We start from the raw sequence: 47,699 nt of genomic DNA, 5'->3' as shown, positions 1-47,699 counted from the left end.
CGGTTACCAGCTTTGTGGGAGGGGGCGGCCTTCTTCGTAGCCGGCGGCGGACTGGATGCCGACCAGGGCGCGGTCGGAGAATTCGGCCAGGGTGCGGGCTCCGGCGTAGGTCATGGAGCTGCGCACGCCGGCGGTGATCATGTCCAGCAGGTCCTCCACGCCGGGACGGGCGGGGTCCAGGTACATTTTGGAGGTGGAGATGCCTTCTTCGAAGAGTCCCTTCCGGGCCCGGGCGAAGACGTCCTCGGCCTGGGTGCGGTGCTGCACCGCCCTCGCGGAGGCCATGCCGAAGCTTTCCTTGTAGCGGCGGCCGTCGCTGTCGGTGTGCAGGTCCCCGGGGCTCTCGTAGGTCCCGGCGAACCAGGACCCGATCATGACCTGGCTGGCCCCGGCGGCCAGGGCCAGGGCCACATCGCGGGGGTAGCGGACCCCGCCGTCGGCCCACACGTGCGCGCCGAGCTCCCGGGCCGCCGTGGCGGCCTCGTGCACGGCGGAGAACTGGGGCCGGCCCACGGCGGTCATCATCCGGGTGGTGCACATCGCCCCGGGCCCGACCCCGACCTTCACAATGTCCGCCCCGGCCGCGACCAGGTCCCGGACCCCGTCGGCGCTGACCACGTTCCCGGCCACGACGGGCACCTGCGGGTCCAGGGAGCGCACGATCTTGAGGGCATCGAGCATCTTGCGCTGGTGCCCGTGGGCGGTGTCCACCACCAGGGTGTCCACCCCGGCCGCGAGCAGGGCCGCCGCCTTGGCCTCGACGTCCCCGTTGATCCCCACCGCCGCGGCCACCCGCAGCGAACCGCGGGCGTCCAGGGCCGGGGTGTAGATGGTCGAGCGCAGCGCCCCGGCCCGGGTGATGACCCCCTGCAGGATCCCGTCCCGGACCACCGGGGCCAGCGGGGCGCCGCTGGCCTCCAGCTCCGCGAAGACCCCCTGCAGCCCCTGAACCGGGTCCGCCTCGAACCGGGCCGCGTCCACCGGGGCCGGGCCGGTGCGCAGCACCGAGGCCAGGGACGCGAAACGGTCCACGCCCTCGCAGTCCGCGGCCCGCACCACCCCCACATACCGGTCCTCCCCGTCCACGACCACCACCGCCCCGTGGGCGCGCTTGTGGATCAGGTGCAGCGCATCGATCACCGTGTTGGACGGGCGCAGCCGCAGCGGAGTCTCGAACACCGGATGGCGGGCCTTGACCCAGCCGGTGACCTCGGTAATCACCTCCACCGGCACGTCCTGGGGCAGCACCGCCAGCCCGCCGCGCCGGGCCAGAGTCTCCACCATCCGCCGCCCGGTCACCGCGGTCATATTCGACACCACCAAAGGAATCGTCGAACCGGTCCCATCAGCGGCGGAGAGATCCACGTCAAAACGCGAAACCACCTCCGAGGCCGAGGGCACCAAAAACACATCAGCATAGGTCAGGTCGGTGGACGGATCATTGATGAATCGCATTATTTCTCCCGCAATCGAGTACCTACCGAGTTTAGTCGCCCGTGCGGACGCCACCGATTCGACCGCCGGTCAGTGATTCGCCTGTTCCTCGTTCGTGTTACTAGACTGGAAGAAGGTCTAACCACCGTCCAGGACGTCCGCACAGACGGACTTTCCCGCGCTCAGGGCTACTTACGGAAGAGGCGTATACCAAGTGCCAGAACAAACCAGCCACCGTCTACCTGAAGAGTTCGGCGGAAATGAGTGGCTTGTTGACGAACTGTACGAACAGTTTCAGAAAGACCGGAACTCGGTCGACCCGAAGTGGTGGGATCTCTTCGACTCCTTCGATGCGGAAAATCAGCCGAAAGAGAACGGCCAGGGCAATGGCGCCGCTGCCGGTGAAACCAAGGCACCCGCCGCAGCCGCGGCGCCTGCCACCAGCGAAGCGCCGGTCGTGAAGACCGAAGCCGCCGCACCCAAGGCCTCGGGCGAATCGCCCGCCTCGACACAGGAGTCGGGAAAGCCGCCCGTGGCAAAGGAGCCGGCGAAGGAGCCGGCCCCGAAGCCCGCAGCGGAGAAGAAGCCCGAACCCGCCAAGCCAGCCGGCCCGCCCATCCCGGCCCAGCTGCCGGAGACAGCGCGAAACACCCAGATGGACGAGGACACGGTCAGTGTCCTGCGTGGACCGGCGAAAGCCATCGCGACGAACATGGACGCGAGCCTGTCGGTTCCCACCGCCACGAGCGTGCGCACCATCCCGGCGAAGCTTCTGATTGACAACCGCGTCGTGATCAACAACCACCTCGCCCGCGCCCGTGGCGGAAAGGTGTCGTTCACCCACATCATCGGCTACGCCATCGTGCGCGCCCTGGCCCAGTTCCCCTCCCAAAACGTCTACTACGACATCATCGACGGCAAGCCCTCGGCGGTGCAGCCGGCGCACGTGAACTTCGGCCTCGCGATCGACATGCCCAAGCCCGACGGCACGCGGCTGCTTGTGGTGCCGAACATCAAGAAGGCCGAGAACATGAACTTTTCGGAGTTCTGGCGCGCCTACGAAGACCTCGTGAAGAAGGCCCGCGGCGGCAAGCTCGGCGCCGACGACTACTCCGGAACCACCGTGTCGCTCACCAACCCCGGCGGCATCGGCACCGTCCACTCGGTGCCCCGCCTCTCAAAGGGCCAGGCATGCATCATCGGTGCCGGCGCGCTCGAGTACCCGGCCGCGTTCCAGGGCGCCAGCGAGAAGACGCTGGCCCAGCATGCGATCTCCAAGACCATCACGCTGACCTCCACCTACGACCACCGGGTCATCCAGGGTGCCGGCAGCGGCGAGTTCCTGCGCATCATCCACCAGCTCCTGCTGGGCGAGCAGGGCTTCTACGACGAGATCTTCGAATCCCTGCGCATCCCGTACGAGCCGGTGCGCTGGAGCGCCGACATCCAGGTCGACCCAATGGACGAGATCAACAAGGTCGCCCGGATCCAGCAGCTCATCCACGCCTACCGGGTGCGCGGCCACCTCATGGCCGACACCAACCCGCTGGAATACGTCCAGCGCAAGCACGCGGACCTCGATGTGCGCACCCACGGACTGACCCTGTGGGACCTCGACCGCGAATGGCCGACGGGCGGCTTCGGCGGCAAGCCGATGCTCAAGTTCCGCGACATGCTCGGAGTGCTGCGCGACGCCTACTGCCGCACCACGGGCATCGAGTACATGCACATCCAGGACCCGGAAGAGCGCCAGTGGTTCCAGGACGAGCTTGAACACCCCTACTCCAAGCCGAGCCGCGAGGAACAGCTGCGCATCCTGCACAAGCTGAACTCCGCCGAGGCCTTCGAGACCTTCCTGCAGACCAAGTTCGTCGGCCAGAAGCGCTTCTCGCTCGAGGGCGGTGAATCCCTCATCCCACTGCTGGACGCCATCATCTCCGGTGCCGCCGACGACGGGCTCGACGAGGTGGCCGTCGGCATGGCCCACCGCGGCCGGCTGAACGTGCTGACGAACATCGCCGGCAAGACCTACGCCCAGGTGTTCCGCGAGTTCGAAGGAACCCAGGACCCGCGTTCGGTCCAGGGCTCCGGGGACGTGAAGTACCACCTTGGCACCGAGGGGACCTTCACCTCCGACGCCGGCAACACCACCCGGGTCTATCTTGCGGCGAACCCCTCGCACCTTGAGGCGGTCGACCCGGTGCTCGAGGGCATCGTGCGGGCCAAGCAGGACCGCCTCGACCAGGGCGGGGCGTTCCCCGTGCTGCCGATTCTGATCCACGGCGACGCGGCCTTCGCCGGCCAGGGCGTTGTGGCGGAGACGCTGAACCTTTCGCAGCTGCGCGGCTACCGCACCGGCGGCACCATCCACGTCATCGTGAACAACCAGGTCGGCTTCACCACCTCCCCGACGTCGTCGCGGTCCTCGGTGTACTCCACCGACGTCGCCAAGATGGTCCAGGCGCCGATCTTCCACGTCAACGGCGACGACCCCGAGGCCGTGGTGCGGGTGGCGCAGCTCGCCTACCAGTTCCGCCAGCGGTTCAACAAGGACGTCGTCATCGACATGGTCTGCTACCGCCGCCGCGGACACAACGAGGGCGACGACCCGTCGATGACCCAGCCGATGATGTACAACCTGATCGAGGCCAAGCGTTCGGTCCGCAAGCTCTACACCGAGGCACTCATCGGCCGCGGCGACATCACCGAGGAAGAGGCCGAGCAGGCGCTGCGCGACTACCAGGAACGCCTCGAGCGGGTGTTCGCCGAGACCCACGCCGCCCAGACCTCCCCGATGCCGCTGGTCTCCGAGGATCCCGCAGCGGTCTCGAACCTCGAGCGCCCCTCCGCCCAGCAGACCGACGGCGAGGAGACCGGGCCTCAGCCCACCGCCATCTCGGCCGAGGTCCTCGCCGCCATCGGCAAGGCCCACACCAACGTGCCGGAGGGCTTCACCGTCCACCCCAAGCTCAAGGCGCTCCTGGAGCGCCGCGAGCAGATGTCCCGCGAAGGCGGCATCGACTGGGGCTTTGGCGAAATGGCCGCCCTCGGCTCGCTGCTGATGGAGGGCATCCCCGTCCGCCTCGCCGGGCAGGACACCCGCCGCGGCACCTTCGTGCAGCGCCACGCGGTGTTCCACGACCGCGCCAACGGCACCGAGTGGCTGCCGCTGGAGCGGCTCAGCGAAGACCAGGCGAAGCTGTGGATCTACGATTCCCTGCTTTCGGAATACGCCGCCATGGGCTTCGAATACGGCTACTCGGTGGAGCGGCCGGACGCGCTGGTGATCTGGGAGGCGCAGTTCGGTGACTTCGTCAACGGCGCGCAGACGATCATCGACGAGTTCATCAGCTCCGCCGAGCAGAAGTGGGGCCAGCGCTCCTCGCTCGTGCTCATGCTGCCGCACGGCTACGAGGGACAGGGCCCGGACCACTCCTCGGCACGGATCGAACGGTTCCTCCAGATGTGCGCCGAGGAGAACATGTTCGTGGCCAACCCGAGCAGCGCGGCCTCGCACTTCCACCTGCTGCGTCAGCACGCCTACCGCCGGCCGCGCAAGCCGCTGATCATCTTCACGCCCAAGCAGCTGCTGCGCCTGAAGGCGGCGGCGAGCTCGGTCGAGGACTTCACCTCCGGCAGCTTCCAGCCGGTCATCCCCGACACCCTCGAGACTCCGGGTACCGAGGTCGAGCGGGTCATCCTGGTTTCCGGCCGGCTCTACTACGACCTGCTGTCGGCCCGGCAGAAGGCCGACGATAAGAAGACCGCCATCGTGCGCGTCGAGCAGCTGTACCCGCTGCCGCTCGACGAGATCAAGGAGGCGCTGGCGGCCTACCCCAACGCCGACGTCGTCTGGGCGCAGGACGAACCGGCCAACCAGGGTCCGTGGCCGTTCATCGGACTGAACCTGCCCCAGCACATCGAGGGCGGCATCGAGCTCGCCTCGCGGCCGGCCTCGGCTGCGACCGCTACGGGCTCCGCCAAGCACCACGCGGTGGAGCAGGAAATCCTCGTGCGCAAGGCTTTCGGAAGAAAGTAACGGGCCGATCAGTATGATGTTGGGTGGGGACCTGTGCCCCACCCAACGCATTTAAGGCATTACTCCAGTTCCGCACGGCGCAAATCCGTGCGTGCACCGACACCAATCAGTAACCGAGGGATCCAGTGGAACAACGCAGAATCCGGCTAGCCGCAGTGGGCGACGAACTTCTCGCAGGACTCGGAGATCCGCGCGCGCTGGGCTGGCTTGGACGCGTCATGGCCCGCACCGCTCCCGACGGCGTGCAGGTCGAGGCCTATCCCCTGGCCGCTCCCCGTGAAGGCACCGAGTCCCTGGCCAACCGGTGGCTGCAGGAGACCGGGCGCAGGTTCGACGACGGGTTCGAGAACCGCCTCGTCATCGGCCTCTCCGACCGGGACCTCGATCTCGACCTCTCCACGGCCCGCAGCCGGCTTAACCTCGCGAACATTCTCGACGGCGCCGCCCAGATGAGCGTCAAGGTCCTCGTCGTCGGGCCTCCCCCGGGCCTCGACCCCGAGCGCAACCGCCGGCTGGGGGAACTCTCGGCGGCCTTCGCCGACGTCACCACCCGCCGCAAGCACGTCTACATCGACACTTTCACCCCGCTGGTGGCCCATGAGCAGTGGCGCAATGACCTCGCGGCGAACGGTGGAACTCCCGGCCAGGCCGGCTATGGGCTGATGGCCTGGCTGGTGCTCCACCGGGGCTGGTTCCAGTGGCTTGAGATTCCGGCCTCCTAGCGGGCCCACCCCGCCGAAACAGCAGAAAACCACCCTTTTCCACCGCGAAAGGGTGGTTTTCTGCTGTTTCGGCGTAGTGAAGGCTGTGGCACAGCGCTGTTGAAAATGTGAAACCAAATCTCTCCATGTGTCCGGAAGATAACGAATCAGTTATCACTTATTTACTGGGTGTCCGAGGCAACAAACCTTGGTTATGCTGACGGAAGTGTGATCGCTGTCACTGGAGCTATCCACTTGAACGGGACTGACCAACCGGTCCCGTGCGCCTCTAGCACAGTAAGGATGACGAATGCGTAATAAGCGCACAGCCACTCTCGCGGCTCTTTCCATTGGGGTGCTTCTGCTCAGCGCCTGCGGATCGGCCGGCGGGACGGCGCAGCAGCCCTCCGAGGCTGCAGAGGAAGACCTCGCCACGACCATCAATGTGGCCATCAGTCAGACCCCGGACGCCTACAACAGCTACACCGCCAACGCCAACAGCGTCTACAACACCTATGTGAACAACGTTGTCCACAGTACGTTTGTCGCCTTCAACGCCGACGGCGAGCTGGAGCGCAACGAAGATTTCGGCACCTTCGAAAAGACAAGCGACGACCCGCTGACCGTCAAGTACACCATCAATGAGGATGCCGTGTGGTCCGACGGGACGCCGATCGACTTCGACGACGTCCTCCTGCAGTGGGCCGCCGCCTCCGGCAAGCACCCGAGCGGCGAGAAGGACCCCGACACGGGAGCCGAGACCGACCTGTTCCAGGCCGCCTCGACCAATGGCTTCGCCCAGGTCGAGCTCCCCGAGGGCGAGGCCGGCGACAAGGAGTTCGAGTTCGTCTACTCCGAGCCCTACGCCGACTGGGAATCGCTCCTCTCCGAACCCATGATGCCGGCCCACATCGCGGCGGAGCAGGGCGGAATGTCCCCCGAGGGTGACGGCGCCGAACTGATCGAAGCGATCAAGGGCACCGACATCGAGGCGCTCAAGCCCGTCGCCGAGTTCTGGAACACCGGCTGGAACTACGAAGCCGACCTTCCCAGCCTCCCCGACGAGGCACTGATCCCCTCCTCCGGCCCCTACAAGCTGGACAACGCGGTCAACGGCACGCTGACCCTGGTCAAGAACGAGGAGTACTGGGGCGAGGAGCGCGCAGCCAAGACCGAGACCCTCGTCTACAAGACGGTCGTCGACGAAGAAGCCGTCCAGGCCCTGGAGAACGGCGACGTCGACGTCATCGATCCCTCGAGCCCGACGGTCGACACCAAGTCGGCGCTTGAGCAGATCGGTGAGACCGTCACCGTCGAGACCGGTGAAACCCTCACCTTCTCCCACGTTGACCTCGCCCAGCGGCCCGGCGACGTGTTCGAGGACCTCGAGGTGCGCCAGGCCTTCGCGAAGTGCATGCCGCGCGCGGACATGGTCGAGAAGTTCGTCACGCCCATCGAGCCCGAGGGCAAGGTGATGGACCTGCGCGAGTACCAGCCGGCCCAGCCCGACTACGACACGGTGCTTGAGGGCGCCCCCGCGGCCACCGAGAACGCCGAGCTCGACATCGAGGGCGCCAAGGCCCTGCTCGCCGACGCCGGCAAGACCGAGCCGGTCAAGGTGAGCCTGATGTACGCGTCCACCAGCCAGCTGCGCGCCGACATGGTTGCCCTCATCAAGGCCTCCTGCGACAAGGCCGGCTTTGAGATCATCCCCCAGCCCGAGGAGGAGTGGGCCGCAATGCTCGCCCAGCCCGGCTCCTGGGACGCGGTGCTCTTCGGCTGGGCCGGATCCGGCCTCGTGGCCTCCGCCGAGTCGATCTACGTCTCCGACGGCGAGCAGAACTTCGGCGGCTACAAGGACGAGAAGGTCGACAGCATCTGGAAGGAAATCGTCACGAACACCGACCCCGAAAAGGTCGTCGAGATGAAGACCGAACTGGAGCAGCGGCTTGCCGAAACCCAGTACAACGTGGTGCTCTACGCCAACCCGGGCATCAACGCCTGGAACTCCAAGGTCGAGGGCGTCGAGCCCAACCCGACGCAGACGGGCCTGACCTGGAACGCCTACGAGTGGACGAAGAAGAAGTAACCCGCTGACGCGGGGCTGTGCAGAAGGGCGGGCAGATCCTTGGGTCTGCCCGCCCTTCTGACAGCACCCGGCTCATCTGCAGACCGTCCCTAGGAGCCCCCCAGTGTTGTTTTTCATTGCCAAACGTTTACTCATCTCCTTTTTCATCATGGCGGCGGCCACGACGCTCATGTTCTTCCTCGTCATCTCGTCGGGCGATCCCCTCGGGGACCTTGGTGAAGCCTCGGGCTCGTCGAAGAAGGCGACGATCGCCGCTCGCACCGAGGCGATGAACCTCGACCAGCCACCGCTCATGCGCTACTTCCTGTGGCTCCAGGACCTGGGCCACTGCCTCGTCCCGGGCGGCGTCGACTGCACCCTCGGCTCCGATCGGGCCGGAAACGCCGTCCTCCCCCAGCTCGAAAGCGCCATCGGCTCGACCTTCCGCCTCGTCCTGGTGGCCACGGTGATCGCCCTGGTCCTCGGGGTGGTCGTGGGCATCGTCACGGCGATCCGCCAGTACACGACGTTCGACTACTCAATCACTTTCATCTCCTTCGTCCTGTTTTCGCTGCCGCTGTTCTGGCTTTCGACCCTGCTCAAGCAGTACCTGGCGATCGACCTCAATACGTGGCTTGCCAATCCGCAGTTCCCCTACCTGACCATCCTGCTCGTCGGGGTGGTCGCCGGCGTCATCTGGGCCGTCGTCGTCGGTGGCGATAGGAAGCGCAGGCTCGCCGTCTTCGGCATCGCCGCCGCGGCGACCGCAGTCGCGCTGTGGCTGCTGCTGGTGACCGGCTGGTTCGTCACTCCGGGCCTGGGGCCGGTCGGCATGCTGATCTCGGCCGGGGCCGTGGCCCTGCTCTGGACCGCCCTGCTTGCCGGGTTCCGGCGCCGCCGGATCCTCTACGCCGCACTGACGGCCGCCGCGGTGGGCTATGCCGGATACCTCCTCTCCATCCCGCTGCTGGCCGACCCCAACTGGCTCACCGTCCTTGCGCTCCTCGGGCTGACGGTGGCGGTGGCTTACGCCGCCGGCGGGTTCGTCGGCGGCCCCTACCGGGCGCGCGCGGCGCGGATCTCCGCGGTGATCGCCTTCAGCATCGGACTGCTGATCTTCCTCGACCGGTTGCTGCAGGCCTACCCCGAACTCTCGGCGCGGGCCGGCGGGCGGCCCATCCCCACCACCGGCTCCGAGTCCCCGAACCTCTCCGGAGGCTTCTGGCAGACCAACCTCGATTACGCGCTGCACCTGATCCTGCCCACCATCGCCATCACCCTGATCTCCTTCGCCACCTACACGCGGTACACGCGGGCGAGCCAGCTCGATGTGATGAACCAGGACTACATCCGGACGGCGCGGGCCAAGGGGCTCAGCGAGCGGACGGTGCTGGTGAAGCACGCCTTCCGGAACGCGATGATCCCGATCACCACGCTGATGGCGTTCGACTTCGCCGGCGTGCTGGGCGGGGCGGTGATCACCGAGACGGTCTTCGGCTGGAACGGCATGGGCAAGATGTTCGTCGACGGCGTCCACACCGTCGATCCCGCCCCCGTGATGGCCTTCTTCCTCGTCGTGGGAACGGCGGCGGTGCTGTTCAACATGCTCGCCGACATCGCCTACGCCTTCCTCGACCCGCGCATCACCCTGAGCTAGGAGCCGAATCATGAGCAGATCCGACATCGAGCCGGCAGATTCCGGCCCGCAGGTTGAGCTATCCGAAATGACGCTCGCGAGCCAGGACACCGACATCGCCCTCGGCGCGCCCACCCGGCAGCAAACCGAGCGCATCCGCACCACCGAGGCGAAGAGCCAGGGCCGCCTGGTGCGCGAGCGCTTCTTCCGCCACAAGGGCGCCCTCGCGGGCATGGGCCTGCTGGCCCTGATCGTCCTGCTGTCCTTCAGCTCCATCGGGGTGGCCGGCATCCCGGGCTGGTGGAACAAAGAGTACGACGTGCTCGGCGCCCGCTTCAACGAGGGCCGGCCGACCCTGACCCTCTGGCCGTTCAGCCTCGGCGAGCACCCCTTCGGGCAGGATGTGCTGGGCCGTGACTACTTCGCGCTGACCATGCGCGGCATCCAGACCTCCCTGATCATCGCCATGACCGTCGGCCTGGTCGCCACGCTCGTCGGCACCGCTGTCGGGGCCATCGCCGGATACTTCCGGGGCTGGACGGAGGCGGTCCTGATGCGCATCACCGACGTCGTGATCACCATCCCCACGGTGGTCATCGCCGCGGTGATGGCCGGCGTCGTCGCGCGCTTTGGCATCCTTCCCTTCGGCGTCTTCCTCGGCCTGGTCACCTGGACCGGCCTGGCCCGGATCGTGCGCGGTGAGTTCCTCTCGCTGCGGGAGAAGGAATTCGTCGAGTCGGCGAAGTCGGTGGGCGCGAGTTCCGCCCGGATCATCTTCCGGCACATCCTCCCCAACACCGTCGGGGTGATCATCGTCTTCGCGACCCTCGCAATCTCCGGGGCGATCCTGCTCGAGACGGCCCTGAGCTACCTCGGGCTCGGCGTCGTCGCGCCCGACACCTCGCTGGGTAAGGCGATCAACGACAACCGCTCGGCCCTGACAGTACGGCCCTGGCTGTTCCTCTGGCCGGGCGCCTTCATCGTCGGCATCGCCCTCGCCGTGAACTTCATCGGAGACGGCCTGCGCGACGCCTTCGATCCCAAGCAGACAAGGATCAAGCAATGACAGCTGAGCACACTGGGACGCTCTCCGACGACGCCGTGTCCCCCGCCGACGGCCCCATCCTCTCGGTACGCGGCCTCGGCGTCGACTTCAATGTCGACAATGAATGGGTGATGGCCGCCGAGGACGTCTCCTACGACATCCATCCCGGCGAGATCCTCGCCATCGTGGGCGAGTCCGGCTCCGGCAAGAGCATGTCCTCGATGGCGCTGCTCGGGCTGCTGCCCCGCAACGGCCGGTCCAAGGGCAGCGCCCGACTGATGGGCAAGGAGCTGATCGGCGCCCCGCAGAAGACCCTGCGCCGGATCCGCGGCAACGACGTCGCGATGATCTTCCAGGAACCGATGACGGCACTCAACCCGGTGCTGACCGTGGGCGAGCAGATCCGCGAGGCGGTCGAGCAGCACACCGAGGCCTCCCCCGCCGCGGCCAAGGAACGGGCGATCGAACTGCTGCGCATGGTGGAGATCCCCGAGCCCGAGCGGCGCTACGACTCCTATCCGCACCAGTTCTCCGGCGGGCAGCGCCAGCGGGCGATGATCGCCATCGCCCTGGCCAACGACCCGATGCTGCTCGTCGCCGACGAACCCACGACGGCGCTCGACGTCACCGTGCAGGCCGAGGTCCTCGAACTGCTGCGCCGGCTCAACAAGCGCCTGCGCAGCGCCATCCTCCTGATCACCCACGACATGGGGGTGGTGGCGGACCTTGCCGATCACATTGTGGTGATGGAACGCGGCCGGATCGTGGAGTCCGCCCCCTCGCAGCAGCTCTTCCTCACCCCGAAGGAGCCCTACACCCGCCAGCTGCTCGATGCCGTGCCGTACCTGGGCTCGAAGGTCGGAGGGGTCCTCACCGACGTCGAGGTCGTCGACGGCAGCATCCGGATCCACGAGGACTACGCCGAACGCGCCCTGGCGCACCGGCAGCAGCACACCGCCGCCGGCACCGTGCCGGCGCTGGAACTGGCGGGCGTGGACATCGAGTATCCGGGCCGCTTCCGGCAGCCGCCCTTCAAGGCGGTTCACGACGTGTCCTTCACCATCCTGCCCGGGGAGGTCATGGGGCTGGTCGGCGAGTCGGGCTCGGGCAAGTCGACGATCGCCCGGGCGGTCACCGGGCTGATCCGGACCAGCTCGGGCAGCGTGCGGATCGCGGGGACGGACATCACCTCGCTCTCGGCCCGGCAGCTCCTGCCGCTGCGCAAGAAGTTCGCCATCGTCTTCCAGGACCCGGCCGCCTCGCTGAATCCGCGTCTCTCCATCGGGGACAGCATCGGCGAGCCGCTGTACCTGCACGAGAAGCTCTCCCGGGCCGATCTCGACCGGAGGGTGCAGGGCCTGCTCGAGGACGTGCAGCTGCCGGTCTCCTTCCGGAACCGGTACCCGCACGAACTCTCCGGCGGCCAGCGCCAGCGGGTGGGCATCGCCCGCGCCCTGTCGCTCCGGCCGTCCCTCCTCGTCGCCGACGAGCCGACGTCGGCCCTCGATGTGTCGGTGCAGGCCGCGGTGCTGAAGCTGCTGCAGGAGCTGCAGCGCGAGCGGGGCTTCGCCTGCCTGTTCGTCAGCCACGACCTTGCCGTGGTCGAGCTGCTCGCCAGCCACATCGCGGTGCTCAGCAAGGGCCGCCTGGTGGAGCAGGGCACCACCGAGCAGGTGCTGAAGTATCCCCGCGACCCGTACACCCGACGGCTCCTCGCCGCGGCACCCGTGCCGGACCCCACGGAGCAGGCCGTGCGGCGCGAACAGCGCAACGCAATCCTCGCAGCAGGGACGACAGCGTCCTAGAGGTACTGCCCAGGCACACAGCAGGCCCCCGACCTTCCGTCGGGGGCCTGCTGCCTGCCGGGCCCGCTGCATGCCGGGCCTGCCGCACCAGGGCCGGCCGGGCTAGTGCCGGAAGACGATCTTGCCGAACACGTCCCCGGCGGCCATTCGGGCGAAGCCGTCCGCCGCATCCTCGAGGCCGAGCACCGAGTCGATCGGCGGACGGACGCCCGTGGCCGCCAGGAACCGGGTCAGCCGGAGCAGCTCGTCCCGGGTGCCCATGGTGGAGCCGAGGACCCGCAGCTGGAGGAAGAACACCCGGTTCAGCTCCGCCGAGGGCGCCGGCCCGCTGGTGGCGCCGCAGGTCACCACCGCTCCCCCGGGCCGCAGCGCCTTGAGCGAGGAAGACCAGGTCGCCTCGCCGACGGAGTCGAACACGACGTCGACCCGCTCCGGCAGGCGGGCACCGGCCTCAAACGTGTCCGCGGCCCCCAGGGCGCGGGCACGGTCGAGCTTCCCGGCGTTCCTGCCCGTGACCCAGACACGGAAGCCGGCGGCCGACGCGAGGCTGATCAGGGCCGTGGAGACGCCGCCGCCCGAGCCCTGGATCAGGATCGTCGAACCGGGGGCCGCGGGCGAGACGGTGAACAGCATCCGGTAGGCGGTCAGCCACGCCGTCGGAAGGCAGGCGGCCTCCTCGAAGGAAAGGCCTTCGGGCTTGGGCACCAGGTTGCGTTCGGGCACCCACACGTAGTCCGCCATGGTGCCCGGGTAGCGTTCGGAGAGCAGGGAGCGCTGCGGGTCGAGGGTCTCGTCGCCCTCCCATCCCGGCGAGGACAGCACCGAGTGCACGATCACGCTGCGCCCGTCGTCGTCGACCCCCGCCGCATCACACCCGAGGACCATGGGGAGGCGCTCATCCGGCAGGCCCACCCCCTGGAGGGAGAACAGGTCGTGACGGTTCAGCGCGGAGGCCACCACCCTCACCCGGCGGAACCCGTCCGGCGGCGCGGGCGGCTCGAACTCCCCCACCCGCAGGGCCCCGAGCGGGTTGTCCTTCGATGTCGCTTCGACGTAGGCGGCGCGCATTGGAAATCTCCCTCGGTAGGTGCTGTGCCCCCATCCTAGGGCGGGCCCGCACGCCGGGCGCCCGGGGGCGCCGCGCGTTTAGGAGGCACCCGCTGGATGTGGGAGACTTGAATGCAGTTCTGTAGGCATATCTAAGGAGGCCAGCCATGAGCAAGCGAGCACGCAAGCGCCGCGACCGTAAGCGCGGAGGCGCTAACCACGGTAAGCGTCCCAACACCTGATCGTTGGAACACAGCAAAAGACCCCCGGCCTTCCGGCACGGGGGTCTTTTTCTGTCTGCGCCCGGGCCTAATGCCCGGCGGTCTTCAGCTGGCCGATCCGCTCGAGGATGCTGTCCTTCAGCGAGGTCGGTGCCTTCTCCCTGCAGGAGCGCTTCACGACCTCCCGGATGACGCACTCGAGGTCGTGCTCCTTGGCGCACACCGCGCAGCTGTCGAGGTGCGCCTTGATCTCCACGAGGTCCTTGTGGGAGAGCTCGCCGTCAAGGTAGTCGTACAGCTTCTCGATCCGCGCATCGGGGCAGTCCCCCAATTCTTCGCAATCCTTCATTTTGCACTCTCCTGTTTCGTGCCCTTAACACCCTCCACCGCGGCCGGGGTGCCCAGCCCCCGCTCCAGCGCGTACTCCGACAGGAGGTCGCGCAGCAGCTTGCGCCCGCGGTGCAACCGGGACATCACCGTCCCGATGGGCGTATTCATGATTTCTGAGATTTCCTTGTATGCAAAGCCCTCGACGTCCGAGAAGTACACCGCGAGGCGGAATTCCTCGGGGATCGACTGCAGCGCATTCTTAATGTCCGAGTCCGGCAGGTGGTCCAGCGCCTCGGCTTCGGCCGACCGCAGACCCGAGGAGGTGTGTTCGGCTGCCTTGGCCAGCTGCCAGTCCTCGATCGTGTCCGAATGCGACTGCAGCGGCTCCCGCTGGCGCTTCCGGTAGAGATTGATATAGGTGTTCGTCAGGATCCGGTACAGCCAGGCCTTGAGGTTCGTTCCCGGCTTGTACTGGTGGAACGCCGAGAACGCCTTGGTGTAGGCCTCCTGCACCAGGTCTTCGGCGTCGCTGGGGTTGCGGGCCATGCGCATGGCCGCCGAGTACAACTGGTCGACGTACTGCATGGCGTCCCGCTCGAAGCGGGCCTTGCGGTCTGCGTCCGATTCCGTGGATACGTCCAACTGGTCATTTTCGGTCGAGCTGCTGCCCGCCGGAGCTGTTGTATTCATTGGGGGAAAGTCTACGCGCCCGCTGCCGGGCGCCGCCGAGCGGCTCCGCTGCTCCAGCGTAACGTTCAGCTGGAAGTCGGGCGCGAGCTGTTCCGAAACACTTGCCGGTGTACCCAATGTGCCCCCGTCCGTCGATTTCGCTTACTCAGATGGAACCCCGGTGGGGCCGGCCTTATTCCACCGGCTCCCCCGGCACGGCGAGGGATCACCGCAGAGCACATATTTCCGGCGGGATCACCCCCTGCCGGTACGGCGGCGGGCGGATCGCCTCCCACGTCCAAAAGTGCAAAACTAGACCCAGCGTGCTTCGTAAGTTCCGAATCATCATGAACACCGGCGCCGGTGCGCCGGCAACCAGGAGGCTCTTGTGACCCTTGTCCGCGTTATCGCCCGACCACTGACCGCCAGCAGCTTCGCCTTCTCGGGGGTGGACCGGCTGCGGAGCGCAGGAAAAAGCGCCGAGCAGCTCGAACCCGTCCTGGCCCGGCTGGGCAAGGCCGTCCCCTCCCTGGCCCCGGTGACTGGTGACGCCAAGCGGGTCGCCCAGGTCCTCGGCGGCGTGCAGCTCGGCGCGGGCATCCTGCTCGGTCTGGGACGGTTCTCCCGGGTCGCCGGAACGCTGCTCGCGGTCTCCGCCGCGGCCAACACGCTTGTCGATTTCAAGTCGGCGGACTCCTCGACGCCGGCAGCCCGCAAGGAACGCCGCGGCCAGCTGCTGCGCAACCTTTCCCTCGTCGGGGCGGCGCTGCTGGCCTCCGTTGACACCAACGGCCGCCCGGGGCTGGCCTGGCGCGCTGAGCACTTCGCCTCGGGTGCCAAGAAGAACGCGGTGGGCCTGAGCAAGGACGCCCGCAAGCAGCTGAAGAAGGCCGATATCGCCGTCCGCCGCACCGCCGCCGACGTTGTGGGTTCCTAACCTCCATGGCCCATCCTTCTGCCGGGACCGCCGTGCCTCAGCAATCTCCAGGCGTCTGGCCGGCCCCCCGGCCCGGCGCGCCCGTCGACGCCGTCGTTGAGGTTCCGGGCTCCAAGTCCCTGACCAACCGGTACCTCGTCCTGGCGGCCCTGGCCGACGGACCGTCGACGCTGCGCAACCCGCTCCACTCCCGCGACTCGGCGCTGATGATCGACGCCCTGCGCGCGCTCGGCGCTACGGTCACCGCGATCGAGGGGACCGGGCGGTTCGGGCCGGACCTCCACGTGGTTCCCTTTCCCCGGGAGCGCCGGGAGCGGCGGATCGACTGCGGGCTGGCCGGAACGGTGATGCGCTTCGTGCCGGTGCTGGCCGCCCTGCAGGAGGGTGCCACCGCGTTCGACGGCGATCCGCACGCCCGTCAACGCCCCATGGGTGCCACGATCGGCGCCCTGCGCGGCCTGGGGGTTCCGGTCGACGACAACGGCGCGGGCGCCCTTCCCTTCACCGTCGACGGCCGCGGCGCCGTCGAGGGCGGGCATCTGGCGATCGACGCCGGCGCGTCCTCGCAGTTTGTCTCAGCGCTGCTCCTGGCCGGGGCGGCGTTCACCCGCGGGCTTCACCTCGAGCACGCCGGCGGCCGGCTGCCCAGCCTCGAGCACATTGCGATGACGGTGAGGGTGCTTCGAAGGGTCGGTGTCGAGGTCGATGACAGTGTCCCGATGTCCTGGCGGGTCAGCCCCGGCCCGATCCGCGCCTTCGACATCGCCATCGAACCGGACCTCTCCAACGCCGGGCCGTTCCTCGCCGCCGCCGTCGTCACCGGCGGCAGGGTGACCATCCCGAACTGGCCGGCGGAGACCACCCAGGTGGGCGACGCGTGGCGGCAGATCCTTCCGCGCCTGGGCGCCTCGGTGGAACTGGCAGGCGGCGCCCTGACGGTCACCGGCGGCCCGCGCATCACCGGCGGGGATTTCGCCGACACCAGCGAACTGGCGCCGACGGTGGCCGCGCTGTGCGCCCTGGCCGAGACCCCGTCGACCCTGAGCGGCATCGCCCACCTGCGGGGGCACGAGACGGACCGGCTGGCGGCCCTGGTGCGTGAGATCAACGCCCTGGGCGGGAACGCCGAGGAAACCGCGGACGGCCTCCTCATCCGGCCCGCCCCGCTTCACGGCGGCGTGTTCTCCACCTACGACGACCACCGCATGGCCACGGCCGGCGCGGTGATCGGCCTCACCGTCGACGGGGTCCTCGTTGAAAACATCGCCACCACGGCCAAGACGCTGCCGCAGTTCCCAGAACTGTGGGCGCAGCTCGTGGCCACAGCGCGCACCGGGGACTCGCCGGGTGACTGAGGCCGGCAACCGGAGGGGCTCCCGGGCCTGGGACGAGTCCGACGTGCGGATCCGCCCCAACAAGAAGGGCTCCCGCCCCCGCACCAAGAACCGCCCGGCCTACGAGGACGCCGTCACCGGCAGGATCGTCACCGTCGACCGCGGCCGCTACACCGCCGTCGTCGATGAGGACACCCCCGACGAGCGGCTCATCGTGGCGGCGCGGGCCCGCGAGCTGCGCCGCAGCGCCGTCGTCGCCGGCGATCTGGTGGCGCTCGTCGGCGACCTCTCCGGCGGCCCGGACTCCCTGGCGCGCCTGGTGCGCGTTGAGGAGCGGCGCACCGTGCTGCGCCGCAGCGCCGACGACACCGACCCGGTGGAGCGCGTCGTGGTCGCCAACGCCGACCAGCTGGTCATCGTGGTCGCCGCCGCCAACCCGGAACCGCGCACCGGATTCATCGACCGCGCGCTGGTGGCCGCCTACGACGCCGGCATCCGCCCCCTGCTGTGCGTCACGAAGGCGGATCTGGTGGACCCGGCGCCGCTGCTTGCCAACTACGAGCACCTCGACCTGCGGGTGGTGATCAGCAGGACCGCCGCCGACCCCGGCGGCATCGAGGCAACCTCCGACGACGGCGCCTCGGCCCGCCTCTCGGGCGGGGCCATCAGCACCCTGCGGGAGGAGCTCGACGGACAGGTCAGCGTGCTGCTTGGCCACTCCGGGGTCGGCAAGTCCACCCTGGTCAACGCCCTCACCGGCTCCACGCGCGCCACCGGAGGCGTCAACGCCGTCACGGGACGGGGCCGCCACACCTCATCCTCGGCCGTTGCGCTCAAGGCCGCCGGGTCCGCCCCCGGCACCTGGATCATCGACACCCCCGGCATCCGGTCCTTCGGCCTGGCCCACGTCGACCCCGACCGGATCCTCCAGGCCTTCCCCGACCTTGAGCCGGGCACCGCCGACTGCGAACGAGGCTGCCTCCACGACTCCAACGCCGTGAACTGCGGCCTCGACGGATGGGTCGCCAGCGGTGCCGCCGGCGAATCCGGGCCGGTGCGCCTGGCCTCCCTCCGGCGCCTGCTCGGCGCCGGGTCCTCGGACTCCCGCCAGGCGGCGCAGGAGGCGAAGGAACTGGGGAGCCAGTAAACCCTGTTAGACTGAAGTCAGTTGTTGTGTTGCGCATTGAATTTCTGGCCTTGAATCCTCCTTTCGGAGTTCGAAAGCTGTTTTGATAAGCGAAAACGAACACCACGACGAGCGCACCGGAGTTCGGGGCGTCTCTCACAAGGTAAGGATCTAAAAATGGCTACAGGTACAGTGAAATGGTTCAACGCTGAAAAGGGCTTTGGTTTCATCGCTCCCGAAGACGGCGGCGCCGACGTGTTCGCACACTTCTCCGCAATCAATTCGAACGGCTTCCGTTCACTCGAAGAGAACCAGAAGGTCAACTTCGAGACCACCCAGGGACCCAAGGGCCCCCAGGCTGAGAACATCACCGTTCTCTAAGGTTTCCCTCCTCCGGGAATGCAACCTCCGGCCGCGCTGAGCGGCCGAACCAAGGGTCACCGCTGCGGCATCCGCCGCCGGTGGCCCTTGGCCGTTAACGGCCCCGGTGGAGGCCGGGGGCCGCTCTGGACCTCCCGCGGCGCCGCCATCCGGTGGTCCTCCTAGGTGTTGTTCGACCGCGGTGCGCCCATGCCGGCGTTCACCTTGTGCGGGCCGGCCGCCGAGGGACGCACATCGAAGTCGAAGATCGCCGTCGGGATGTAGACCGTCGAGCACGAGTTGGGGATGTCCACCACGCCGGACAGCCTGCCCTCGATCGGCGCCGACCCCAGCAGCAGGTAGGCCTGCTCGGGGCTGTAGCCGAACTTCGTCAGGTAGTCGATGGCATGAAGGCACGCGCGCTGATAGGACAGGTGCGAGTCGAGGTAGTGCTGCTTGCCATCAAGGGTCACCGACGTGCCCGAGAAGGCGATCCACTCGCTGTACCGGGGGTCCACGATGCCGGGCATGAAAATGGCGTTCTCGCTCACGCCGTAGGTTTCCATGCCTCCCTTGATCACATCGACTCGAAGGTCGATGAAACCGCCCATCTCGATCGCGCCGCAGAAGGTGATCTCGCCGTCACCCTGGGAGAAGTGAAGATCGCCCAGTGAGAGGTTCGCTCCGTCGACGAACACCGGGTAGAAAATCCGGGTGCCTTTCGAGAGGTTCTTGATGTCCTGATTGCCGCCGTTCTCCCGGGGCGGTGCCGTGCGCGCGGCCTCCCCTGCCACCCGGTCGAACTCCGACGCCGCCAGGCTGCCCAGCACCGCCTCCCGCGGTTCGGGCGGCAGCGCGAGCGGCGGCACGCGGTTGGGGTCGGTGGCGATCAGGTCGCCTTCGCGCTGGTTCCACTTCGCGAGCAGCTGGGCGGAGGGCGCCGTACCCATCAGGCCGGGGTGGATGAGCCCTACATAGGACACCTCCGGAACATGCCTCGAGGTTGCCACCTGCCCGGTGAAGTCCCAGATCGCCTTGTAGGCGTCGGGGAACTGGTCCGTCAGGAACCCGCCGCCGTTGTTCCGCGCAAAAATACCGGTGTAGCCCCACCCCTGCCCGGCCAGAGGCCCCGAGTCCTCCTGCGGAATTGGTCCGACGTCGAGGATATCGACGACGAGGAGGTCACCCGGCCTCGCTCCTTCGACGGCGAAGGGCCCGCTGAGCTTGTGGACGGTGAGCAGCGGGGCGTTGAGGATGTCGTCTGCGGAGTCGTCGTTGACGATGGCGCCGTCGAACCATTCACGGCAGTGGACCCGGAACGAATCTCCGCGCCTCACCGTGGCGACCGGCGGAATTTCCGGATGCCACCGGTTATGTCCGACTTTCTCCTGGTCTTCGAATTTCTTGGACGAATCGAGCGGAAATATGACGTCAGGCATTTGAACTCCTCCAATATCTGGATCTGGCCGCACCCATCAACTAGGGCCGCGGCAGTTTCTGGTGTAGCGGATTGGACGAATAGGGCGAGGTCCTGCGTGCATTCGTCGATGGCAGCGTCCCGGTCACCACCTGAGGTTCCGATGCACTCCGGTGTGTTGAATCGATCAGCGAAAAGGCCGCCGTGCCCGCCCTGGAAAGGTGGGGCGCGCTGATCTTTCGCCGCGCCTCCTGGCCGCAGGTGGGGCAGACCTGTTCGTCCGCTGCTGCTTCCATGGGACGGATCACTTCGAATGCTGCGCACTGAGGACAGGAATACTCATAGATGGGCATAGGGCAGACCTTTCTTTGGGCAATCGACACTCAGGCCGGCGACACAGCCGCCCCCTCCTCCGACGTCTTTCCGCGCGGGATGCCTTTCCGCCCGAGGAAGAGTCCTGCCGCCAGGGCGGCCACCGCCGCAACCGTCACCAGCAGGGCAAGCCCCGCGTTCGTGTCATACCTGCCCACCAGCAGGAAGAACGCCGGAATCGTCCCGGTGATGTGGGCGACGAAGATCGTGAACCAGCCGGTGGCATAGGTCAGGGAGTCCCGCCCCAGTGCCAACAGGAGGAAGAACAGGAACCAGAGAACGGCCCAGGTCAGCCAGATGACACCGAAGACAGGGTCCCCCACGAGGGTGAACTGGAGGGCGCCGATCACGACAGCACAGACGGCAACGAATAGCGAGAACCAGCCAAGGCCCTCACCGCTGACTCCGGTGACCTGGAGTATCCCAACGTAGAGGTAGGTGAAGCCGAAGAGATACAGGCCGGCAGCCCCGAAGATCGTGGGCAGGTCGTTATTGGCCTGAATGAGGATGATGGTTGGGAAGACAACCTGCATCGTCCCGACAAAGAAATTGAGAATGGCCGCGGATTTACCGGGGACTACCCCGATAAGCATTAGCCCGTTGATGAAGAGAACCGCGCCCACGTATAGCAAACCAACGCTGCTCATGGCGCTCCGTCGCAATACCAGGAGTGGAGGGAGATATAAGGCGGCTGTTCCTGGTCGCCCCGGTGGGGATCCGGAAACAGCGGACGACAGCAGAAGAATTACGTTGTGACGGCGAGCCTAGTCCTGCCCACCAGGAGTGTCGACACCGGCCCGGCCGCCCGCGCCCGGCGTGGACTCCTGGAAAGCCGGTGGATATAATATGCAGTCGTCCTGTGCGCTCGAGTGGGGAATGGAGAACGCGGGTCGCCTCCCCGGCTGGGAAGCTGCAATCATTCTCGGTTCCACGGGCATAGTCGGGCCCCGGCGCCTTTTCCGGGTAATGGCCCCGGAAGCGATAAGTTGAAGGCATGAACCTCGTCCAGAGCTACAACGATGACCTGCGCCTCGCCCACGTGATGGCGGACTCGGTCGATGACCAGACCATGTCCCGGTTCCGGGCGCAGGACCTCCGCGTAGAGACCAAGCCCGACCTCACCCCGGTCACCGACGCCGACCGGGCGGCGGAGGAATCCATCCGCAGCCAACTCTCGCGCGTGCGCCCGCGCGACGCCGTGCTGGGCGAGGAGTTCGGGAGCACCGGGTCGGGGTCGCGGCGCTGGATCATCGACCCGATCGACGGAACCAAGAACTTCGTGCGCGGCGTGCCCGTCTGGGCCACCCTGATCGCCCTCGTGGACGAAGGCCGGCCGGTGGTCGGCCTGGTGAGCGCCCCGGCGCTGGGCAAGCGGTGGTGGGCGGCCGAGGGCACCGGCGCGTTCATGGGCAAGTCCCTGGCGGCCGCGACCCGGCTGCGGGTCTCGAACGTGTCCCGCCTCGAGGACGCCTCGCTCTCCTATTCAAGCCTCTCCGGGTGGAAGGCACGCTCTGCCCTGCCGGAGTTCGTCAACCTCACCGAGCGGGTCTGGCGCACCCGCGCCTACGGGGATTTCTGGTCGTACTGCCTGGTGGCGGAGGGCGCCGTCGACATTGCGTGCGAACCCGAGCTCAACCTTCACGACATGGCGGCGCTGGTCCCGATCGTGACCGAGGCCGGCGGACGGTTCACCTCCCTCGACGGGACCGACGGCCCCTACGGCGGCAACGCGCTGGCCACCAACGGCACGCTCCACAGCGACGTGCTCCGGATGCTCAACCCGCAGATGGACGATCTGCTCTGACGGGCGCACACCGGGGAGCTCCCGGCGGCCCGCGCAGGCCCGCACCGGCGCGCAGCGGACCCCGGATGGACCCCGGCCGCCGGCGCTCGCTGGCCGCCGGTTACCTCACCGGCGCCGGCCGCTACGACCGCGTCCGTCCGTCGTACCCCGAGCAGGTCGTGGAATGGGTGGTGCCGCCGGGTGCCGAGTCCGCCGCCGACCTCGGTGCCGGCACCGGGATCTTCACCCGCATGCTGCTCGACCACGGGCTTACGGTGACCGCCCTCGACCCCTCCGCGGACATGCTCTCCGTGCTCGCCTCCCGCCTGCCCGGTGCGGCCGTGCTCACCGGAACCGCCGAGACCACCTGCCTGCCCGGCGCCTCCGTGGACCTTGTCACCCTCGCCCAGGCCTGGCACTGGGTCGACCCTGCGGCCGCCACGGCGGAGGCGGCCCGCGTCCTCGTGCCGGGCGGCACGCTCGGGGTCCTCTGGAACCAGCTCGACGTCGGCCTGCCGTGGGTCCACCGGCTCTCGCGCATCATGCACGCCGGTGACGTCTACTCCCCCGGGTACCGGCCCGACTTCGGGCCGCTCTTCACCCGGCCCGAACCGATGAGGGTGCGCTGGACCCAGGAGCTGGACGCCGCCGGGGTGGTCGACCTGGCGAAATCCCGCAGCTACTACCAGCGCGCCTCGGAGGCCACCCGGGCCCGGCTCGAGGCCAACCTGCGGTGGTACCTCCACGACTACCTGGCGTTTCCACCGGACGCGGTGATCTCCCTGCCGTACTTCACCTACGCCTGGCGGGCCAGGGCCCACACCGCCTCCCCATAGCGTTACGGGCAACCGAAGCCCTATATTTAGGTATGCCGAAATTCCTTGCGGGCCTCCTGCTGTGTACGGGCCTCGCACTCACCGGCTGCGCGGGAGCGCCGGCGCCCGCCGCCGTCTCGGACGACCGCCCCGTCGTCCTCACCACCTTCACCGTGCTCGCCGACCTCGTCGACGAGGTGGGCGGCGGGCACGTCCGGGTGGAGTCGGTCACCAAGGTCGGCGCCGAGATCCACGGCTACGAGCCGACGCCGTCGGACCTCATCCGCGCCCAGGATGCCGACCTCATCCTCGACAACGGGCTCGGCCTCGAGCGCTGGTTCGAGCGTTTCCTGCTTTCAGTCGACGCCCCCCACGTGGTGCTCTCCGACGGCGTCGAACCCGTGGACATCCGCTCCGGCGACTACCGCGGCCTTGCCAATCCGCACGCTTGGATGTCCCCGCTCGCTGCCCAAACCTACGTCGACAACACGGTCCGGGCGCTCTCGGACCTCAGCCCGGAGCACGCGGCGGCCTTCGAGGCCAACGGGGCGGCCCTCAAGGCCGAACTGCAGGCCCTGCTGGAGACCCTGCGGGCCGGCGCCAGCAGCACCGAGGGCGCGGCGCTGGTGACCTGCGAGGGCGCCTTCTCCTACCTGGCGCGCGACGCCGGGCTCAAGGAGGCGTTCATCTGGCCGGTGAACGCCGACGCCGAGGGTACGCCCCGCCAGATCCGCGCGGTCATCGACTTCGTCTCCCGCCACGATGTCCCCGCGGTCTTCTGCGAATCGACGGTGAACCCCTCCGCCCAGGAGCAGGTCGCCGCCGCCACCGGCGTGAGGCTCGAAGGGCCCCTGTATGTCGATTCCCTCTCCGGCCCGGACGGCCCGGTTCCGACCTTCCTTGACCTGCTGCGCTACGACATCTCCCTGATCACCGAAGGACTTTCCGGATGAGCACCCTCTCCGCCGCCCCGCCGGCCCTGCGGGCCACCAACCTCACCGTGAGCTACAACGACGTGCGCGCCCTCGATGGGGTGGGCGTGAGCGTGGAAACGGGCAGCATCTGCGGCCTTGTCGGGGTCAACGGGTCGGGCAAGTCGACGCTCTTCAAGGCCCTCATGGGCCTGCTCGTGCCGGCCGCGGGCACCGTTGAACTGTTCGGGCGCACCAGCCGGGAGGCCCGCCAGCGCGGGCTCGTCGCCTACGTGCCCCAGGCCGAGGACGTCGACTGGGACTTCCCGGTCTCCGTCGCCGACGTCGTCGCCATGGGGCGCTACGGGCTCATGGGCCCTTCCCGGCGCGCCTCGGCCGCCGACCGGGCCGCCGTGGACGCCGCCCTGGAGCGGGTGGGTCTGGCCGGGCTCCGCCGCCGGCAGATCGGCGAACTCTCCGGCGGGCAGCGCAAGCGGGCGTTCGTTGCCCGCAGCATCGCCCAGGACGCGAAGCTGCTGCTGCTCGATGAACCCTTCGCCGGGGTTGACCGCTCCAGCGAGGCAACCCTGACCGCGCTCCTCAAGGAACTGCGCGACGAGGGCCGGTCGGTGCTGATGTCGACCCACGACCTCGCCGGGGTATCCCAGCTGTGCGACTCGGCCGTCCTGCTGCACAACCGGGTCCTCGCCCGGGGCCGGCCCTCGGACGTGCTCACCCCCAGCAACCTCGCGCTTGCCTTCGGCGGCGCCCTCGAAATCCGGGAGCCCTGAGATGGACCTTCTGAACTGGCTCACCGAGCCCCTGCAGTACGGGTTCCTGACCCGGGCCCTGATTGTGACCGTCGCGGCAGCCGTGGTGTCCGCCGTCCTTTCCTGCTGGCTGATCCTGATGGGCTGGTCGCTGATGGGTGATGCCGTCTCGCACGCCGTCCTGCCCGGGGTGGCCCTGGCCTACATCGTCGGGATTCCGTTCTCCATCGGTGCGTTCATCTTCGGAGCCGGCGCCGTCGCGCTGATCGGGGTGGTGCGCTCCACCACGAAGCTCAAACCCGACACGGTGATCGGCGTGGTGTTCACAGCCTTGTTCGCCGCGGGGCTGGCCATCGTCTCCAGCACCCCCTCGCAGATCGACCTGCTTCATATCCTGTTCGGCAATGTGCTCGGGGTGACCGACGGCGAACTGTGGCAGGTGCTCATCCTCGGCGCCGTGACCCTCGCGGTGGTGCTGTTCAAGCGCCGCGACCTGACCCTGCTGGCCTTTGACCGCACCCACGCGCACGTGATCGGGCTGAACACGAAGTTCCTCTCGGCGCTGCTGCTGGGCCTGCTCGCGCTCAGCGTGGTGGTGGGCCTGCAGGCGGTGGGCATCATCCTCGTGGTCGCCATGCTCATCACCCCCGGCGCCACGGCGTTCCTGCTCACCCGCAGCTTCGACCGCATGCTGGTACTGGCCGTCGGCATTACGGTGGCCGCCTCCCTCGCCGGAATCTACGCCAGCTACTACCTCGATATCTCCACCGGCGCCGCCGTCGTCCTCGCCCAGTCCCTCGTCTTCACCGTGGTCTACCTGGTGGCCCGGCCCAACGGCGTGCTCTGGCAGCGCCTGCGCGTGCGCCGCAGCCGCCGGCATTCCCCCTCCGCCGAGGCACACGTGGGAGACGCACCGGCCGGGGCGGTGTCCTGAATGGGGCCGAGGAACATTCCGGCCCTGAGCATCGGTTCGGCGAGCGTCCAAGATTACGTCAAGACCGTCTACGCCTTCACCGAGTGGCAGGACAAGCCCATCACGGCGTCACAACTGGCCGGGCGGCTGTCCATCGCGGCCTCCTCGGTGACCGAGATGGTCGGCAAGCTCGTGGATTTGGGCCTGGCGGAGCGGGAGAGATACGGCCCCATCCGGCTCACCCCCGAGGGACGCCGGCTCGCCCTGGCCATGGTGCGCCGCCACCGGCTCCTTGAAACCTTCCTCGTGCAGGAGCTCGGCTACCGCTGGGACGAGGTGCACGACGAGGCGGAGGTGCTTGAACACACCGTCTCGGACGCCTTCATCGAACGCCTCGATGCCAAGCTCGGGCAGCCGCACCGCGACCCGCACGGCGATCCGATTCCCACAGCCGATGGGCACATCCGCCTTCCGGCGGCCTTTCCCATCGCCACGCTCGACGACGGGCACCGCGCCCGCCTGGCCCGGGTGAGCGACGACGACCCGGAGGTGCTGCGCTACCTCAGCGGCAGGTCCGTGGGCCTTGACGTTCCGCTGACGGTCACCGGCCACCGGCCGTTCGGCGGGGCCCTGGCCGTCGTGTTCGACACCGCGGCGGGGCCGGCCGCGGTGGAGGTCAGCGACGCGCTGGCGCAGGCCCTGTGGGTCGAGACCCTGGAGCCCCACCCCGGCTGCGTCATGCCGGCCGCCGCCGGCTGACCGGTCCGGTTTCTAATTGCGTTTCCGGCTGGTGTGCCCGGTGTCCTTAGACTGGTCAGGAAGTGCCGCGTCACGACCGTACCCCACGACCCCGGAGCCGCCCCATGACCACTCTTGGCCTTGAAGAGGAGTACCTGCTGGTGGACCCGGCCTCGGGCCTGCCCGTCCACCGAGCCACGGACATCCAGGGACGGCTCGAGCTGACCCCGGAGATCGACCCGGACGACATCCAGCGGGAACTGCTCAGCTGCCAGATCGAAACCGCGACGCCGGTGTGCAGCACGCTGACCGAGGCCGAGGAGTCCCTGCTGAACTTCCGGCGGCAGCTCAACGCGGCGGCCCGCGAGTTCGGGGTGCTCGCCGCGGCGACGGCCACCGCCCCGCGCATCGAGCAGGAGTACCCCCAGCTGACCGACAAGCAGCGCTACCACGAGCTGAAGGCCAGCGCCCCCGGGATCGTCGGCGACCAGTTCGTCAACGGGCTGCACGTCCACGTCGGCATTCCCGACAAGGAGACCGGGGTCCAGGCCCTGAACCGGATCCGCCCATGGATCCCCATTGTCACCGCCCTGAGCACAAATTCCCCGTTCTGGCTCGACCGGGACAGCGGATTCGGCAGCTGGCGGCTGGTCCACTACCGCCGGTGGCCGGTGCAGGGTGTTCCGCCGGTCTTCGAGGACGCCGCCGACTACGAGCGGCGCATTGAGCGCCTCGTCGCCACCGGGGTGATCATCGATCGCGGGGTCCTGACCTGGATGGCGCGCCTGTCCGACCGCTACCCGACCCTTGAGGTCCGTGCCGGGGACGTCCAGTTGGAGGCCCAGGACTCAGTGCTGATCGGTGCGCTCATCCGCGCCCTGGTCACCACCGCCGTCGCCGACGCCGACGCCGACACCCGCTTCCTTGACCCGCAACCCGAACTGCTTGACGCCGCCCTGTGGCAGGCCGCCCGGGACGGGCTCACCGGCGGCTCTGTGGACCTGCGCACCGGCACGCTCACACCCGCCCGGGCCCAGATGGAACGCCTGCTGGACTACGTGGGCCCCGCCCTCGACGCCGCCGGGGACACCGCCTGGGTGCAGGCGGGCCTGGCCACGGTCTGGGAGCAGGGCACCGGCGCCGAGCGGCAGCGCCGGGCCATGAAGGAAGGCGGGATGCCCGCCCTGCTCGAGCTTTACTCCTCCACCCTCATCAACGAGCGATAGGGCGCCCGTCAGGACACGTCGAGGATGCGTACCTCCCAGGGGCGCAGGGTGTCCGGCTCGTGCCCAGCGGCGTCCCGGAGGTTGCCGTCCCGGGCGGTGCCGGCGTCGCCGTCCCCGTAGTTGCCAAGCAGCAGCGTGCCGCCGCCGAGCCCGGGCGGAAGCCCGAGGGGCTCCCCCGAGACGTTCCCGAGCACCCGGAGCACGGCGCCGTCCAGGGTCCGGGTGAACGCGTAGAGCACCGGATGGTCGGCCTGCTCGAGTTCGAATTGTCCCAGCTGCACCACCGCGCTGCCGTGCCGCAGAGCGATCAGGCGCTGGTAGAACCGGTAAACCGAGCGCGGGGAGGAGCGGTCGAGTTCGGCGTTGACCGTTGGATAATTTGGGTTGACGGCGATCCAGGGTGTGCCGGTGGTGAAGCCGGCGTTGGCCCCGCCGGTCCACTGGACGGGCGTGCGCGCGTTGTCCCGGCTCGTCCTGCGCAGGGCGGCCAGGACCTCCTGCGGGTCCCGGCCGAGCTTCATCGTCGCCTCTTCGTACCAGTTGAGGGATTCGACGTCCCGGAAGTCCTCGATGGAGGTGAAGGGCACATTGGTCATGCCCAGTTCCTCGCCCTGGTAGATGTACGGGGTGCCGCGGTGAAGGTGCAGCAGGGCCGCCCACAGCGTCGCGGATTCGTAGCGGTAGGCGCCGTCGTCGCCGAAGCGCGACACCAGGCGGGGCTGGTCGTGGTTGTCGAGGTAGAGGCTGTTCCAGCCCGTATCCGCAAGGCCCTTCTGCCACCGGTTCCACGAGGTTTTCAGGTCGCGCAGGTCAAGCCCCCGGTAGTCCCACTTGCCGCCGGGACCCTGGTCGAGGCTGACGTGTTCGAACTGGAAGACCATGTCCACCTCGGCGCGGGCGGGGTCGGTGAACAGCCGAGCCTCATCCACAGTGACCCCGGGCATCTCCCCGACCGTGATCAGCTCGGCCTCCCGGCCGGCGAACACCTCCCGGTGCATCTCGGCGAGGAATTCGTGGATCCGCGGGCCGGACATGAACTGGGGTCCGCCGTCGCCCCACAGGTGCCCGGGCGGGACGGCGCCGTCGGCCAGCGGGAGGGTCTTGGAGACGAAGTTGATGACGTCCATCCGGAAACCGTCGACGCCGCGGTCGAGCCACCAGTTCATCATGTCGTACACGGCGGCGCGGACCTCGGGATTCTCCCAATTGAGGTCCGGCTGCTCCCGGGCGAAGAGGTGGAGGTAGTACTGCCCGCTGGCGGGATCGAGGGTCCAGGTGGGGCCGCTGAAGAAGGACCCCCAGTTGGTGGGCTCGGCGCCGGGTTCCCCCGGCGCGAAGCCTTTCCGGGGGTCCCTCCACCAGTACCAGTCCCGCCGGGGGCTCTGCGGGGAGGACGCGGAGTCAAGGAACCACGGGTGCTCGCTGGAGGTGTGGTTCACCACCAGGTCCATCACCAGCTTCATGCCGCGGGCATGGAGGCCCGCCACGAGGGCGTCGAAGTCGGCGAAGGTTCCGAAGACCGGGTCGATGCGCTGATAGTCGCTGATGTCGTAGCCGTTGTCCTTCTGGGGCGAGGCGTAGACCGGCGAGAGCCAGAGGATGTCGACGCCCAGCTCGGCCAGGTAGTCCAGCCTGCCAAGGATCCCGGCGAGGTCGCCGTTGCCGTCCCCGTCGGCGTCGGCGAAACTGCGCGGGTACACCTGGTACACGACGGCGCGGGTCCACCAGGGCGCGGGTGTTTCGGTCATGGGCGGCTCGCTTTCGGTAGGGGCATGGCGGTGCCGGCGGACACCGGGCCGCTACCGGCCTTCATTGCGCCGCAGCAGCCCGATGATGAGGCAGAGCAGGCCCAGGGCCAGCGGAATCAGGGTGTAGAGGGTGTGGGTTCCTCCCACGTAGCTCATGATGAAGATGTAGATGAAGCTTCCGCCGACAAGCAGCCAGCCCAGGATGATCAGCGGGCGCCCGCGGTGCGGCGGGGGCAGCGGTGGAAGCCATGACGGCCTGTCGGTGGAGCTCATGGCGCCAGTCTAGTGTTGCCGCGCCGGCCGCCGGTGCTTCTCCGGGCGGGGAACGGCAATCCACGCGGGAACCTGCGGCAGGGGTTAAACTGAACGGCCCCAGGCTCTCCGGATTCCGGAAGGCCTGGGGCCGGGGTCCGCCGCCGCCGGAAGGAGGCGGAGGATCAGGTGGAGATGGCGGGAATTGAACCCGCGTCCGATGCAGTGTTGTCAGGGCTTCTCCGGGCGCAGTTTGCGTCGGTTTTTCTCAGCTCCAGCCATCGTGCAAACAAGTGGCTGCCGAGCTCAGTTGTATTAGAGTCCCCCTGGTTCCTACAACAAAAACCAGGAGCAGTGGCCCTCTAAATGACGCCAGGATCCGGGGCGAGAGCAAACCCGGTCTGACGGACTAGCTAGGCTGCTTAGGCAGCGAGAGCGAAGTCAGTGCGCTTAGATTCGGCACTTATTGTTTTACAGAGAGCGTTAACGAGATAACCCTGTATCCTCGGCCCGCTTCCCCTGTCGCGACTAACATCGTCGAAACCTGTCATCCCCGTATTCAGTTACCAATGTCCGGAACCCGCCGCGAGGCGTGTCCCAGACGTTTAGTGTAACGCATGTGCCGCCGCGGTGATTCCCTGCGGCAGCTTCATCCGTGATTCCCTCCGGGGGCTTGACGGACCGGCGTCAGAAGCGGATGCCGAGGATGACCACCTGGGCCTGCCACAGGGCGACGACGACGAAGGACACCGTCACGAAAGCGATCCCGAGAGCCGCCAGGGCCGTGGTGGCTGCCTGCTTCCGCCGGAAGCTCCACCAGAACACCGCGGCATTGAGCAGCAGGAGCACCGGTGATATCCACACCAGCACCTGGGCCAGGTAGATGTAGATCAGGAAGAAGAAGGGGATCAGGGAAAGGATCCCCACCGGAACGATGGCGAACAGGAGGAGCAGGTCGACCACGGCGCCGAGGGTGACCCACCACGGGCGCTTATAGCGCAGCTCCGACTCGTCGGGGTGCTCGGATTCCTCCTGCGCCTCCCAGAAGACATCGCTCATCAGGCGCCGAGGTTCTTCTCGCGCATTGCGCGCAGCGCCTCGCGGTTGTCCTGCTTTTCGCGCAGCGTCTGGCGCTTGTCGTAGTCCCGCTTGCCGCGGGCGACGGCGAGTTCGACCTTGGCCCGGCCATTGAGGAAGTACAGCTGCAGGGGCACCAGCGTGAAGCCTGACTCGCGGATCTTCTGGGAGATCTTCGTCAGTTCCTCGCGGTGCAGCAGCAGTTTCCGTCGGCGGCGGGCGGCGTGGTTGGTCCAGCTCCCCTGCGTGTACTCGGGGATGTGGATCGCCTCGAGCCACAGTTCGTCGTTGTAGAACACCGCGAAGCCGTCAACGAGGGAGGCCCGCCCGGCGCGCAGGGACTTCACCTCGGTGCCCATCAGGGCGATGCCGGCCTCGTAGGTGTCGAGGATTTCGTAGTCGTGCCGGGCCTTGCGATTGGTGGCCACTACCTTCCGGCCACTTTCCTTGGGCACGGCAAACTCCTTCAACAGCGGGGCGGGCCGGAGCCCGCGTGGAATAAGTGGGTCCTATTCTACGGCTACAGGAGACCCGAAGGATCCACGAGGCTGCCGTTGAGCACCGCCTCGAAGTGCAGGTGGCAGCCGGTGGAGTTGCCGGTGGTCCCGGTGTAGCCGATGAGCTGCCCGGCGCTGACCCGCTGTCCCGGATATACGTTGAAGCTGGCCAGGTGGTAGTAGTTGGTCGCCAGGGCATTTCCGGCCCGGACCCCGTGGTTGAGCACGATCCGGTTTCCCGCGCCCTTGAGGGCATCGGAGTCGGCGTACCAGACCTCGCCCGACGCCGGAGCGTACAGCGGGGTGCCGCAGCCGACCCCGTAGTCGAGCCCGGTGTGGGTGTACCCGCCGGTGCCGTTGAAGTCGATGGTTCCGATCGGGGTGGGGCGCCAGCCGAAGCCGGAGCTGACCGGGCCGTTGACCGGCGCGATGAGCTTGAAGTCGGAGGGGTTTCCCAGGACCGGCGGCTTGATGACCGGTGCGACGGGGGCGACCGGAGCAGGGGCCACCGGCGGGGCGGGTGCCACTGGGGCGGGGGCCGGACGGTTCTGCGCGGCGGCCTCGGCGGCCCGGCGCTCGTTCTCGGCCCGCTGCTCGGCGGCCCGGCGTTCGTTCTCAACGCGGGCGGCCTCGGCGGCGGCCGCGACGCGGCGTTCGGTTTCGACCCGCGCCCGCTCCTCGGCCTCGGCCTTGAGCCGGGCCTCCTCGGCCTTGCGCGCTTCCTCGAGGAGACGGCGCTGGCGTTCGGCGATGTCGGCCGTCACCTTCTCATGGGCCTCTTCAACGCTGGCCAGCTGCGCTTCGATAATCGGCTTCTGCTTCTGGAGCTTCGCCGAGAGGGTCGAGGTGTCGGCGATGAGCGTGTCGACCTTGGCCTTCTCGGTGGCGGCGGCGTCCCGCGCCGCCTGTTCGGCCTGGAGGGCGGCCTCGGCTTTGGACTTCAGGTCCTTGATTTCAGCCTCGACGGCGGTGAGGCGGGCCTGGCTGTTGGCGTTGGTCGCGCTCTGCTGGGAGAGCCGGTCCATGGCCGCGTTCTGTCCGCGCAGCGCCTGGTCCACCATGTCCATGGAGTTTGTGAGGCTTTCGGCGCCGTCGGCACCGAGCATGAGGGAGACGTCCGAGGGGACGCCGCCGTTCTTGTAGGCCTGGGTGGCGATCTGTCCGATCACCTTGCGGGTGTCCTCGATGGCCGCCTTGTCCTTGGCGAGCTGGTCGGCGATCTTCGTCTTGGTTTCTTCGGCGAGCTGCACGCGCATCGCCAGCGCGCTGACCTCGTTGGCCGCGGATTCAACCCGTCCCTGCGCATCGGCGAGGGCCTGCTGGGCCGCCGGGAGCTGCCCCTGGTACACCTTCAGCTGTGCGATGGTTTCGGTGATGTCCTCATCGAGGTACTCGATGGACTGCTGCACTTCGCTGATTTCCGACTCGAGGGCCGACTTGCGGTCCTCGAGGTCGTCGGCGAAGACGGGCGTACCGAAGCCCAGGGCAAGGGCGGCCGCAAGCGCGATCGAAACCCCCGCCGTCGTACGGATGAAGAAGGGCCGAGGGCCCCGATGCACCGAGCGTAAATCCATGAATTGTACCTGTCCCCTAGTACTGCCAAATCGGCCCTAAACCTTCACGTAGCGCCGCAGGGTCAGGAGTGATGAGACCCCAGCCAGCAGCGCGCCCAGAAGGATAAGCGCCGGAACCAGCAGGAGAACCTGCTGATCCGAAATGAACGCCGTCTCCGGATACTCGCGGGCGAGCCAGCCGCCGATGACGAAGCGGGACATTCCCCACAACGCACCGGAGGCCAAGAGAGCTCCGACAACAGCGGCGATTACCCCTTCCAGGATGAAAGGCAGCTGAATCACTGCCTTTGAGGCTCCGACCAGCCTCATGATCCCGGTTTCCCGCCGTCGGCTGAATGCCGACAGCCGGATGGTAGTCGCTATGAGGAGTATTGCACACACTGTCATCACCCCCGCAACCAGTAAAGCCCCTAGTGAGGCGCGGTTCATGACGGAAAAGACCTTTTCGAGCAGCTCCCGCTGGTCGCTGACGATGTCGACGCCGGGCAGGGAGGAGAATGCCTCGTTGATGACCTCGTACTTCTCGGGGTCGACGAGGTTCACCCGGAAGGACTCGGGGAGCTGATCCGCGGTGACCGAATCGACGATCGGGGAGTTGGCGAACTGGTCCTTGAAGTGCCCCAGCGCCTCGTCCTGGGATTCGTATTCGACCGACGCGACGTAGGGGGTGAAGGCCTCCGACTCGAGCATGGCGCGGATGGTGTCCCGCTGCTCCTCGGTGACCGGGCCGGCGGCGCAGCTGGGCGAGGTCGAGTTCTCCACGCACAGGAACACGGCCACCTGCACGCGGTCGTACCAGTAGCCCTTCATCTGGTTGATCTGCAGCTGCAGCAGTCCGGCCGCGCCGACGAAGGTCAGGGAGATAAAGGTGACCAGGATGACGGAGATGACCATTGAGAGGTTCCGGCGGAGCCCGGAGCCGATTTCGGAAAGGATGAACGCGAGCCTCATTCGGCCACCGCCTCCGTCTCGCCGATGTAGATGCCCTGGGCGTCATCGCGCACCACCGCGCCGTTGCGCAGCTCGACGACCCGCTTGCGCATGGTGTTTACGATGTCGTCGTCGTGGGTGGCCATGACCACGGTGGTGCCGTTGGAGTTGATGCGGTCGAGCACCTTCATGATGCCCATTGAGGTGGTGGGGTCGAGGTTTCCGGTCGGCTCGTCCGCGAGGAGGATGCCGGGACGGTTCACGATGGCGCGGGCGATCGCCACGCGCTGCTGCTCACCGCCGGAGAGTTCGTGGGGCATGCGGTTGTTCTTGCCTTCGAGGCCCACGGTCTTGAGCACCTCGGGGACGGTCTCGCGGATGACCGCGCGGCTCTTGCCGATGACCTGCATGGCGAAGGCGACGTTGGCGAAGACCGTCTTGTTGGGCAGCAGGCGGAAGTCCTGGAAGACGACCCCGATGCCGCGCCGGAGCCGGGGCACGCGCCAGCTCGGAATGTTGGCCACGTTCTGGCCGGCGACGTAGACGGCGCCGCGGGAGGCACTGTCCTCCTTGAGCACGAGGCGGATGAAGGTCGACTTACCCGAGCCCGAGGCCCCGACGAGGAACACAAACTCGGACCGGTCCACCTCGAGGGAGACCGAATCGAGTGCGGGGCGCGACTTGGCGTCGTACACCTTGGTGACGTTTTCGAATCGGATCATGACTACTCTGCGCCCATTGTGTCCAGCCGGTTCACGGGCATTTGCTGGAGGAAGGAAGGACCGGCTCCTCGACTATAGCCACGCCTGTTTGCCTTCCGGGAAAGCCGCACCGTGTGTCGGAAGTGAAAGTTGTTGTTTGAACACCACCCGAAACGGGACCGCCGCACCCCGCGAAGCAGCGTTCATGCTGCCTAATATAGGGCACCGCCTGCCCGCCTGTTGAGGAAATTGGCGGCTCAGGCAGGAAAGAGGCGCAGGGAACCTGCCCGCGGTTCGGTGGCACTGTACGGACCCGGCGTACGGCGTGCGGCCGCGGGGTGCCTACGCGGTGAGCCTACTGGGCGTCGGCGTTGCGGTTGTTCGTGCGCCAGCGGATGCCGGCGTCGATAAAGTCGTCGATCTCGCCGTCGAACACGGCCGAGGTGTTGCCCACCTCGTGCTCGGTCCGGAGGTCCTTGACCATCTGGTACGGGTTCAGGACGTAGGAGCGCATCTGGTCGCCCCACGAGGCCTTGACGTCGCCGGCGAAGGCCTTCTTCTCGGCGTCCTCCTGCTCCTTCTTGAGCAGCAGCAGCCGCGACTGGAGCACGCGCATGGCGGCGGCGCGGTTCTGGATCTGGGACTTCTCGTTCTGCATGGAGACGACAAGCCCGGTGGGAAGGTGGGTCAGGCGCACCGCCGAGTCGGTGGTGTTGACGGACTGGCCGCCGGGCCCGGAGGAGCGGAAGACGTCGACCCGGATGTCGTTGTCCGGCACCTCGATAACGTCGGTCTGCTCGATGAGCGGGATGACCTCGACGGCCGCGAAGGAGGTTTGGCGGCGGCCCTGGTTGTCAAAGGGGCTGATCCTCACCAGGCGGTGCGTCCCCGCTTCCACCGAGAGCGTCCCGAAGGCGTAGGGGGCCTTCACCTCGAAGGTCGCTGACTTCAGCCCGGCCTCCTCGGCGTAGGAGGTGTCGAGGACCTGGGTGGGGTAGCCGTGGCGTTCGGCCCAGCGCAGGTACATGCGCAGCAGCATCTCGGCGAAGTCTGCGGCGTCCACTCCCCCGGCGCCCGAGCGGATGGTGACGACGGCTTCACGCTCGTCCCACTCACCGGCGAGCAGGGTCACGATCTCGAGCTGGTCAAGGGCCTTCCCCAGCGACACAAGCTCCTTTTCGGCCTCTGCCAGGGTGTCCTCGTCGTCCTCGGCCTGCCCGAGTTCGACCATGATCTCCAGATCATCGATCCGGGTCTGAAGCGTTTCGAGGCGCTCGAGAGCGGACTGCCGGTGGGAGAGCTTGGAGGTGATCTTCTGCGCCGCGGCCGGGTCGTCCCACAGGTCCGGGGCGCCGGCCTCCTCGCTGAGCTCCGCAATGTCCTTGCGGATCCCTTCGACGTCGGAAACCTGTTCGATCGAGGTGTACTTGGCGCGCAGTGCGCGGATCTCTGCGGAAAAATCGGTGGCTGCCATGGTGAGTCCAGCCTACGTCATCCGCACCGCGGGATCCCGTCCAGGTGCTGGCTGCCCGGGTCCGGCACCGGTCGGTGGAGCCCCCGGCGACGGGCCCGGCTCTCCGGGCCGGATGGCCGGAATGCCCTTTGTTCAATCAGGTGGCGGCTCCGACGTCGACGTCACCTCCGGCGATGTCCAGGAGGTTCAGTACAAGACCCGGGTGAAACTCGATGCCGCAGCACTGAGAAAGGCAGGATTTCCCAAGGTTTTCCACTACAAGCGCGGAAAGCTGACCCTCGAAGAGCGGCTGTCCGAGGATGAGGACGCCGTCGAACCGCTGTCCGTGAAGGTACTGAAAACAGCACCAGGCAGGTGCAGGACGTGTGCGAAATGCTCGGTGAGGCCGGACGGAAGAAGCAGCCGCCACCGGGGGCGGTTGGGCCAACGGGTCAGGGGCAGCAGTCGGGGGCCGCCGGCCGCATCTGCGCGGTCAACAGTTCGGCGCCACTCCTCCCTGCCCGCACCGGTGGCCGGAGGAACCCCAGGCGCTGGAGAAGGTCCAACACCCAGGACTGCGGGCGGAAGGAACGCGCCGGGCGCAGGCGCAGCGGGTCGGCGGTGCCGGCCCTCCTGCGTTCCGCGTTCCGTCGGTGTTCGGCCTGGGCGAGGAACCGGAACTGTTCCGCGGCATGGAGATGGAGGAAGTATTCGGTGGGTTGATTCAGCATCGGAGTTCCTTCGACATTGAGCTTCTCGGATGGGGTCAGACGCCGGCGTCGGGGAAGGCGCCGGCATAGGGAGTGCTGGGCAGCGTGCCGGCCCGCCACGCAGCGTGGCCGGGAGGCGGCGGAACCGAGTGGAAACCGTCGGAATGAATCAGCCGCAGCAGGCCGAGCCCGGAAAGGCCGACGACGACGGCGGCAATGGCTGGGAAAGTGAGAAGAAAGTCCATGCCTTGAGTCTGCGATTCGGGGACCGCCAAAAATAGTGGCAGGAACGCCACTTTTCGTCGAATTCCTGCCATACTGTGACCATGCTCACTTCAGTGGCCCTGATCGTCCTTCCCGGCGTCACACCCTTCGAGTTCGGCGTGATCTGCGAGGTCTTCGGCGTCGACCGTTCGAAGCTCGATGTGGGCCTTCCGGCCTTCGATTTCCGCATCTGCACCCCGGTGCCGGGAACCCTGGAGACCGAGACCGGCTTCTCCATCGTCGTCGAGCGCGACCTGTCCGCCACCATGGACGCGGACCTCGTCGTCATGATTCCCTCCCACTCCGGGGATCCCCTCCCCGTCGCCGTCGCCGACGCCCTTCGGGCCGCCGACCGCCGCGGCGCGCGCCTCTTCTCGGTGTGCTCCGGGGCCTTCGCCCTGGCGGAGGCCGGGCTGCTCGACGGCAGGCGGGCGACGACCCACTGGTCGCATGCCCGGCAGCTCGCGGAGCAGTACCCGGCGGTGACGGTCGACGAGAACGTGCTGTACGTCCAGGACGGCAACATCCTGACCAGCGCCGGCACCGCCTCCGGGATCGATGCGAGCCTTCACCTGATCCGCCGGGAGTTTGGGGCTCGGGCCGCGGCCGCCGTCGCCCGGGGCATGGTGGTGCCCCCGCACCGGGACGGCGGGCAGGCCCAGTACATCGAGCGGCCCATCCCCGCCTCAAGCGGGAATCCGATCGAGGAACTCCTGGTGTGGCTCAGCGCCAACCTCGAGGAGGAGCTCTCCGTCCCGGTCCTCGCGCGGCGGGTACACATGTCGGAGCGGACCTTCGCACGGCGGTTCCGGGCGGTCACCGGGGCCACCCCGGCGGCATGGATCACCGCCCAGCGCGTCCAGCGGGCGCAGCTGCTGCTCGAGGAGACCCACCTGGGCATCGACTCCATCGCCCGCAGGAGCGGCTTCGGCCAGGCTGTGCTGCTGCGCCAGCACTTCCACCGGGTACTGGGCGTCAGCCCCGCCGCCTACCGCCGCACCTTCCACGGACCGCCCGAAACCTGCTGCACCCTGGTGGCCCCCGACGCGGCCGAGCAGCCGGCATGAACACCGGCGGGGAGGGCGCCTCCCTGCTGGCCCGCGCCTGGTCGGCGCTCGGGGAGGATCCCGCGGCGCTGCAGCGCGTGCCGCCCGGCGGCGAGCCGGCCCTGGCCTCGGCCCTGAACGTACCGCGCCTGGCCCGGGACGCCGTCGCCGCGGCCTCCCTCGCCGCCGCGCTCTGGACCGACTCCCTGCTCCCCCGCGGCGGCCCCCGGACCGTCCATCTCGACGCCGGCCGGATCGCCACGGCGTTCACCAGCGAGCGCCACCTGCGGATCCGGGGTGACAGCCCCGACCTTTGGGCGCCGCTATCAGGGTTCTGGGAGGCCGCCGACGGGTGGGTGCGGACCCACGCGAACTACCCGCACCACCGCGGGCGCCTCCTCGCCGCACTGGATCTGGCAGCCGGCTCCGGGCCGGACGACCTCACGGCCCGCATCCGCTCCGCCGCGGCCCGGGACATCGAGGACCGGGTGTACGCGGCGGGCGGCATCGCCGCCGCGGTCCGGCCGGCCGGGCAGGGCCTGGCCGACGGGGGCGGCCCGGCCGACGCGCCGCCGCTGGCGCTGACCCGGCTGGGCACGGCGCCCGCCCGCTTCCGGGGCTCCCCAGACGCCACCGCAGCGGCCCCGCTGCAGGGACTGCGGATCCTGGACCTCACCCGGGTGATCGCCGGCCCGGTCGCCACCCGTACCCTGGCCCTGCTGGGGGCCGACGTCCTGCGGATCGACAGCCCGGCGCTTCCGGAGATGGCCGTCCAGCACCTCGACACCGGGGCGGGGAAGCACACCGCCCTGCTCGATCTCTCCCTGCCGGCCGACGGCCGCACCTTCCGGCACCTGCTCGACGGCGCGCACGTCGTCGTCACCGGTTACCGGCCCGGTGCCCTCGACCGGTTCGGGCTCGAGCCTGCAGCCCTGGCCGGGGAGCGCCCCGGCATTCTCCTGGCGCGGCTCAGCGCCTGGGGCGGCACCGGCCCATGGGCGCAGCGGCGCGGTTTTGACAGCATTGTGCAGGCGGTCAGCGGCATCGCGATGCGCGAGTCCCCCGACGGCGTCCGTCCCGGCGTGCTGCCCGCGCAGGCTCTTGACCACGCAGCCGGCTACCTCCTGGCCGCCGGTGTGCTCTCCGCCCTGCGCCGTCAGCAGGACGACGGCGGCACCTGGCTCTTGGAGTCCTCCCTGGCCGGGATCGCGGCCGGGCTGCTGCGGGACTCCCGGCCGCTGCTGCCCCGTGCGGAGGCCGGGCCGCCGACGGTTGCGGTGAGCGCGGAGGGCATCACCACCGCCCTGCCGGCGGTGGCCTTCGAGGACGGACCGGTGGACTGGCCGTTTCCGGCACGGCCGTGGGGCGCCGACCCGCCCGAGTGGCAGCGGTAGGACCTGCCGCTCAGCCGGAGCCGACCGCGTCCCGGGTGGTCCCGGACGTGCGCAGGCAGGAAAGCAGGACGCCCACCAGAGCCAGCAGCGCGATGATCGACGAACCGCCGTAGGAGATGAAGGGAAGGGGAATCCCCACCACCGGAATCAGACCCGTGACCACGGCGATGTTCACCACCGCCTGGCCCAGCACCCAGACCAGCGCCGAGCCGCAGAGGCAGATGGCGTACGGGTTGCCGGCCAGGCATGCGATCCGGACGATCGCGACGGCCAGCGTGGCGAACAGGATCAGGACCAGGGTGGCACCGGCCAGGCCGAGTTCCTCCCCAAGAACGGCGAAGATGAAGTCATTGTGGGCCTCGGGAATCCAGTGGACCTTCTGGCGGCTCTGCCCGAGACCCACCCCGAAGACTCCGCCGCCGGCGAGCGCGTAGACGGCGTGGGCACCCTGGTAGCCCAGGCCCTCGGCGGCCCCGGCCCCGGAGGGGTCGAGCCAGACGAGAATCCGCTTCAGGCGGTTCGGGCTTGAGAGGACCGCGATGATGACGGCGAACAGGACGACGCCGGCACCAAGCATCAGGGAGCGGAGCCGGGCGCCGGTGAAGAAAAAGAGGCCGCCGACCACGGGCGCGAGAATCAGCGCCGTTCCAAGGTCCCTGCCTGCCAGCACCAGGCAGAGTGCAATTCCTGACGCCAGGAGGACCGGCACCACCCCGTGCCGCGGGTTGCGCGCGAGGTTCGCGCGGTCGGTGAGGACTCCGGCGCCCCAGAGGATCAGGCTGAACTTGAGGAACTCCGAGGGCTGGATTGTCATCGACCCGATGGCGATCCAGTTCCGGTTGCCGTTCACCTCCACGCCCAGTGGCGTGAAGACGAGCACCGCCAGGGCAAAGGAGCTAAGCAGCGCCACCCGGGAGAGCCTGCGGTAGAGCCGAAGCGGGATCCGCGCGAAGACCAGGAGGGCGATCAGCCCGAGGGCGCACCACAGACCCTGCCGCAGGAACGTCCCGTAGGGCGACTGTCCCTGTGCGGCCAGGGCGAAGGAGGAGGCGGACAGCACCATGATGAGCCCGATGGCCACCAGTGAGAAGGTCGTGGCCAGCAGCAGGGCTGAAGCGCTCTTGGCGGTGGCGGGCCCCCGCGGGCTGGTGAACCGGAGCAGGCGGGAGAAGACCGGTGCCCGGCGGCTGCGGCGCGGTGCGTCGATGGATGGGGAGGTCGTGGGTCGTGGTAGTGGTCGAACTGCTGTCATAGCGTCCTGCCATTTCGGTCGACTGATCCGGCGGTGGCGGCGCTTTTTCTTTTCCGATAACCCCCACTAAACCGCGCCGTTCCGGCGACGGTACTTCACGCCATTTGCAGGGCCCGGTTCAAATTCGGTGTCGTCCCTACTCGAATCCTTCGAGCCACTACTTGGTTTTTGGGAGTGTGTCCCAGTAGTTACGCGTAGGGTCGCCATGTGGAAAGCGGTGCCGCCGAATTGTGCCCGTTGATAACGGCATTGCCCGGATCTTTTCCAATCGAGCGGCGCAATCCACCTGGCGAGCGCCGCGTTGGGGGCCGTACCGAAACTCCTGGCGTACTGCCGCATTCCACGGAGAATTGGGGGCAGAAAATGTACGGAATCTCTGCAGTTTCGGTAGGTGAACTTGACGCTCCTATAGCTGTCGATTCTCGCGCGATCGCTTGCGCGCTTCAGGATCATCGGGACGAGTCGGATGGTCGCGACAGAGGGAGGGCGATGGGGCGCCTCGCCAAAAGTCCGTCAGCCGGAGGCGGTCGCGCGAACCTTGAGAAGTGGCGTGGTCTCCAGGAAATGAAGGTTGCGCCGAAACAGTGCGTGAAATGCGGCGGGGTCGAGGTTCCCGGAGTCCAGCCAGGCCTCCCGGGCCCGTCGCCAGGCGTTCAAAATGCCATCGAGCGCCAGGTCGAATTCGTACTGTGCGATTGTGCTGAACGATGGCCGGAGGGCATCGGCGCACCGCGCAGCCGTGACTCCGCACAAATTCAGCGCTATTCCGCTGACCGTCGGACTGGCCGCCGCCAGTCGTGACCCGCCGGCGAAGCGTGTCCACCATGCCTGGTCGAACTGGGCAGCGGCGGCCTCGAAGGCGCCCAAAAAGAATTCACCAAGCGACAATCCTTCCGCCTGCTCATTCAGTGCCTCGAGGATCGCCGTGAAGAAGTCCTCATCCAGGGCAATGACAGCCTCTTCCTTCGAAGAAAAGAACCGAAAAAAGGTCCGCGCTCCGATGCCGGCCTCGTCGGCGATCTCACGCACGGTCGTCGCGTCAAGACCCCGGGTGCTGCCGAAGTGCAGGACTGCGTCCACGATGGCGGTCCGTGTCTGCTGCCTTTTCGTCAGCCGGCGGCCCGGTGCGACCTGAACTGTTGTCATGGCCTCATTATGGCACATTGTGCCAATTGGCACAGTGTGCCAAAATTCAGGGCATGAACTCACTTATTGTTGACCGGGACGCCCCAGGCGGCATCCGTCTTGCCACAACCACGCCCGTACCTCTGGCATCCGAGGCGCTCGTGCGGGTGTCGGCCGCGGCCGTGAATCCCACGGACCTGCACTTCGCCGCACAGGCACCCCACGGGGCCGTCATCGGGTACGAACTGGCCGGCACCATCGAGGTACCCGCTTCGGACGGCTCAAGCCCTCCTGCCGGTACGCGGGTGGCGGGACTAGCGATGGGCGGCGCCTGGGCGGAGTATGCCGCTGTTCCGGGTGCCCAGCTCGCCGTCATACCCGACCACCTGGATTTTGACACTGCCGCAACGGTGCCGCTCGCCGGGGCGTCAGCGCTGCGGGCTCTCCGGGCACTGGGCCCGACGCTCGGCCGTCGAGTCCTGATTACCGGGGCAACCGGGGCAGTGGGCAAGATCGCAGTGCAGCTGGCGGCCGCCTCCGGCGCTGCGGAGATCACTGCGGTAGCCCGCGACGAACAGGCATTTCCGCTCCTTCGTGACCTCGGTGCCACCTCCACCTCCGCCGTGATCGGCACAGACTTTGGCACATTCGATGGCGTCATCGACAACGTAGGAGGATCCGCCCTCAGGGATGCCTTCGCCCTGCTGGCATCCAATGGAACCCTCGTCTCGGTAGGACGAGCGAGCGGCGAGGACGTTGTCCTGAGCGCAACTGATCTTCAAGGCGATTGGGGAGGATCCGGACGAACCATCCGCACCTTCTTCATGCCGGAGGAGGGCGGACCGGACCTCCGGCCCGACTTCGAATTCCTCATCCACCTCGCCGCAACCGGTCGCCTGCACACCAACATCGGAGACCGCGTCTCCCTGAGCCGCGGCCTCGACATCCTCCGCACAGGAGCGTGGACGGGGAAACTGGTTCTGCAGCCCCACGCATAGGTGTCTGCGAACGGCGAATTCCAGTTCGAGCAGCGGAGTTTCGAATGCGTGTAGCGGTGGCCGGCCGGGAATGAGCGGCGGCGCGGAACACTCTCCGGGCATTGCGTGGGCCGGGCGAGATGCCGGCAGGTCATGTAGGCGGCGGGACGGCGCATGCCCTTGTAGGGCGGATACAACGCGCCTACCGTTGAGGGACAGTCCACGTCGTCAGGGGCACAGTCATGGCAGAGCTACGCATCGAACAGTGGTGGGTCCTTCTGGACGTCATGCCGAAGGAATGGTTCCGCGAGAACCTCCGGGCGTCGGCGATCGATCCCGACGCCGCCCGTGCCGTGAGTGAGGTCGGCGGACCCGACCTCAGCGGGACGACTCTCTCCCCCGGCGACTGGGACTTCATCGAGACCCAGTCGGAATTCGTGGACTGAGGCGCGCGCACAACTCTTTGCGGCACTCCCCTGCGCTGCAGGGCTGCGCTGCAAGGGGTACCGGCATGCCCTGCCTCCGCCACGCCCAAAAAGGGCCGTGACAGAAACCGACTAGTCAGTATAGTGAGGGGCGTCACATCGTTTGCGGCCGACAATGAGGTCGGCCAGCCGGACAGCGGAGGCGCACGATGAGTTCCACTGCGACTGGAAGAGATGCTCAGGGCACGCCGTCGGGTGAGGGGAAGGGACTCGCGGCCGGGACCCTGGGCGTGTGGGGGTCGGTGGTCATTGGGCTGGCATCGACCGCGCCCGCGTACTCGCTGGCGGCATCGCTTGGCTTCGTGGTCCTCGCGGTCGGCGCGCAGGCTCCGATCGCCTTCATCCTGGCGTTCATCCCGATGCTGTTCATCGCCTTCGCCTACCGGGAGCTCAACCGGGACGTCCCCGACTGCGGCACCTCCTTCACCTGGGCCACTAAGGCGTTCGGCCCGTGGGTGGGCTGGATGGCGGGCTGGGGGGTGGCGGTCGCCGGCATCATCGTGCTGGCCAATCTTGCCCAGATCGCCGGGCTCTACCTGTGGCTTCTGGTGGGCGACGGCTCACTCGCCGAAAATTCCTTTTTGGTCACCGCCACCGGCGTCTTCTTCATCGCGCTGATGACCCTGGTCAGCTACCGCGGCGTCGAAATCGGCGCGAAGCTGCAGAACGTCCTCCTGGCGGTCCAGTACCTGGCGCTCGCGCTGTTCGTGGTGTTCGCCCTCATCGGGGTGGCCAACGGCACCGCCGAAAACGCCACGGCGCCGTCGCTCGACTGGTTCAACCCCTTCGCGTTCGACAGCGTCGCAGGGTTCACCGAGGCCGTCCTGCTGGCCCTGTTTATCTACTGGGGCTGGGACACCTGCCTGGCGCTGAACGAGGAGACCCGTGATGCCCGCCGCATCCCGGGCCTGGCCGCGCTGGTCACCACCGTGCTGCTGCTCATCACCTACGTCGGGGTCACCGTGGCGGCGATGATGTACGCCGGGGTGGGCGAGGAAGGTACCGGGCTGGGGAACGAGGTCAATGCCGAGGACGTGTTCTTCGCACTCAAGGACGCCGTGCTGGGCCCGGCCGCCTGGCTGCTGGTGGTAGCGGTGCTCGTTTCGGCGGTCTCCTCCACCCAGACCACCATCCTGCCGACCGCGCGCGGCACCCTCTCGATGGCCGTCTACCGGGCGCTCCCCCGACGGTTCAGCACGGTGCACGACCGTTTCCGGACGCCGTCCTTCTCCACCCTGGTGATGGGGATCGCCGCCGTCGCCTTCTACGTGGTGATGACCATCGTCAGTGAGAACATCCTCGCCGACTCGATCCTGTCCCTCGGCCTGGCCATCGCCTTCTACTACGCCATCACCGGGTACGCCTGCGTATGGTACTTCCGCCGGGACCTCTTCACCTCCCGGCGCAACTTCGTCCTCCGGTTCCTGCTCCCCCTCCTGGGCGCATTGATGCTGACGGCAGCGTTCATCCGGTCGGCGATCGACATGCTCGACGTCGACTACGGGTACAGCGTGCTCCTCGGCGTCGGAGGCACCTTCGTCGTCGGCATCGGCGCCCTCGCCCTCGGTCTGGTGTTGATGCTGGCCTGGCGGACCCGGAAGGGATCCCAGCCGTTCTTCCGCGGCGAGAGCCTGAACGCCGATACGCCCGTCCTGGTGCCGGACTCCCCCGACACCTATAGGCGCTCGGTCGACGGTGGCCTGGCCTGATGCGCATCCTCATCGTCGGTGCCGGCGGCGTCGGGTCCGCCGCGGTGCGGATCGCCGTCCGGCGCCCATTCTTCGAGCTGCTGGTGGTGGCCGACTACGACCCCGCACGGCCGCAGGCCCTGGTGGATTCGCTCGACGACGGCCGCCTGGCGGCCGCGCAGGTGGACGCGTCGTCGGCGGAGGCGGTCGCCGCGCTGGTGCGTGAGCATGGCATCACCCACGTGCTCAACGCCGTTGATCCCCGATTCGTGATGCCTATCTTTCACGGCTGCTTCGCGGCGGGAGCCACCTATCTGGACATGGCGATGAGCCTGTCGGTCCGGCACCCGGAGGAGCCGTACGCGAAGACCGGGGTGATGCTCGGCGACGAGCAGTTCGCGTACGCGCAGCAGTGGGAGGACGCCGGACGGCTCGCCCTGGTCGGGATGGGGGTGGAGCCGGGGCTGTCGGATGTCTTCGCGCGCTACGCGGAGGACGAGCTGTTCTCCTCGATCGACGAGCTGGCGGTGCGCGACGGGGCCAACCTCGTCGTCGCGGGGGCGGACGGCGAGCCGGCGTTCGCTCCGTCCTTCTCCATCTGGACCACCATCGAGGAGTGCCTGAACCCGCCGGTGGTCTTCGAGCGCGGGGTCGGCTGGTACACCACCGAGCCGTTCAGCGACCCGGAGGTCTTCCGGTTTCCCGGGGGGATTGGGGAGGTGGAGTGCGTCAACGTTGAACACGAGGAGGTCATCCTCATGCCGCGCTGGACCAAGGCCCGCAGGGTGACCTTCAAGTACGGCCTGGGGGATGAGTTCATCGGCGTGCTCAAGACCCTGCACAAGCTGGGTCTCGACTCCACCGAGCCGCTGATGGTCAAGGGCGTCGCCGTGGCACCGCGCGACGTCGTCGCAGCGGCGCTCCCCGATCCGGCGACCCTCGGCGACCGGATGACGGGCAAGACCTGCGCCGGCGTGTACGTGACGGGGATCGGCCGGAACGGTGAGCCCCGGGCGGTATACCTCTACCACGTCGTGGACAACGAGTGGTCGATGGCGGAGTACGGATCGCAGGCGGTGGTGTGGCAGACCGCGGTGAATCCGGTGATTACGCTGGAGCTGCTGGCGAACGGGACCTGGCAGGGCACGGGCGTGCTCGGGCCCGAGGCCTTCGACGCCCGGCCGTTCCTCGAGCTGCTGGCCGCCGACGCGCCGGCCGGTTACGGGTCGCCGTGGGGGCTCGAGGAGCGCTGAAACCCGCTGGCCCGACAGTCCTCAGCTGACGGACATGGGCGGTTGGCAGCGCGGGCACCACCAGGTGCGACGGCGGCCCGGATCGCCCGCCACTTCGGCCCGAACGAGGATCGTCGTCCCGCAGCGCAGGCACGGCCTGCCGGCCCGCCCCGCCACCCAGTGCTTCTCACCCCGTCGCAGACTGCCGGTGGTGACCTGGTGGGCCTGCGTGGCGGAGAAGCGCAGGCAGCGTGCTCCCAGGTCGACCATGGCGGGGACGTTGACCTCGCCCACCGGGGTATCCGGGTGGACGCCGCGCAGGAAGCAGAGCTCGTTCGCCCAGAGGTTGCCGAACCCGGCGATGTTCCGCTGGTCGAGGAGGGCAGCGGCGACGCGTCGCTCCGGATCCTGATGAAGCCGCCGGACCGCTTCCTGCGCGGACCAGTCGTTTCTCAAAGGGTCAGGGCCAAGGTGCCCGACAACGTCGCCCTCCGCACCCGTGGGGAGGAGATCGACGACGGGCAGGTGCATACCGTACGCCGTCGGACCGCCGTCGACCTCGAGGATCACGCGCGCGTCCGGAAGCAGTGTGCGGGGAAGCTTTCGGCCCGGCGCGGTGACGGTCCACGACCCATGCATCCGCAGGTGGGTGTGCAGTGTGAGGCCGCCTTCGAACCGGGTCAGCAGGTGCTTGCCGTGCGTCACATGCTCTTTCACCTGCGCGCCGTCCAGGGTATCCGTGGCGTGTGCGGGGACTCGGAGCTCCCCGCGCTTTAGCGTGCGGCCGTCGAGCGACTTCCTTAACCGCGCCGCGAGCCGGAAGACACTGTCTCCTTCGGGCATACGGCCTCCCTACTCTTCCGCCGCCCCCGGTCTGGACAGACCGCACGCGGCACCTTCCTCCCTGATGTTAGAGGTTCGATCCGGAGGTAGCCTCGCTCAACTCCCGCCGGCTCCGGAGGGTGCTTTTCTCCTGGCGGGGCGACACAGGCGGCGCCATCGAGAGCTTCAGCCGGACGAGGATCCTGCAAGTCTCTTCAACATGGGCAGGTTCGGGTCGAGTGAGGGACGGGAACACGCGGTCGTCGGTCAGCCATGAAGCCGCACCGGGCAGAGGTGATTCGGGGACTATGTGCCCTAGGCAGGAAGGGACGGCCGGGTCTATACCTACTGACAGTATCCCGGTGCATGGACGGCCCTTCCCCAGCGGGCCCCGTCAGCCGAATTTCACTCCCATCCGAGGAGGTGAACATCACCAGAGAGCAGCTACCGGAACCTACACCACACCAACGAGCAGTTCGATCCACAGGAGGTCAAAATGCCAGGGCTAGTTCGAAAAAGCCTCGATTCGCCCGAGGAGACGCGTCCCTTCGAGGGCGGTACGGGCCAGCTTCAGCTCGTCAACCTGGAAGAGGGCGCCGTGGGCCGCGCCACGTTCAATCCAGGCTGGCGCTGGTCCGAACACGTCAAGCCGATCGCCAAAACCGACAGCTGTCAGGCCGCCCACATGGGCTATTTCGTGTCCGGCCGGATGAAGGTCGTCATGAACGACGGCGAAGAGATGGAGTACGGGCCAGGCGACTTTGCCACCATGGCG

General features: G+C 68.0%; 45 protein-coding genes and 1 other RNA gene (1 of these 46 cut by a window edge). 25 read left to right on the top strand and 21 right to left on the bottom strand.

The genetic code is table 11. The annotated features are described in order from the left end of the window. Positions 1-3 precede the first annotated feature (3 nt). Positions 4-1,455, bottom strand: coding sequence for a GMP reductase (gene guaB1, locus GVV86_RS09430; protein ID WP_159802624.1), 1,452 nt, complete (start codon positions 1,453-1,455; stop codon positions 4-6). Between the two features lie 193 nt (positions 1,456-1,648). Here guaB1 and GVV86_RS09425 point away from each other — a divergent pair, with 193 nt between their 5' ends. From GVV86_RS09425 to GVV86_RS09400, 6 genes are all read left to right on the top strand, one after another. After that, the gene (locus GVV86_RS09425; RefSeq protein ID WP_159802623.1) at positions 1,649-5,473 is read left to right on the top strand and encodes a multifunctional oxoglutarate decarboxylase/oxoglutarate dehydrogenase thiamine pyrophosphate-binding subunit/dihydrolipoyllysine-residue succinyltransferase subunit; all 3,825 of its coding nucleotides are present in this window, start codon (positions 1,649-1,651) and stop codon (positions 5,471-5,473) included. A gap of 125 nt (positions 5,474-5,598) precedes the next feature. Further along, positions 5,599-6,195 (top strand): GDSL-type esterase/lipase family protein, encoded by a 597-nt coding sequence (locus GVV86_RS09420; RefSeq protein WP_120165161.1) that lies wholly within the window; start codon positions 5,599-5,601, stop codon positions 6,193-6,195. Positions 6,196-6,484: 289 nt separating this feature from the next. Then, on the top strand, positions 6,485-8,263 hold the full coding sequence (locus GVV86_RS09415) for an ABC transporter family substrate-binding protein (protein WP_159802622.1): 1,779 nt from the start codon (positions 6,485-6,487) through the stop codon (positions 8,261-8,263). A gap of 103 nt (positions 8,264-8,366) precedes the next feature. Further along, on the top strand, positions 8,367-9,899 hold the full coding sequence (locus GVV86_RS09410) for an ABC transporter permease (RefSeq protein WP_159618167.1): 1,533 nt from the start codon (positions 8,367-8,369) through the stop codon (positions 9,897-9,899). Positions 9,900-9,909: 10 nt separating this feature from the next. Further along, complete coding sequence (locus tag GVV86_RS09405) at positions 9,910-10,944, top strand: ABC transporter permease (protein WP_246669932.1); 1,035 nt, start codon at positions 9,910-9,912, stop codon at positions 10,942-10,944. Beyond that, entirely contained in the window at positions 10,941-12,728 is a 1,788-nt protein-coding gene (locus GVV86_RS09400) for a dipeptide ABC transporter ATP-binding protein (RefSeq protein ID WP_159618166.1), read from the top strand. Before GVV86_RS09405 ends, GVV86_RS09400 begins: the two co-directional genes overlap by 4 nt. 102 nt (positions 12,729-12,830) lie before the next feature. Here the strand turns inward: GVV86_RS09400 and GVV86_RS09395 are convergent, their stop codons facing one another. After that, entirely contained in the window at positions 12,831-13,796 is a 966-nt protein-coding gene (locus GVV86_RS09395) for a zinc-binding dehydrogenase (RefSeq protein ID WP_159802621.1), read from the bottom strand. A gap of 146 nt (positions 13,797-13,942) precedes the next feature. Here GVV86_RS09395 and GVV86_RS18965 point away from each other — a divergent pair, with 146 nt between their 5' ends. Beyond that, positions 13,943-14,017 (top strand): 50S ribosomal protein bL37, encoded by a 75-nt coding sequence (locus tag GVV86_RS18965; protein WP_369299106.1) that lies wholly within the window; start codon positions 13,943-13,945, stop codon positions 14,015-14,017. A 67-nt stretch (positions 14,018-14,084) separates the two neighbouring features. Here GVV86_RS18965 and rsrA read toward each other — a convergent pair whose 3' ends face one another. Together rsrA and GVV86_RS09385 are read right to left on the bottom strand one after the other, a co-directional pair. Continuing rightward, complete coding sequence (gene rsrA / locus GVV86_RS09390) at positions 14,085-14,345, bottom strand: mycothiol system anti-sigma-R factor (RefSeq protein WP_159802620.1); 261 nt, start codon at positions 14,343-14,345, stop codon at positions 14,085-14,087. After that, a complete protein-coding gene (locus GVV86_RS09385) occupies positions 14,342-15,085 on the bottom strand; it encodes a sigma-70 family RNA polymerase sigma factor (RefSeq protein ID WP_159618220.1) in 744 nt (247 codons plus the stop codon). The genes rsrA and GVV86_RS09385 overlap by 4 nt, the downstream gene beginning before the upstream one ends. A 298-nt stretch (positions 15,086-15,383) precedes the next feature. Here GVV86_RS09385 and GVV86_RS09380 point away from each other — a divergent pair, with 298 nt between their 5' ends. From GVV86_RS09380 to GVV86_RS09365, 4 genes are all read left to right on the top strand, one after another. Next, on the top strand, positions 15,384-15,932 hold the full coding sequence (locus tag GVV86_RS09380) for a DoxX family membrane protein (protein WP_159618163.1): 549 nt from the start codon (positions 15,384-15,386) through the stop codon (positions 15,930-15,932). Between the two features lie 5 nt (positions 15,933-15,937). Continuing rightward, positions 15,938-17,287, top strand: a complete 1,350-nt coding sequence (gene aroA, locus GVV86_RS09375; RefSeq protein ID WP_159802619.1) for a 3-phosphoshikimate 1-carboxyvinyltransferase — start codon at positions 15,938-15,940, stop codon at positions 17,285-17,287. Continuing rightward, on the top strand, positions 17,280-18,413 hold the full coding sequence (gene rsgA / locus GVV86_RS09370) for a ribosome small subunit-dependent GTPase A (protein ID WP_159618161.1): 1,134 nt from the start codon (positions 17,280-17,282) through the stop codon (positions 18,411-18,413). Before aroA ends, rsgA begins: the two co-directional genes overlap by 8 nt. Before the next feature lie 156 nt (positions 18,414-18,569). Then, the gene (locus GVV86_RS09365; protein WP_026532371.1) at positions 18,570-18,773 is read left to right on the top strand and encodes a cold-shock protein; all 204 of its coding nucleotides are present in this window, start codon (positions 18,570-18,572) and stop codon (positions 18,771-18,773) included. Between the two features lie 161 nt (positions 18,774-18,934). On the opposite strand, the gene fmdA is transcribed toward GVV86_RS09365, so the two are convergent. The 3 genes from fmdA to GVV86_RS09350 are packed head-to-tail and all read right to left on the bottom strand — an operon-like array spanning position 18,935 to position 21,188. Further along, on the bottom strand, positions 18,935-20,191 hold the full coding sequence (fmdA, locus tag GVV86_RS09360; protein WP_159618160.1) for a formamidase: 1,257 nt from the start codon (positions 20,189-20,191) through the stop codon (positions 18,935-18,937). A gap of 40 nt (positions 20,192-20,231) precedes the next feature. After that, the gene (locus GVV86_RS09355; protein WP_159618158.1) at positions 20,232-20,522 is read right to left on the bottom strand and encodes an FmdB family zinc ribbon protein; all 291 of its coding nucleotides are present in this window, start codon (positions 20,520-20,522) and stop codon (positions 20,232-20,234) included. Between the two features lie 30 nt (positions 20,523-20,552). Next, positions 20,553-21,188, bottom strand: coding sequence for an AmiS/UreI family transporter (locus GVV86_RS09350; RefSeq protein WP_159618156.1), 636 nt, complete (start codon positions 21,186-21,188; stop codon positions 20,553-20,555). Positions 21,189-21,535: 347 nt separating this feature from the next. Between GVV86_RS09350 and hisN the strand changes: the two genes are divergently transcribed. The 7 genes from hisN (at position 21,536) to GVV86_RS09315 (ending at position 27,697) form a co-directional block, all read left to right on the top strand. Then, a complete protein-coding gene (hisN, locus tag GVV86_RS09345; protein ID WP_159618154.1) occupies positions 21,536-22,345 on the top strand; it encodes a histidinol-phosphatase in 810 nt (269 codons plus the stop codon). Between the two features lie 65 nt (positions 22,346-22,410). Next, entirely contained in the window at positions 22,411-23,160 is a 750-nt protein-coding gene (locus GVV86_RS09340; protein WP_159618152.1) for a class I SAM-dependent methyltransferase, read from the top strand. Positions 23,161-23,192: 32 nt separating this feature from the next. Continuing rightward, positions 23,193-24,092 carry a metal ABC transporter solute-binding protein, Zn/Mn family gene (locus GVV86_RS09335; RefSeq protein ID WP_159618150.1) on the top strand — a complete coding sequence of 300 codons (900 nt, stop codon included), beginning with the start codon at positions 23,193-23,195 and terminating at the stop codon, positions 24,090-24,092. Further along, a complete protein-coding gene (locus GVV86_RS09330; protein ID WP_159618148.1) occupies positions 24,089-24,841 on the top strand; it encodes a metal ABC transporter ATP-binding protein in 753 nt (250 codons plus the stop codon). The genes GVV86_RS09335 and GVV86_RS09330 overlap by 4 nt, the downstream gene beginning before the upstream one ends. A gap of 1 nt (position 24,842) precedes the next feature. Beyond that, positions 24,843-25,754 (top strand): metal ABC transporter permease, encoded by a 912-nt coding sequence (locus GVV86_RS09325; RefSeq protein WP_159618146.1) that lies wholly within the window; start codon positions 24,843-24,845, stop codon positions 25,752-25,754. Then, positions 25,755-26,492, top strand: a complete 738-nt coding sequence (locus GVV86_RS09320; protein ID WP_159618144.1) for a metal-dependent transcriptional regulator — start codon at positions 25,755-25,757, stop codon at positions 26,490-26,492. It abuts the gene before it with no gap. A 104-nt stretch (positions 26,493-26,596) separates the two neighbouring features. Continuing rightward, entirely contained in the window at positions 26,597-27,697 is a 1,101-nt protein-coding gene (locus GVV86_RS09315) for a carboxylate-amine ligase (protein ID WP_159618142.1), read from the top strand. A gap of 8 nt (positions 27,698-27,705) precedes the next feature. Here GVV86_RS09315 and GVV86_RS09310 read toward each other — a convergent pair whose 3' ends face one another. The 11 genes from GVV86_RS09310 to GVV86_RS09260 form a co-directional block, all read right to left on the bottom strand. Then, positions 27,706-29,445, bottom strand: coding sequence for an alpha-glucosidase (locus GVV86_RS09310; protein WP_159618140.1), 1,740 nt, complete (start codon positions 29,443-29,445; stop codon positions 27,706-27,708). Between the two features lie 51 nt (positions 29,446-29,496). Next, positions 29,497-29,718 (bottom strand): hypothetical protein, encoded by a 222-nt coding sequence (locus GVV86_RS09305; RefSeq protein ID WP_159618138.1) that lies wholly within the window; start codon positions 29,716-29,718, stop codon positions 29,497-29,499. A 166-nt stretch (positions 29,719-29,884) separates the two neighbouring features. Then, positions 29,885-30,252, bottom strand: a transfer-messenger RNA (tmRNA) gene (gene ssrA, locus GVV86_RS09300). A gap of 132 nt (positions 30,253-30,384) precedes the next feature. Further along, positions 30,385-30,756: a hypothetical protein gene (locus GVV86_RS09295; RefSeq protein WP_159618136.1), complete on the bottom strand. Its 372-nt coding sequence runs from the start codon at positions 30,754-30,756 to the stop codon at positions 30,385-30,387. Next, positions 30,756-31,229, bottom strand: a complete 474-nt coding sequence (gene smpB, locus GVV86_RS09290; protein WP_120165137.1) for an SsrA-binding protein SmpB — start codon at positions 31,227-31,229, stop codon at positions 30,756-30,758. The genes GVV86_RS09295 and smpB overlap by 1 nt, the downstream gene beginning before the upstream one ends. Positions 31,230-31,294: 65 nt before the next feature. Continuing rightward, positions 31,295-32,845 (bottom strand): M23 family metallopeptidase, encoded by a 1,551-nt coding sequence (locus GVV86_RS09285; protein ID WP_159802618.1) that lies wholly within the window; start codon positions 32,843-32,845, stop codon positions 31,295-31,297. A 36-nt stretch (positions 32,846-32,881) separates the two neighbouring features. Then, positions 32,882-33,796, bottom strand: a complete 915-nt coding sequence (gene ftsX, locus GVV86_RS09280; protein WP_159618132.1) for a permease-like cell division protein FtsX — start codon at positions 33,794-33,796, stop codon at positions 32,882-32,884. After that, complete coding sequence (gene ftsE, locus GVV86_RS09275) at positions 33,793-34,497, bottom strand: cell division ATP-binding protein FtsE (RefSeq protein ID WP_120165134.1); 705 nt, start codon at positions 34,495-34,497, stop codon at positions 33,793-33,795. The genes ftsX and ftsE overlap by 4 nt, the downstream gene beginning before the upstream one ends. Positions 34,498-34,831: 334 nt before the next feature. After that, positions 34,832-35,950, bottom strand: coding sequence for a peptide chain release factor 2 (gene prfB, locus GVV86_RS09270; RefSeq protein WP_133404987.1), 1,119 nt, complete (start codon positions 35,948-35,950; stop codon positions 34,832-34,834). A 431-nt stretch (positions 35,951-36,381) separates the two neighbouring features. Beyond that, positions 36,382-36,660 (bottom strand): hypothetical protein, encoded by a 279-nt coding sequence (locus tag GVV86_RS09265; protein WP_159802617.1) that lies wholly within the window; start codon positions 36,658-36,660, stop codon positions 36,382-36,384. Between the two features lie 35 nt (positions 36,661-36,695). Beyond that, positions 36,696-36,884: a hypothetical protein gene (locus GVV86_RS09260; protein ID WP_159802616.1), complete on the bottom strand. Its 189-nt coding sequence runs from the start codon at positions 36,882-36,884 to the stop codon at positions 36,696-36,698. Between the two features lie 81 nt (positions 36,885-36,965). Here GVV86_RS09260 and GVV86_RS09255 point away from each other — a divergent pair, with 81 nt between their 5' ends. Both GVV86_RS09255 and GVV86_RS09250 read left to right on the top strand, forming a co-directional pair. After that, positions 36,966-37,970, top strand: a complete 1,005-nt coding sequence (locus GVV86_RS09255) for a GlxA family transcriptional regulator (RefSeq protein ID WP_159802615.1) — start codon at positions 36,966-36,968, stop codon at positions 37,968-37,970. Continuing rightward, positions 37,967-39,343: a CoA transferase gene (locus tag GVV86_RS09250; protein ID WP_159802614.1), complete on the top strand. Its 1,377-nt coding sequence runs from the start codon at positions 37,967-37,969 to the stop codon at positions 39,341-39,343. The genes GVV86_RS09255 and GVV86_RS09250 overlap by 4 nt, the downstream gene beginning before the upstream one ends. 10 nt (positions 39,344-39,353) lie before the next feature. On the opposite strand, the gene ftsW is transcribed toward GVV86_RS09250, so the two are convergent. Both ftsW and GVV86_RS09240 read right to left on the bottom strand, forming a co-directional pair. Next, positions 39,354-40,595, bottom strand: a complete 1,242-nt coding sequence (ftsW, locus tag GVV86_RS09245; protein WP_159802613.1) for a putative lipid II flippase FtsW — start codon at positions 40,593-40,595, stop codon at positions 39,354-39,356. Between the two features lie 513 nt (positions 40,596-41,108). After that, positions 41,109-41,675 (bottom strand): TetR/AcrR family transcriptional regulator, encoded by a 567-nt coding sequence (locus GVV86_RS09240; protein WP_159802612.1) that lies wholly within the window; start codon positions 41,673-41,675, stop codon positions 41,109-41,111. 119 nt (positions 41,676-41,794) lie between these two features. On the opposite strand from GVV86_RS09240, the gene GVV86_RS09235 reads away from it, so the two are divergent. From GVV86_RS09235 to GVV86_RS09220, 4 genes are all read left to right on the top strand, one after another. Continuing rightward, a complete protein-coding gene (locus tag GVV86_RS09235; RefSeq protein WP_159802611.1) occupies positions 41,795-42,718 on the top strand; it encodes a zinc-binding dehydrogenase in 924 nt (307 codons plus the stop codon). A gap of 221 nt (positions 42,719-42,939) precedes the next feature. Further along, positions 42,940-43,143, top strand: coding sequence for a hypothetical protein (locus GVV86_RS09230; protein ID WP_159618117.1), 204 nt, complete (start codon positions 42,940-42,942; stop codon positions 43,141-43,143). 188 nt (positions 43,144-43,331) lie between these two features. After that, positions 43,332-44,891 (top strand): APC family permease, encoded by a 1,560-nt coding sequence (locus GVV86_RS09225; RefSeq protein WP_159802610.1) that lies wholly within the window; start codon positions 43,332-43,334, stop codon positions 44,889-44,891. Further along, positions 44,891-46,123 carry a saccharopine dehydrogenase family protein gene (locus GVV86_RS09220; RefSeq protein ID WP_159802609.1) on the top strand — a complete coding sequence of 411 codons (1,233 nt, stop codon included), beginning with the start codon at positions 44,891-44,893 and terminating at the stop codon, positions 46,121-46,123. Before GVV86_RS09225 ends, GVV86_RS09220 begins: the two co-directional genes overlap by 1 nt. Before the next feature lie 21 nt (positions 46,124-46,144). Here the strand turns inward: GVV86_RS09220 and GVV86_RS09215 are convergent, their stop codons facing one another. After that, the gene (locus GVV86_RS09215) at positions 46,145-46,945 is read right to left on the bottom strand and encodes a DNA-formamidopyrimidine glycosylase family protein (protein WP_159802608.1); all 801 of its coding nucleotides are present in this window, start codon (positions 46,943-46,945) and stop codon (positions 46,145-46,147) included. 475 nt (positions 46,946-47,420) lie between these two features. On the opposite strand from GVV86_RS09215, the gene GVV86_RS09210 reads away from it, so the two are divergent. Beyond that, positions 47,421-47,699: the 5' portion of a cupin domain-containing protein gene (locus tag GVV86_RS09210; protein ID WP_159802607.1), read on the top strand. 84 nt of this gene lie beyond the right edge of the window; 279 of the gene's 363 nt are visible here — the first part of the coding sequence; the start codon lies at positions 47,421-47,423; its stop codon lies beyond the right edge, outside the window.

The organism is Arthrobacter zhaoguopingii, from assembly GCF_009828595.1.
In the GTDB taxonomy this organism is placed as follows: Bacteria; Actinomycetota; Actinomycetes; order Actinomycetales; family Micrococcaceae; genus Arthrobacter_D; species Arthrobacter_D zhaoguopingii.
This window is presented reverse-complemented; position numbering and strand designations above follow the sequence as displayed.

Excerpts from the sequence above, each read along its gene's own strand:
- guaB1 (WP_159802624.1), bottom strand. The coding sequence starts at position 1,455 with ATGCGATTCATCAATGATCCGTCCACCGACCTGACCTATGCTGATGTG.
- GVV86_RS09415 (WP_159802622.1), top strand. The coding sequence starts at position 6,485 with ATGCGTAATAAGCGCACAGCCACTCTCGCGGCTCTTTCCATTGGGGTG.
- GVV86_RS09405 (WP_246669932.1), top strand. The coding sequence starts at position 9,910 with ATGAGCAGATCCGACATCGAGCCGGCAGATTCCGGCCCGCAGGTTGAG.
- GVV86_RS09400 (WP_159618166.1), top strand. The coding sequence starts at position 10,941 with ATGACAGCTGAGCACACTGGGACGCTCTCCGACGACGCCGTGTCCCCC.
- GVV86_RS09395 (WP_159802621.1), bottom strand. The coding sequence starts at position 13,796 with ATGCGCGCCGCCTACGTCGAAGCGACATCGAAGGACAACCCGCTCGGG.
- rsrA (WP_159802620.1), bottom strand. The coding sequence starts at position 14,345 with ATGAAGGATTGCGAAGAATTGGGGGACTGCCCCGATGCGCGGATCGAG.
- aroA (WP_159802619.1), top strand. The coding sequence starts at position 15,938 with ATGGCCCATCCTTCTGCCGGGACCGCCGTGCCTCAGCAATCTCCAGGC.
- GVV86_RS09365 (WP_026532371.1), top strand. The coding sequence starts at position 18,570 with ATGGCTACAGGTACAGTGAAATGGTTCAACGCTGAAAAGGGCTTTGGT.
- fmdA (WP_159618160.1), bottom strand. The coding sequence starts at position 20,191 with ATGCCTGACGTCATATTTCCGCTCGATTCGTCCAAGAAATTCGAAGAC.
- GVV86_RS09355 (WP_159618158.1), bottom strand. The coding sequence starts at position 20,522 with ATGCCCATCTATGAGTATTCCTGTCCTCAGTGCGCAGCATTCGAAGTG.
- GVV86_RS09350 (WP_159618156.1), bottom strand. The coding sequence starts at position 21,188 with ATGAGCAGCGTTGGTTTGCTATACGTGGGCGCGGTTCTCTTCATCAAC.
- hisN (WP_159618154.1), top strand. The coding sequence starts at position 21,536 with ATGAACCTCGTCCAGAGCTACAACGATGACCTGCGCCTCGCCCACGTG.
- GVV86_RS09340 (WP_159618152.1), top strand. The coding sequence starts at position 22,411 with ATGGACCCCGGCCGCCGGCGCTCGCTGGCCGCCGGTTACCTCACCGGC.
- GVV86_RS09335 (WP_159618150.1), top strand. The coding sequence starts at position 23,193 with ATGCCGAAATTCCTTGCGGGCCTCCTGCTGTGTACGGGCCTCGCACTC.
- GVV86_RS09330 (WP_159618148.1), top strand. The coding sequence starts at position 24,089 with ATGAGCACCCTCTCCGCCGCCCCGCCGGCCCTGCGGGCCACCAACCTC.
- GVV86_RS09325 (WP_159618146.1), top strand. The coding sequence starts at position 24,843 with ATGGACCTTCTGAACTGGCTCACCGAGCCCCTGCAGTACGGGTTCCTG.
- GVV86_RS09320 (WP_159618144.1), top strand. The coding sequence starts at position 25,755 with ATGGGGCCGAGGAACATTCCGGCCCTGAGCATCGGTTCGGCGAGCGTC.
- GVV86_RS09315 (WP_159618142.1), top strand. The coding sequence starts at position 26,597 with ATGACCACTCTTGGCCTTGAAGAGGAGTACCTGCTGGTGGACCCGGCC.
- GVV86_RS09310 (WP_159618140.1), bottom strand. The coding sequence starts at position 29,445 with ATGACCGAAACACCCGCGCCCTGGTGGACCCGCGCCGTCGTGTACCAG.
- GVV86_RS09305 (WP_159618138.1), bottom strand. The coding sequence starts at position 29,718 with ATGAGCTCCACCGACAGGCCGTCATGGCTTCCACCGCTGCCCCCGCCG.
- GVV86_RS09295 (WP_159618136.1), bottom strand. The coding sequence starts at position 30,756 with ATGAGCGATGTCTTCTGGGAGGCGCAGGAGGAATCCGAGCACCCCGAC.
- GVV86_RS09285 (WP_159802618.1), bottom strand. The coding sequence starts at position 32,845 with ATGGATTTACGCTCGGTGCATCGGGGCCCTCGGCCCTTCTTCATCCGT.
- ftsX (WP_159618132.1), bottom strand. The coding sequence starts at position 33,796 with ATGAGGCTCGCGTTCATCCTTTCCGAAATCGGCTCCGGGCTCCGCCGG.
- ftsE (WP_120165134.1), bottom strand. The coding sequence starts at position 34,497 with ATGATCCGATTCGAAAACGTCACCAAGGTGTACGACGCCAAGTCGCGC.
- prfB (WP_133404987.1), bottom strand. The coding sequence starts at position 35,950 with ATGGCAGCCACCGATTTTTCCGCAGAGATCCGCGCACTGCGCGCCAAG.
- GVV86_RS09265 (WP_159802617.1), bottom strand. The coding sequence starts at position 36,660 with ATGCTGAATCAACCCACCGAATACTTCCTCCATCTCCATGCCGCGGAA.
- GVV86_RS09260 (WP_159802616.1), bottom strand. The coding sequence starts at position 36,884 with ATGGACTTTCTTCTCACTTTCCCAGCCATTGCCGCCGTCGTCGTCGGC.
- GVV86_RS09255 (WP_159802615.1), top strand. The coding sequence starts at position 36,966 with ATGCTCACTTCAGTGGCCCTGATCGTCCTTCCCGGCGTCACACCCTTC.
- GVV86_RS09250 (WP_159802614.1), top strand. The coding sequence starts at position 37,967 with ATGAACACCGGCGGGGAGGGCGCCTCCCTGCTGGCCCGCGCCTGGTCG.
- ftsW (WP_159802613.1), bottom strand. The coding sequence starts at position 40,595 with ATGACAGCAGTTCGACCACTACCACGACCCACGACCTCCCCATCCATC.
- GVV86_RS09235 (WP_159802611.1), top strand. The coding sequence starts at position 41,795 with ATGAACTCACTTATTGTTGACCGGGACGCCCCAGGCGGCATCCGTCTT.
- GVV86_RS09230 (WP_159618117.1), top strand. The coding sequence starts at position 42,940 with ATGGCAGAGCTACGCATCGAACAGTGGTGGGTCCTTCTGGACGTCATG.
- GVV86_RS09225 (WP_159802610.1), top strand. The coding sequence starts at position 43,332 with ATGAGTTCCACTGCGACTGGAAGAGATGCTCAGGGCACGCCGTCGGGT.
- GVV86_RS09220 (WP_159802609.1), top strand. The coding sequence starts at position 44,891 with ATGCGCATCCTCATCGTCGGTGCCGGCGGCGTCGGGTCCGCCGCGGTG.
- GVV86_RS09215 (WP_159802608.1), bottom strand. The coding sequence starts at position 46,945 with ATGCCCGAAGGAGACAGTGTCTTCCGGCTCGCGGCGCGGTTAAGGAAG.